This is a genomic window from Flavivirga sp. 57AJ16 (genome assembly GCF_028736925.1).
GTDB lineage: Bacteria > Bacteroidota > Bacteroidia > Flavobacteriales > Flavobacteriaceae > Flavivirga.
Genome location: NZ_JAQZAT010000001.1, coordinates 115,343 through 173,013 on the forward strand (window position 1 = coordinate 115,343; position 57,671 = coordinate 173,013).

Here is a 57,671-nt window from a genome sequence, read left to right on the forward strand (position 1 = left end):
TAGCTCGTTGATCGTCTCTGGCCACAGAAAAACGCTCCTTCATTTTTTTAGTAATTAGATGACCAAAAGATAATGCTTCATCATAATTCATTTCTGGGTTATAGGTTAAATTTATTTGATCTATATAATCATTATTTCCATAAATATGCTGTGCTGTAGAAATTGGCATATAAATTAAACGTTCTTCATTATCGCCACCATCATCCGTAAAAACACCAACAACTTTATATTGAATACCACTAAGGTTTATATATTTACCCAAGGCGGTTGTTTTTACAAACAGATCCTCATCTACCAACCTACCTATAACAACCACTTTGGTTCTATTTTGTATGTCATTTTGGTTAATGTACCGACCTTCTTTTATTATTGTTTTTTCTAAAAACTGATGGTCCGGATGAACGGCTCTTAAATTGTAGTTACCTTGTTCGTTCCTAAACGATGCCTGTGCATTTCTATAAAGACGTGCGGTAATGAACTCTACTTTATTACCAAACTCCTCCTTTATATAATCAAAATCTTCATTTTTAAACCTAATCCATCTACCGGATTGCAGCCCTTTATGGGCTTGTGTTGTCTTTCCCGAATTTATAAAAATTGAATTTGTAGCATCATCTACAAAGGCCTCGGCAAATGTATTTTGTAAGCCATTGGCAATACCAAAAAGGATCGTGAATAATAATATCGCAAAAGCTACCGTAAAACCAGACAACAAACTTCGGGTCCTATTTTTATTTATACTTTGAAATATTTCCCGCCAAAGGTCTATATCAAACATATTGTTCTGCTCTTACCTGTTCCACTTTTTTATCTTCCATAATAACACCATCACGCAAACGAACAATACGCTTGCACATATTAGCAATGTCTTCCTCATGGGTTACCATTAAAATGGTTTTACCTTCGTCGTTTAATTGCTGAATAAACGCCATAATCTCATAAGAGGTTGTCGTATCTAATGCCCCTGTTGGTTCATCTGCCAGTAACAGTTTAGGGTTTGCAGCTAAGGCTCTGGCTATGGCAACACGCTGGTTCTGCCCTCCAGAAAGTTCCTTAGGTAAATGATCTGCCCAATCTGCCAACCCAACTTTCCCTAAATGAAACAATGCTTTTTCCTGACGTTCTTTACGTTTCATCCCCTGATAGTATAAAGGCAATGCTACATTCTCCAAAGCATTCTTATAATTGATAAGGTTAAAAGACTGAAAAATAAACCCTAAAAACTTGTTTCTATAAATGGCCGCTTTCTTTTCGGTAAGGTTTTTTATGGGCAGTCCGTCTAATATATAATCTCCGGAATCTGCTTCATCCAACATACCAATAATATTGAGTAACGTAGATTTACCTGAGCCCGAAGACCCCATAATGGCTACCATTTCGCCTTCTTCAACTTTAAGGTCTATACCTTTTAAAACATGTAAACTGGAATCACCTATGGGATAGGATTTATGGAGCTGATTTATTTTTAACATTTCTTAACTGTTAGAGTTGGGAGCCTTTAAGCTTTACAATAAGACTATTAACACAAAGAAATGTTACAAAAATTGTTCCTAAAAATTTTTATTACTTTTTTAACGTATTGTATTTATTATAAATAAAGTAGGCAATCCCCCCAACAAGAATGTACGGAATAGCCATTAAATACACAATACCATCATTAATGCCTTCTGCTGCTGTTTGTCCTTCTTCACTTTCTAAAACAGCACGACACATAGCGCATTGGGCGTTTGTTTCTAGAAAAAAGAGAAAAGAAAAGAGAAAAAAGAGGATTTTATTTTTCATTTTACAGAGTTATTAGACTTACTTCGACTTCGTTCAGCACATGTGTCGCTAAGCGTTAAAGTTTTACAGACCCCGCTAGATACTGAAGCAAGTTCAGCATGAAAAGCGGGATTAATTCAACCAGCTACTTTAAGTGCGCAGTGCCTGCTTCTTAAAGTAGGGTTATTTCTTTTATTTACAGATCCCGCCCTACAGCGGGATTAATTCAACCAGCTACTTTAAGTGCGCAGTGTCTGCTTCTTAAAGTAGGGTTATTTCTTTTATTTACAGATCCCGCCCTACAGCGGGATTAATTCAACCAGCTACTTTAAGTGCGCAGTGCCTGCTTCTTAAAGTAGGGTTATTTCTTTTATTTACAGATCCCGCCCTACAGCGGGATTAATTCAACCAGCTACTTTAAGTGCGCAGTGTCTGCTTCTTAAAGTAGGGTTTCATTAATAATACGGTGAAATCATGATATATACAATCACACCCGTAACCGCTACATACAACCACAACGGAAATGTTATTCTTGCTATTTTTTTATGTTTTTCTATATTGTTCGTGATAGCTCTAACATAGGTAATCAATACAAACGGAATCACGATGATTGACAATAATATATGTGTTAGCAATATAAAATAATAGATATATTTAATGGGGCCTTCGCCGCCAAACTTAGTTGAATCGCTCGTCATATGGTAGGCTACATACATCACTAAGAATGACACAGAAAGCACAATGGCCAACTTCATTAATTTTTCATGCGCTGCCCTATTTCCCTTTTTAATTTGAAACACCGCCAATAATAAAACCAATGCTGTCACACCGTTTATCGATGCATAAATAGGCGGGAGAAACGTTAATGGTTCAACATTTGGGATCTTTACTCCAAATAAAATAGCTACGACGACAGGTATTAATACTGATAATACGATTATTAATTTATTGTATTTTTTTTCGTCTATAATATTTTTATTTTCAATCATAAATTATTCTTTATTTATATTCTTCGACTCCGTGCTCTGAATGACACCAATTACTCATTGAGCAACTTTTTAATGTCTTCTTTTAATATACTGATTTCTTCTTTTACACCTTCATCATCAACTTGCTCAGCTTCTGAAACAATCCCTCTGTAATAAATAATTGGATTGCCAAAATCGTCTTTTCTGGATCGGAGGTATCCGTTTTTATCAATTAAAGCAAAGTTACCTGAATGTTCAAAACCACCTGCTGCATCTGCTTCTTCGGCAGAATACAAATTGAACCCTTCGTTTGATAGTTTGTAAATCGTCTCTTTATCGCCAGTCATTAAATGCCAATTAGGGTTGGTTACCCCATATTTATCTGCATAGGCTTTAAGAATTTCCGGGGTATCATAATCTGGGTTTATGGTGAATGACGCCACTCCAAAATCATTAAAATCTTTAAAGGTATTCTGAATTTGAATCAGGTTTTCGTTCATTCTTGGGCAAATAGTTGGGCATGTTGTAAAAAAGAATTCTACAACATAAACTTTGCCTTCATAATCTTTATTAGTTATTGTTTTTCCCTGTTGGTCTGTAAAGGAAAAAGCGGGTACCTTTTTAGGCTCGCCGTTTATTTCAATAAAGGCTAAGTCTGACGTAGTTGATTTCTTATCGTCTGCAAAATCGCTTCTACTTTCGTGTCTAATAATATCTTTATTAGAAATCCTGTCTATAATTTTTGGTATAAAAAGAATACCGAAAACCAAAATAACAAATGCAATGCCTATATATGAATAATTTGTGTTTTTGCTCATTTTTTTGTTTTATAGTTCCTGCCTTTCGTTTAGCTTTATTAGAGACATCTTCGAATATAAAGCATTTTATATTTCAATAAAGCTTTAAATAAACTATAGCCGGAATCTCAATATTATTAATCCAAATTTTATTAGGTAGGTTTCGACTGCGCTTAACCTGACAATTATTTACCCTTTTGGGTTCGTTTCTTTTAAATCACTTGCTCTTCTTGTATCTGAGTTAAACTCCCCTTTTCTTTTTTGTCTATATTCCGTAAACAAAATGCGCATATCTTCACTCATTTTATTTTTTATTTCTGCCACTTCAATACAGTTGTAAGATTCCAAATCATAAACAGGTTTATTTTTCTCAAGTTCATGATCTGTTCTATCATCAAGTCGCCCGCGTTGGTTTAAATCCTTATCAATAATAAACACATGATCTGTACCTAAGTTTTCAGAAAGATTCGTTTGACTTTTTAACGTGAAAAATGTTTTTTTAATGTTATCGGGTTCTCCATAAACAAAATGCCAAAATCTCAAATCTTCATACGAGTTAATCTCTGCTTTAAGTTTTTCAACAGTATCTTCTGTGCCCTTAGGCATCACTATAACTATCTGAAAGCGCTTAAACCCTTTAAACTTATCATAGACCAATTCTTTTAAATTGGATGCCGTTATTGTTTTGTCTAAAGGATTTTGTCCAAAAAAACCCAATACTGTAATATGATCTTTTAAAAGGACTTGTTCTTTTGAATCTGAAGTGAATGGTTGTAAATCCAAAACCGATCCGTTAACAATATCCAGTGGTGTATAATTATGGGTTGCTGGGTATAAGAACAACAAAAATGTTACAGGAAGAAAAAACAAAATTCCTAAAACCACATACCGACTTACTTTTTTGTAATCCATCAAATAACAGTATTTATATCATTTCTCGTTTGAAATTACTATAAAAGAAAATGAGAAATGGTATTATAAAATATGTCTGCAAAAATAAAAAAAGACGGTTTAAAAACCGTCTTTATATCTCTATTTTAACACTTCGTCTGTGCCCGGTACAGGCTCAAAACAAATTTAGTTAAAAATCTCTTTTTATAAATCCTTCTTTATAGACATTGAACACATAACCGCCTTCTTGTAATAAAATAAATATTAAATATAGAATTAAGAATATAGCTGTCCAAACGACCATACGTCTTAAAGATTTTAATTCGTCACGCATGTGCATAAAATCCCAGGTTATATAATATGCTTTTACAATGGTTAAAATAATGAAGATCCAGTTAAGGGCTTTCATTCCTAATACCTGTCCCATTAAGGATTCTGGTTTTAAAATACCCAATATAACCTCGATTGCTGTTACAAAAGTTAAGAAAATTAAAACGCCCCAAATTTTTTGGGTATTCGATTTAAACTTAACTAAACCTCTAAATATTGCTAATTTATGTTCGTGTGCCATTTTAAAATATCTTTTTTATAAGTTACCGCAACGGCTAAGCTTATGCGGAGTTTTTTTCAATTAAACCAGGTAGAAGAATGTAAATACAAATACCCAAACCAAATCTACAAAGTGCCAGTATAACCCCACTTTTTCGACCATTTCATAATTTTGACGTCGCTCGTAAGTTCCTAAAATCACATTAAAGAAAATAATGATGTTTATAATAACTCCAGAGAATACGTGGAAACCGTGAAAACCAGTTATAAAGAAGAAGAAATCCGCAAATAGTGGAGATCCATACTCATTTACATGTAAATTAGCACCTTCTACAACAACTTTTCCGTATTCTTTTATTTGTTTTAATGATTCAGCTCTAGATAAAACCGTTTTTTCACCAGCTTCATCAATGATCTGTGTTCTAACCAAAATATTATCGTGGGTTTCTAAACCATGCAATACTTCTTCAACTGTATACGTTGGTAATGTCCCTTCTGAAACAAACCATAAACCCTCTTTACGTTCGTGTTGTGTTCTTTCTGCATGTGCATCAACTACAACAAAGTCCCTTAGTGCTACACGATGCCCTTCGGTATCTACAAACTGTAAAATATTACCTCCCTTTGTTTGTACCGCACCATAATCACCTTTAATAAATGTACCCCATTCCCAAGCTTGAGAGCCAACGAATATTAAACCACCAATAATGGTTAAAAACATATAAAGGGTCACCTTAGCTTTATTTAAATGGTGGCCAGCATCTACCGCTAATACCATGGTTACAGACGACATAATAAGTACAAATGTCATAAAAGCCACGTAGTACATGGGTGCATTTACACCGTGTAAAAAAGGAAAGTGCGTAAACACTTCGTCGGCTATTGGCCATGAATCAATAAATTTAAATCTTGAAAATCCGTAGGCTGCTAAAAACCCAGAGAAAGTTAAAGCATCCGAAACGATGAAAAACCACATCATCATTTTTCCATAACTTGCATTTAGAGGCCTATTTCCTCCCCCCCAAGTCTTACCTTCTGTTCCAGTATTTACAACTGTAGTACTCATATTTAATGGTTGTTTTTTAAAAGTTGCACAAAAATAGTCAATTTATTCATCTAATAAAACATCCAACACTAAATTATACATACTTCAAAAAAAAGCCACTTTGGATGTTACATGAGAGCGTTAGAAATCAATAAAAATCATCGAATGAAATATAAAAAGAAAAAAAGATAAACCCATAGTATATCTATAAAATGCCAAAAGGTCGCTGCAAGTTCCAACCCAAGTATTTTTGTTGTATCGTACTTTTGTTTAAAATGATTATAAATTACTACCAACAAACAAAATAATCCAACAACGACGTGCAAAATATGCACAATCGCTATTAAATAAATATAGGACATGGTTACATTACTGGTTGGTCCCGTAAAATTATAACCTAAATCTATAATTTGTTGAAAGCCTAAAAATTGGTTGATAATAAAAATAATACCCAAAATAAATGTCACCACCAACCAAAGTGTCGTTGCCCTTCTATTTCCCCCTTTTAAAGCTTTTTTAGCCAAAATGAAAGATAAGCTACTTATAATTATGACTACAGTGCTTATTAAAAAAGCATTGGGCAGTTCAAAGTCCTTTAACCAATCTGGTCTGGAGCTACTTACAATAAAAGCGCTCGTCCACCCCATAAAGGACATAATTAGCGAAATGATACCAAACCAAAGCATCATTTTTTTTGCTCTATTATTTTTCTCTTCTTCTGTTCCCTGAGTTAAATCCATCGCTATCTTATAAATTTATCTATGACATACACTATTTGCACAAGTGTTATATAGGAAACACTGGCCAGCATAAGTTGTTTTGCAGCTTTCTCGGTCATTTCTTTAAATAATCGAATCGCATAGTATAACATGCCTAATCCTAAAATAAAAACAAATATGGCGGCAACAATTGATAATTGTAATTTTCCTGTAAACCCAAATACGGGTATAATGGACACTAGTAAGGTCCAAATAGTATACATGATTGTTTGTACTGCTGTTCCTTTATCTTGTTTCCCTGTAGGCAACATAAAGAATCCGCCTTTTTTATAATCGTCAAACAAAAACCAACCTATCGCCCAAAAATGAGGAAATTGCCAAAAAAATTGCAAAGCGAATAAGGTGCCTGGCTCTATACCAAAATCATCGGTAGCTGCTACCCACCCTAACATAAATGGAATCGCTCCGGGGATCGCTCCTACAAAAACGGCCAAAGGTGTTTTCGTTTTTAAAGGGGTGTACACACAGGTATATAGAAATATTGAAATAGCGCCAAACATAGCTGTTTGCTTATTGATGGTATATAAAATAATGACTCCTAATAAAGTAAAAACAGATGCGATGATAAATGCGGTAGTTACGGACATGCGTCCTGCTGGAATGGGCCTGCCCTTAGTACGGGCCATTAAAGCATCTAAATCCTTTTCGATAATTTGATTGAAAGCATTCGATGCGCCCACCATAAAATAACCGCCAAAAGCTAATAAAGTAAGTGTTTTAAAGTCAACAACATCAACACCTAATAAATAACCTGCCAATGATGAAAAGACCACGCTTAATGCCAATCGCATTTTAGTGATTTCTTTAAAGTCTGAAATAACAGAAGGTGTTGCTAATGAAGATTTTGAATGACTCAATGGTTTTATTTGCTCTATGGTTTTTAATTGCGAGTGCAAATATACTCTATAAAAGCATTTCGAGCAATGGTAAGTGTATTTTTAATACCTTTATAAAACTATCCACATTTTAAATTCAATTTTATGCAACTAATAAAACTATCGACAATCGTATTTTTAATTAGTTTTTCAAGCTATGCGCAACGTAATTTTGATCAGGTCACTATTGAAACTGTTAAACTTACCGATCATGTTTATATGCTCATTGGTAGCGGTGGGAATATTGGTGTATCTGCTGGCGAAGATGGTGTTTTTATAATAGACGATCAATTTGCACCTTTAACGCCCAAAATTTTGGAAGCTATAAAAAAGTTAAGTGATGAGCCTATTAAAATTGTCATGAATACCCACCACCACGGTGACCATACTGGCGGTAATGAAAATTTCGGGAAACTAGGTGCCACCATTATGGCACACGATAATGTTAGAAAACGACTTAAAGCCAAAAACCCCAAAGAGGCCTTACCTGTTATTACATTTAATGACAAATTACATGTGCAGATGAATGGTGAACAAGTAGTTGCTTTTCATATTGAAAATGCGCACACCGATGGTGATGCTATGTTATATTTTACCAAAAGCAATGTTTTACATACTGGCGACACCTACTTTAATGGGCGCTACCCTTATATAGATTTAAACTCCGGCGGCAGTGTTAACGGTTATATCAATGCTGTAAAAGCAGGCTTAATGCTTATTGATGAAGACACCAAAATCATCCCTGGGCATGGTCATTTATCTACCAAAACCGAATATAAAACGTTTTTAAAGATGCTTGAAACCATAAAAGCCAATATTTTAAAGGAGATCGCTAGTAATAAAACCGAAGACGAAGTAGCATCGAACAGTTCCATAACAACGGCATATGATGCTTTAGGTTATGGTAATGGCTTTATTAATAGCGAAAAAATAAGACGTACTTTTTACAGGAGCTTGAAGGGGAGATAATCTTAACTGGCCGTTACCCGAAAATCAGATTCTAAATCTTTTTAAATGTCTTGTACACATGATTTCAAGGGCGATAAGGACGTGGTAATTATTATCGAACACATGACCGCACTTCGACTACGCACAAGGTAGCCACATCGAAAGGTTCTTTCTTTACTTTGTTAAGAAACTTAAATTCATGAGGAGGGTGTCTAAAAAGTCTTTATAATTTGATTTGTCAGGTTGAGCCTGTCGAAACCGATATTGATTATCAGTAAGTTAAAAATATTTCGACAAGCTCAATATGACATCGAACTTACTTTTTAGACACCCTCTAGTTCAACTAACTATTTTAAATGCGTTGTAAACAACTTTTTAAAATAGTGTTTCACTAAAAATCAAAATACCAATTAAACAAATCGGTTCTAATTCCAAAATTAAACCAGACGGTATTGTTTTTAAAGGTCGCTGTCGTTTCTGCTTCTGGATTAAAATTTCTAAAACTAATATCTGTAAACACCTTTAGGTTAGATGCTGGGTTAATAAGATAACCTGCTTGTAAATTACCGTTAAAAGTTTTGGTTTTTATACCTTGTCCTACTTTAACATTCGTATCAAAAGGTCTGTCATTATAATCTCTATAAACATCACCTCCATAACTAAAATTATCTGTGCCGTCATTAAAATCCAGCCCACGCACACCATAAATAAGTTTTGCATCTACAAACCAGCGTTTATAACGATAACGTCCAATCAATATGGCTTCACTAAAATTCGCACCCCATAGATGCGCCATCGGTTGGTTATTATGCGCATAGTTTAATACAATGGTATTATGCGAATAGGTATAAGGCCTTACGCTGTTATATTCAAATTGCAACAACAAATTGTCCACTTTAAAAGCATTAAAATACTTAAGCCCCAATTGATAGCCAAACTTATTTTTCCAACTTTTTTCACCGCCTTTAACATCACTAAGAGAAAATTCATCTAAAATAAATTGACCATATACATTGACATGATCGTTCCATTTATATTTGGCCGATGCCCCAAGAAGTGCATTTCCTGCGCCTTGTCCTGTCTCAAACTCAATAGCTCTAAAGAATATAATGGGATTTAGATAATTAATATCAAAACCCCGGTCGTTAGAGTTGGTCCAAAGCACCGATTCGAATAACCCAATATTTAATCGTTTGGACACATTCCAACTTAAATAATGGTTTGCAATGTACTTGGTTAAAAAGGCCTTATCGGCTACAACCTCTGGTCTTACATCTTTTAACCACATCCATGTATTGGTATATTTTATTTTCCAAAACTTAGTATTTAACTTTAAAAAGGGGTGTGGACTTGTTACATCACTAAGCAATAATGACCGATACCCATCGCCTATAAAATTTTTACCATGTCCAAATTGAACATTTATAAACTTAGCTGGCGAATAGGACAAGTAAGCTTCTGCAACAGGGTAATCGTAAGAATCTGTTTTAAACCGCTTTGCAATACCTCGACCAGGAATAATTGCAGGGTCGGGACCAAAAGCCTTTAAGCTTTCTGCATATTGATTTACATATTGGGCAAATCTGCCTTGGCTTTCAAATACTGAAGTATAGAAATTAAACTTTCCCCCTAAACCTCCTTGAACTAGAATACCTCTTGTATTATTGTATGTTGAGCTAAAATCAGCATCGGTATCTTTACCTACTTGCAAATCGAATATGGGATCTACTGTAAACCAATAATCCTTCCCTTGCAATTGTACTAAATGCTCATTCCACAGTTTTTTGCCCGCCCATGTATCTGCTTCCTTTTTTAGTTTTTCTTTTTCGGCCTTAAAATCGTAATATTTAGAAACCTCATCATACATAAATGGCTTTGAAGCTGTATGACTATTGGTTCCAACAAGATTCATCTGGCGATCAAACCTTGAATAATCACTATGTGTAAATGGAATGTTCAATTGACTGTTATAGGCTTTATTTTCAAAAGCCTTTAAATTGGCGTTAACTTTGTCAAACTCTGCTTTAGATTGCTGTTCTAGTTTAGATATTTTATTCTTTGTTGCTAAATCCTGCATTTTTACAGCTTGATCGACCAATGGAATTTTTATGGGCAACGCATATTGTTTGTACGTTTTTCTACTATTATAAGTTGCTGGCTTTATCTTTGGCAACATTGAAAATACACGTTTGGTCTCTTCCTTTAGTTCTTTATAAATGGCATCGATATAAATAACCCTAAATTGTCCAACGGTATCTACTTCAAAAAGAACAACCACTTCTCCTTTATATGTCTCGTCGGATACTTTTTGAGGCACTTTGAAGTTTTTATAAATATGCTCGAACACATTTCTATCAAAGCAGTTTTGCAAAGAATCAATGGCGATATCGTCACAATTTGAAAAAACTGGGGGTTTTTCAACTAAAAAGGTATCTTGTGAATAACTATGATATTGAACTAAAAGAAGCAATAGTACAATGAATCTCTTCATGGAATGGGCTAATAATTGATTTTGTGCAGAAAGATACTATATTTTTTTAGATTGCTAAGTTAGGTATTATCCAAAAAATAAAGGCTTTTCTGTTTATTGGCCCTCTAAACAGATCACCTACAAACTACCACTCGTCTTCCTGCTCTTTATCTATCAAATAGTTTAAAAGACTTTTGTTTAAACTGTTAAGAAATGTCTCTATTTGTGATGAAACCTTTTCATAGCCTTCCTTTATTTTTCCGTCTTTGGAATAGAACTCATGTGTATTTAAACTTATTGTTTTTTGTTTTTTATCTGAAGCTGTTTTATAAGTCAATTTCACGGGTTTCAACCTATAATCACCATCTCTAAGCCTTAACTCTATAATATATGTCAGTCCTTCGCAACTGTAATCGGCCCCTTTGCCAAAACAAATGGCATTATCTGTAAAACCATGAAAACGAATTTTTTCGCTTTTCTTTGCTTTTCCGCTTTCATCTGTTTCCTCTTCTTCATAATCATCTTCTTCATAAGCATCACTACCCTTTATAATTTTATTGGTTTTATCATGGGTGAGATCTGGGTCTTTATATTTTTCATGAAACCAGTCTTCTGCTTTTGAGAGCAGCTCTTTTCTATCCATGCCTTTTACATCCACGGTAAAATGCCTAGGCACTAGGCCCTTTTCATTATAGACAAATTTTGTGCTTCCCTTATCGCTTTGAGTATAAGAAAAAGTCGAGACTAAAATAATTATAAGTAGTACACTATTTTTCATAACTGGATTTATTAAATTAAAATAACCTGGGTTTATAGAACAGTCTCTATAAATTCATTATTATTTCTGTCATTCAAATTTAACAAATAAATTCATACAAATCCATAATACGTTTGTAATCAAAGATATTAATTCAGGAATTCCACTAGATATTAAAACAAGTCCAGCATAAGCAAGTTCATCTCGTGAAGTGGAATTATAGCTAAATCAATATAAAATAACATGAATCTTCAGAGTAAAAAACCGAATTTCTTCATTATAAATACTCGCCGTAACTAGGCTATGCCTACGCTTTTTGCCTTGAACTTCTATTTTTTATTTCTAAATATTCTATGCCATTTTTTATCGACTTAGCTATAGGTGAAACACAAAATAAATATACGTCAAGTTATATTAGACTAAGATTTTGATCTAGGTCTTCAATTAAATCGTCCACATTTTCCAGCCCAATTGAAATTCGCATATCGCCCAAACTTATTCCCATGCCTTTAAACTGTTCTGGTGTTAATTCCTTTAAATAACTAATGGCAGGAGCATAAATTAAACTTTCATGTCCGCCCCAACTTACTCCAATTTGAAATAAAGATAATCCGTTAAAAAAGGCTTTTACCTTATCCAAATCATCTGTTTTTAAGCGAAAACTCATTAAGCCTCCATAACCGGTCATTTGTTTTTTTCCCAATTCATATTGTGGAAAACTCTTTAATGCCGGGTAATTAATCTTGTCTATTTTAGGATGGTTTTCAAGAAACTGCGCTACCTTTAAAGCGCTTTTTTGGTGCTGATCCATTCTAATTTTCAAGGTTCTTAAGCTTCGAAGTAATAACCACGCTTCAAACGGTGCCATTTTTGCACCAAATAATTCAAACTCTTTAGTAAATAAGCTGTCAATATCTACCTTAGAGCCCATAACCACGCCTGCAACCACATCACTATGTCCGCCAATGTACTTGGTGCAAGAATGGATCTCTAAATCGACACCCATTTCTAATGGTTTTTGAAAAAGGGGAGAGGACCAAGTATTGTCTATAACCGTTTTAATACCCTTTGGTTTGGCTATATGAACCACCGCTTCAATATCTTGGAGACTAAAAATAACTGATGATGGACTCTCTAAATATATTAAGGATGTGTTAGGCTGGATTGCCTCTTTAAATTCATTGATATCTGTTCCAGAAATATAGGTTACATCAATATCAAACTTAGGTTTAAAATAGTTTTGTAACAAATTGTTAGCTGGTCCGTATATATTTTTTATTGTTATAATATGGCTGCCCTTTTCTATGCAGGACAATATTGAAGCGCTTATAGCTGCCATACCCGAAGCAAACAATTTAGCAGATTCTGCGCCCGAAATCTGGGCTAACTTTTCTTCTACAATTCTTACCGATGGATTATTGCCCCTGGTGTAAATATGATTGTTTATTCGATCATCAAACGTTTTATCTGCATCGTCCCAACTTTCCATAGTAAATAAGGAATTTTGATATATGGGCGGAACAACGGCACCTTTACTATGTGCTTTTTTTCCATCGTGGGACAAAATAGTCTCAATATTCTTTTTCTTCATTAAAATTAAAAAATGAGGTTGGTGTTTTATTTTTTCTTTTGCCTATAAAAACATCCCATACCAGTTATAGCAAGTAGAGACGCTACAAAAATAATCAAAAGTGGTAGTCATTGTTAATGGCAATAATGAATCAATCCCAAAAGTTGTGGGACTGATCCTTTTTTTAATTCAAAATGGGAAATTAAAACCTCTCTAAAACAAAAAAGCATCCCAATCTTCTTCACAGAAAAAAGGAAAGCTTCTCATTGGAATACCAAATTTTACTTTGGTAAACTACATCCCGAAGTTAATTCGGGAACAACACAACTTCTTTTAATTGCCAAAAAAAGCCCTAATTCCTCAGAGCTTTCTTTTTTGCAATTCTTGCGGTTTGGACGGGACTCGAACCTTATACGCTTAAGTCTTATAAAATTGGCCCCTCACCATAGTTCACATATCTTATGTTGACAATTTGTGAACTTATATATCATTTAATTTATGTCAAAATAACTTCGAACTGCAAATATATGACTTGCGACCTTCTAAACAAATACAAATATGAATTATTTTGAAGTTTTTGGATTTATTTGTTTATTCCTTTATAACAGGGTGTATGTTTCATTTACAAATCAGAACAAACCACCTTTACACAGAATTAAATGTGAGCTAAGACTTTAAATACAGTCCTTACAGACACCTGTAAGAACACAATTTACATTTTCAACCAAGTATTTATCTGAAAGCGAAAAATTAACTTCAATTGGTAGGCATTCTATCGTTTCACATTTAGTACACCTAAAATGGAAATGGTGCATTGGTTTTTTATTTTCATCACATTTTATACACAAGGCAAAATACTGTTTACCATCTTCAGCAACAACCTTATGTAAAACCCCATCATCGCAAAAGCGATTTAAAACACGATAGATAGTCGCTCTGTTGATATCAATGCCTATTTTCTGCTCAATTGAATCTTGGCTCATTGCTTTACCCGTATTTTCTAAAACAGCTAAAACAGCTTCTTTTGTGGGCGTATTTCTCCTTTTCATTCCTTAATGCGATTTATTTGCAATAAATTACTGCGATAGTATTGCAATAATATAAAAAAATAATATATTTGCGAAACATACTAATGCGACATTTTTGCATTTAAAATAATTTTAATGACTAGAAGAGAAGTAATCAAGCAAGGAAGTCTTGCTGTTCTGTCCACCACTTTACCAAACTCATTAATCGGTTTTACAAAATTTAACGTTATGGAAAAAAATAAAAATTTTGAAGTCATCATTATTGGCGGGAGTTATGCGGGACTTTCCGCTGCTATGGCTTTAGGTCGCTCTTTGCGAAATGTACTAATAATCGATAGTGGAAAACCCTGTAACATCCAAACACCACATTCGCATAACTTCCTGACGCAAGATGGCAAAACACCAAAAGAAATTTCCACCATAGCCAAACAGCAGGTTGAGCAATACAACACCGTTTCTTTTTTAAATGACCTTGCCATAAATGGGCGAAAGACACCTTTAGGTTTTGAAATTAAAACAGAAAACAAAAAGGTATTTACAGCTAAAAAAATAATTCTTGCCACAGGGGTGCAGGACAAAATGCCAAACATCAAAGGATTTTCAGAGTGTTGGGGAATATCTGTGATACACTGCCCCTATTGTCACGGTTATGAACACAAAGCTGTAAAAACAGCCCTTATTGCCAATGGCGAAAGAGCTTTTCATATGGCTCCTTTAATCAATAACCTTACCGAGGATTTGACGATTTTGACCAATGGTAGCATGGATTTTGAGGAATCGCAAATTAAAAAACTCAAAGCGCATAATATAGAAGCCATCGAAAAGGAGATATTGGAATTAGAACATCACAATGGATATATCGAAAAAATAGTTTTCAAAGATGGTAGTAAAGAAAATTTCCTTGCAGCCTATGCAGCAATTCCATTTGAACAACATACCTCAATCCCATTTGACCTAGAATGTGAATTGACCGAGCAAGGCCATATCAAAGTAGATTTTTTTCAGCAAACCACTGTTGATGGTGTTTTCGCTTGTGGAGATAATTCCAGCCCTATGCGTTCGGTAGCATATGCGGTAGCAACCGGAAATATCGCAGGTGCTATGGTCAACAAAGAATTATCCAGCGAACAATTTTAAGTAAGATTAATTATGGTTGAAGTTTTCACGACAAATATCCCCGATAAAAATCAAGCAGTTGAAATCATAGCTACTCTTGAGAATAACTTTTCAGGATTAAAAATTAGTTTTGACATAGAACATAAAGTCATCAATTATCCTTGTGATCATAGTATACTTAGGGTTAAAGGAGATATTATTGAGATAGACAATTTTATATCGGCTGTTAATACACTAGGCTTTGAATGTGATATTCTAGAAGATAAACTATGCAGGAAACAGAAAGTGATATGACAGAATTTTGGGAGTCGAACTTTAAGGAAAAACAGGAAATGTGGGGCTTAAAACCTGCCAAATCTGCTTTATTGGCAAAAGATTTTTTTATTCAAAATAAAATAAAAAATATACTTATCCCGGGCTTTGGCTATGGACGAAATGCACAACTATTTAAGGACAATGGTTTTGAAGTGACAGGTATAGAAATATCCAGAACTGCTATTGAATTGGCAAAAAAGCATTATGGAACTAATATGACTATATACCATGGTTCCGTGACCGATATGCCTTTTGATTCCAAAAAATACGAAGGTATTTATTGCCATGCATTAATTCACTTATTGGATAAAAACGAAAGGAAAAAACTAATCCTGGACTGCTATGACCAACTAACAGAAGACGGGTATATGATTTTTACGACTATAACAAAAGACGCACCAAATTTCGGAAAAGGAAAACATATTGGTACAGACCGCTATGAGTTTCATAAGGGAGCCAAATTATTCTATTATGACAAGACTTCAGTACAAGATGAGTTTGGAGAAGCTGGCCTTTTTGAGATCATTGAAATCAACGAAAATCAACCATTTTATTTGATAAAATGTAAAAAAACAAACTAAGTTATTAATAAGATGAAAATTAAAAACAATACCATTGACCTCATTGCTTTCTCAAGCTCACTAATTTGCGCCGTACATTGTGCTGCCATACCCGTAGTGCTTTCATTTTCCTCCTTGAGCAGTTTACATTTTTTGGAGAACCCGTATATAGAATGGACATTTATAAGTTTTGGTATTGTCTTTATTCTCACATCCCTTTTACCGAGTTACAAAAAAGTACACCACCAAACAAAACCTTTACTATATGCCGCATTGGGATTTGCATTTATTGCATTGGGCAGACTGAACTTAACCGAATTATGGGAAATCATTAATACAGTTATAGGTGCTTTTATAGTGGCTCTGGCCCATTATTTAAACTGGAAATTAGTACGAGCTAGAGGCAATCATAATCATTAACTTTTATTTAGATTATATTAACATAACATTTGGATTATTTTAGTAAGTTTGTATTTGATGAAAAATGGTCGTCTAAAAAATAGTATCACTTATCTACTTCTTGTCCTTTTCATTTCAATGAAAATGGCAGGACTTCATGCGTTGTCCCATACAAATGATAAAGACCACGCAGTCCATTGTACTATTTGTGACCATGCCATTACAAATAACTTAACTCCGGCACTTACACCTGACTCACAGGATTTCACAATTGAAAACACTGAACCTATTGTTCAGAGAGAGGTAACTAGAAACTACAATCTTATTATCTCAAGCACTATTGCTACAGATCAGCTCTTTTCCCGTCCCCCTCCTTTTATATTATAAGAGTTTCATTTACATTTTAAGTCTTATTAAAGAGTTTCCGAACTCAACAAGTCTCATTTAGAGTATTGACTCTAAATAGACATATATTGCGTAAATGAGAGATTCGCAACTCCGTCTTTACTCTATAAATCAAGAGAAAGAGGATGTGAATTTCAAACTCTTCCCATACTTCAATTTTGTTTTGATTATCTAATTTGCTCTTACTACGATATACGCAAATTTAGGATAATAATCAAATCATGTACATTCAAAGAATTCCTATGGAGCTCGTTTATATTTTTTCGATTGACTAAATGTTTATTTGAAAATTTTAGATGATATCTATATAGGCATGTATGCCTAATATAAATGTTTTACAAACTTAAAAATGTTGCAACGAAAGGGGAAACCGAAAACCTTGTAAATAGAGTAGGTATAACTTTTAAATACGATAGTTATGAAAACTAAGGAATCCATGATTTCAGAAATTCTAGCTAATAAGGCAAAGCAACCTAGCGGAAGCACGCATTGTAGCAATTGCGGACACTGCACTAGCACCTTATAGTTTCAGAATTATAGCGGTAGGAATTAATCCTACCGCTATTTAAAACGTAATGCAAAAAAGTAAAAACCACCAGAATATGAACCAAATTACTGAAGATCAATTGAACAAACTCTTATCCTTCACAGATGAGAATGTGATATCACGGTTTATGGATATGTATAATGTTTCAGAAACCGAAGCCCGAGATATCCTTTTGGAAACTCTGAAGTTCTTATATATAAGTCAAATTCCGGGAATTTTTATTCCAGATGACCTATTAATCGTAGACGAGATGTGGCACAACCTCATTTTGTTTACTCCCCTCTACCAAAAATTCAGCATGGAATATTTTAATACGCCCTACTTCCATCACCTTCCTGCTACAAAAGCGGAAAAAATCCAAAGAAAAAAGGATATGAGAATCAATCCCGGTAAGGCGAAAGAAAAGTATCTCAAAAAACTGGAATTTCTCTTGTCCACTACTTACGATTATTTCGGAGCGGAAACGGTTGAAAAATGGTTCAAAATATATCCAGAAAAATATAGTAAAGAAAATATTAAAAAATTGAGAAAATAAGAATGAGCATTTTCCCAAAAAGAACCATCCCAGGCAAAACAGTTACGATACACTGGAATTTCAACACATCACATTTAAATGGTGCCCACTTGTGCCCATTGGTAAAAATCGGAGTAAAAGACCCCAAAGGCAATATTACTATGCTCTTTGAAGATTATGTTATCGCTTTTCCAGACCAAAAAGAAAGTAAGGAAGAACCACCTCAAAAACTAAAATATTTGAATAAAAACATCCCTCTGTTGGTACTGGCGAATTATCTGGAAGGGTCTTGTAAACGAGAAAAACTCGTTGAAATATTAACCAATATTCAGGCTGGTCGTCATTATTATTTCACATATAATATCCCCCATGATGCACCATTGGGTAAATACTCCCTTATCTCAGAGGTTCATAATAATGGAAGTGTAAAGTATTCCAAGACCCGTCTTGATGATCATTTTTGGGTAGAAAAAATTTCGCTTGCCAATGTAATAGGCAAAGGAAATGAAAGAACCGCTGTAGTCTGTAACCACTCCGAAGAACCGACTCCAGTAAAAATAGTCAGATGTTCCATTGACGTCAATGGGCATATGGAAACCAAAATGGAGGCTTTTGAAATGAATCCAAATGATACTAAGCCTATTTCAATTTCTGAAGAAAAGGTCTTTTTACTCTATAATGAAGAACGGGAAATAGTGGCTTTGACAGAAGAGTTACCCATTTATCTAATAAAAAATCACGAAATACTATCCATCAGTAAAAAAAATGGATTGAACTGCCTTATGGAAAAAGATAGTGATGGAGCCTATTGGCTTTCCCCCGAAGCCAAAAACTTATGGGATAAAGCAGATGGATTGCTCAATAAAAACAGCCTATCCGAAAAAGAAAAGGATGTATTACAGGAAATGGAGGAACAGGGACTCATAAAACAAACTAATCTAAAATGACTAAAAAACAATACCAAATAACGCATGGATACTCCATTAAGGTGCTAATTATCAGAAGCTCTGTAAAAATCACATATGCATTCTTTTTAAGCTTATTTGCAAGTTGCTTTCTTTATTCCCAAAATGGAGAAGTGTTAGGCATAGTCACAGACGATCAAGAAGCACCTTTATTTGGCGCACATATTCAAATAATTGAACTAAATAAACGAACCATTACAGATGAAAAAGGTTCTTTCGGTTTCGATAAACTTTCCGATGGAAAATATAACCTAGAGGTTTCTTATATAGGCTTCGAAACGGTTTATTACACTGCTGATATTACAACGCAAAAACCCAAGGTTCAAATAGATATAAGTTTGAAACCCCAACAGAGCCAACTTGACGAAGTAACGCTCGTGGGAAAATCGAAAACCCAACGGCTAAGAGAAAGTACAGCCAATGTATCGGTATTGCAAACGGAGAACTTCCGTGATAGAAATACAAATACCAGCGATATCGTGAAACAAATTCCCGGGGTAAATGTTCGCCAAACGGGTGGTTTTGGCAGTAATGCCGAAATTTATGTAAATGGAATGACCGGAAAATCTATTCCTTTTTTTTTGGATGGGATTCCTCTCTCTTATTTTGGTTCAGGACTAGGATTAAACGTATTACCAGCAAACCTAATAGAGCAAATCGAGGTCTACAAAGGCGTTGTACCGGTTGATTTAGGTGCAGATGCCCTTGGGGGAGGTATAAATATCATAACCCGAAAATCCTATTCAGACTACTTAGATGTTTCCTATTCCGGGGGATCATTCAATAGCCATAAAGTGAATCTAAACACACAATTGGTAAACCCTAACACTCACTGGATGTTCGGGGTACATTCATTTTTTAACCATTCCGACAACAATTATAAGGTAGCTATTGAAATCCCCGATGCATTCGGAAATCCAATTCCAGCAACTGTCAAGCGCTTTCATGATAAATTCTCTAACTACCTTGTTAATCTTTATACAGGGGTTTATGACAAAAATTATGCTGATCGTTTGGTTTTTAGTGCACGTTATTCAGGACTCAAAGATGATGTTCAGCACAATGCCATTATGGCCCAGCCCTATGGGCAAGTAACCTATGACGAGTCAACTCTAGGTGCTTCTTTAGAATATGAAAAAAAGAAGATTCTAAAGAAAACAGATATAAAATGGTACAGTGCCTACAACCGTACCCGAGGCCATTTTATCGATACCACGCTAAATGCCTACACTTGGGACGGTAAGATATATGACAGACGAACCGATGGTGGAGAGATTTCCACCTCGCGCAATCTTTTAGAGCTCACTTCTCAAAATATCTTGAATCGAGTTAACCTTAACTACCATCCCTGGGAGAAAGGAAAATTCACCTTAAATCTTTTTACCGCGTGGTTTAGAAGGATAGGTGAAGATCCTGTTGCGGCCGAATTTTACGGAGAGGATTTTTTCGCCAATCCAACCCAACTTTTTAAGAATGCTTCAGGTCTTTCCTATGAACATAATTTTTCACAGGATTTAACGAGCTATACGGCCGTCAAGCATTTTTGGTTGAATGCCGATGGATACGCCATACAAAATCTTGAATTCGTACCCAACCAACAAGAAGCATCCAATTTTGGCTTTCTCCAGTTGCTACGTTATCGTATTACAAAATCTTTTCTATTAAAATCTTCCTATGAATATGCAACTAGACTTCCTGATGAAATCGAACTTTTTGGGAATTTTACATTAGTAAGACCCAATCCATTTTTGGAACCGGAACAAAGTCACAATTTCAATTTAGGATTTCAACTGAATACACAAAAATTTAATTGGGATACCAATCTTTTTTACCGTGATACAGATAATGTTATCTGGTTGCGAACCTCCCAGTTTTATGCGCAATACCAAAATCTATTAAAATCACGTACGCTCGGTGCAGATATGGAAGTACGCTATCGCCCATTTAATTTTCTGGATATAAAGGCAAATGCTACCTATCAAGATTTAAGAAACCGTTCACCCAAAAACATTACGGGAGCTGTGGATGATCGTTACTTCAACGCAAGACTACCCAATATCCCTTATTTTTTTGGGAACGGAGAAATACGCTATCATAAAGGCAAATTCCTAAATACAAAAAATAGCGTTTCGGCTTGGTGGTCTGCAAATTACGTCAATGAATTTTATCTCTTTTGGGCGGTAGATGGGAACAAGGATTTCAAGAACACAGTCCCATCCCAATTTATTCAAAATGTGGGAGCTACTTTTTCACATCCCAAAAATCGATGGGCAATTACCACAGAGGTTACAAATATGCTTAACGAAAAAGTATTCGACAACTTTAGCGTACAGCGCCCTGGACGGGCTTTTTACATAACCATTAGAACTTTAATTAATTAAATATTAACATCAAATACACTAAAAAAAAAAATGAAAAAACAATCTTTAAAAAAAATCACTGCACTATCTTTTTATACCTTTTTAATCTTGACCACCATGGGGTGCAGTGATGATGATAATCCCAATCCAGGCAACGGTACCGATCCAGTGACAATAAATTTTGGTCTTACTACTGTAAGCGGTGCATGGCCTAACCAGACTTCGTACATTCAAGGTGTAACGGACTTGGATTTTTCAACCATAGGAAACGACAAAGCATTGGAATTGACTGGAAGTGCAAGTACGGTCTCGTACAATGGGGCATTGTATGCTTCGCCTTTTGGTGCACCCGCTACTCTTGTAAAATATTCGTTCAACGATGATGGTGATACTGTTGAGGAAGAACGGATTGTAGTACCTGGAGCGAATACCTTTTCCACCATTTATTTTGAAAGTGAAACTGTAGCCTACGGTTCTGTTGCTGGCGGTATTTCTAAACTCATCATTTTTAACCCAACTACCATGCGTATTACTGATGAAGTTTCGTTAACACCTATTACAAGTAGATTTCCCGAAACCACCCGTACCTATTATCTGGATATGATGGAACGTGACAATAAACTGTTCATGGGCGTACACTATGAGAACAATTTCGTTCCGGTAAACGATTCTGCCTATGTTGCGGTCATCGATTTAAATAATCGAGCTGTAGAAAAGGTAATCGCCGATCATAGAACGGGGATGGTATTCGGTGGTCAGGCTGCAAATGCGGGAATGGTCAAAGCCTCTAATAACGATATTTATGTGCAGGGCTTGGGGACTACCTTGGACGGTGGTAGCAGTCCCAGTGGTTTATTGAAAATACCTAATGGACAGACCTCTTTTGATCCCGATTATTTTATGGATATGCAAGATGCAACAGGAAATGTATGCTATGGCATCTATCAAATGCCAAATGGTCGTGCCTTTACAGCAAGAGTTGAGGATGCTTCCGACTTTTATGAATATGCTACTGGGCAACCGCAATTCAAATATTTTGAGATTGATATCGAAAATAAATCAAGTTTGGGAGCGGTGCCTGGTCTTCCCACAACCTATGGATCCCGTAGAATGATAATTATTCCTAATACAGATCAGAAACTACTGTTTACAACCGCTACCAATGATGAAAATGCCGTATTCAGTTTTGATACCGCCTCTAACACGTCCAGTAAATTGTTTACTTCTACGGGAGGGTATATAACTGGATTGGAAGATTTGAATCAGAACCAATAACCCCTAACAAACATGCTAGAAGCTAAAGACCTCACAAAAAAGTACGGTGATTTTACTGCACTAGACAGCCTGAACCTAAGCATCCGAGCAGGCGATATTTTTTGCCTGCTCGGAGCAAACGGGGCTGGAAAATCAACAACTATCAACTTGTTTTTGAACTTTATCGAGCCCTCTTCTGGAAAAGCTTTCATCAATGGTTTGGATGTAGAGAAGAATTCTCAAAAAACAAAGCAATGGCTCTCTTACATTCCTGAGAATTTACAATTGTATCAAAACATGACCGGGCTTGAAAACCTGCGATTTTTTTGTGGTCTTCAAGGGGGTAATCAAGATAAGGAAGAATTGGAAACCTTATTGATACAATCGGGCTTGCAAAAGGATTTTGTCCTAAAAAGGGTAAGTAGTTATTCTAAAGGAATGCGACAAAAAGTAGGTATTGCCTTGGCAAGGGCCAAGGGTGCTAAAATATTGCTTTTAGATGAGCCTACATCCGGGTTAGACCCTAAGGCCAGCAATGAATTTTCTGAACTTTTACTCGAAATGAAAGAACAAAAAGTAGCCACTTTAATGGCTACCCATGACCTTTTCAGAGCCAAGGATACAGGAACCCACATAGGGATTATGAAAGAAGGTATCTTGGTCGATAAGATGGAATCAAGTCAAGTTTCTTTTCATGATTTGGAACAAAAATATTTAAGACATATGCACACATAGTATGAAATGAGCCATAACGATTCTTGATACCCATCGAAATGTTCAATGGCGAAATCGCAGATTCATGAACACCTTTAAAAATCAATTATTAAAGATGTGAATAATTACACCTGCCGGCAGGCATGTCTGACCGACTAAAACAATAAATTTAAATAGATGAAACGTCAAGTCTTTTTAATTTCAGGAAAGGAACTTAAAGGTCTGGCAAGACAAAACTCCTTAAAAATTTTATTTACCATCATTATGGTTCTCCTAGGATTTGCACTCTATGCTGGGCATATTGCTTACAAACAGCAAAAAATCATGGTGGAAACGGCTCAAAAGGAAAGAAGGGCCGAATGGTTGGATCAAGGGGATAAACATCCTCATATTGCAGCACATTATGGTACTTATGTTTTCAAACCAAAGACACTTCTTAGTCTTTTTGATTTTGGATTGGATACCTATACAGGAACTTCTGTTTACTTAGAGGCACACTATCCACATGAATTTATGTTCAGGCCTGCACAAGGATATGGCAATATGATTCGTTTCGGAGAATTAAGTGCGGCATTGGTACTTCAATTATTATTGCCCTTACTCATCATATTCATCACTTTTCAAACCTTTACCAAGGAAAAGGAAACGGGAACCCTTAAATTATTGGTCAGTCAAGGAGTTTCAATACGGTCTATTTATTTGGGCAAGGTCTTGGCCTATTCCATAATTGTTTTTACCATAATGGTCCCGTTCTTTACAGGTTTATATATAGTGGGAACCATTGAAAACACCAGTTCTGTGATAACAGATATGGGAGTTCGAGTCTTACTGCTCTTTCTTGTTTACATTGGATATTTATGGGCTTTTACGAATTTTTCAGTTTGGATTTCCCTTAAGTCTTCAAGTGCAAGAAACGCTCTTTTGACCTTATTGATATTCTGGATAGTAACAGGAATCATTATACCAAAGACTTCTGCCAATCTTGGCGAAACCTTATACCCACTGCCATCCATGAAAATATATAAAGAAGCTATCCAAAATGATATTGCAAATGGCATGAACCCTAATGAGACCAAAGAAAAAAGAATGGCAAGACTAAAAGAAGATTATTTACAACAGTATGGCGTTGATTCTCTTAACCAATTGCCTTTGAACTTTGAAGGGATACAGATGCAAGAAGGGGAAGAATATACCAATAAAGTGTATGATTTCCACGATGCAGCCCTTTACAAAAAATTCGAACTCCAAAATAGAGCGGGAAGCTTAATGGGTTTTGTTGCGCCTTATATAGCTGTAAGAAACCTTTCAATGGCATTTGCTGCAACTGATTGGTATAGTTTTAACGATTTTCAAGAAAAGACCAACAACTATCGCCGTCATCTCATACGTTCTATGAACAATGATATGGCCAAGAACTCACGATATGGGGAGTTCTATGAATACAAAGCAGGAAGGAACTTATGGGAAACCATATCAGATTTCAAGTATCTAACACCTAAGGTGACCATGATTTTCAAATACTATGGGATGGAACTTGCTTCATTGTCCCTTTGGGTTTTGATAATGTTCATCCTCATTCCTTCTTCCTCCAAAAATAAGTTTATATGAAGTTGATTTTATTATTATGGCAACGCGAAGGTATTTCCATTATTAGAAATACCTTTCAAATAATCATGTTGTCCACTGTTTTTTTATTGGGCATGTATGCCATCTATTATGGCCATTCCAAAATAACGGAACAGCAAAAAACAATCAAGAATGTCGAACAAATAGAAAAGGAGGAGTTTGAACACTATAAAAAGAGTTTTTACAGAGACCATACATCGGTCAAGGAAAAACAGCTATTCGATATAGCTTCAAAGCCCGCTTATGCCTGGTATCGACATGGCTACCATGCCATCTTAAACCCTCATAGTTTAGCTCACATGTCTTTAGGACAAAGGGATATAGAGCCTTACTATTACAAATTGACAGGAATGAGCCTATATTACCAATTATTTCAAATTGAGTTGGCCAACCCATTGAAGCTATATGCAGGAAATTTTGATCTATCCTTTGTACTTATTTATTTATTTCCATTGCTGATAATAGCTTTCACCTACGGATTATATGCAGAAGAAAAGGAAAATGGCATGCTGCCCTTACTAAGGTTGCAAACCATAGGACTAAGAAAAATACTCTTGATTAGAATGGCCTTTTATTATGTTTTGATTGTCGGGTTAGGAATTCTTTTGTCATCAATTGGCTTTTTGGTTTCAAGTGAGTTGGATGTTTTGTCCATTTTCTTATGGATCTCTGCCATTTTATGCTATCTCAGTTTTTGGTTTGCTTTGATGTTCTTGTTGATCAGTCTTAAAAAAAACTCTTCTTTAACCGCAATTAGTGCCGCTAGCTTATGGCTTCTTTTTTTAATTGTTCTCCCGGCCATATTGAACGTGTATGCAAACCTTGTATATTCAATCGATAATACATCCCTTGCCGAAATCACTAGAAGAAAAGGCTTGGAAAATGAAGATGACGTGAACGAGTCTAAAGCTGTAATCTTTGAATATCTACAGAATCGGAACGACTTAAAGGGAGCGGATTCACTGATCGAGATAAATATTATGGCAAAAGCCTATGCCGCTTTTACGGCGCTTAATGATAACCATCATAGAAAAGAAGTGTCGGACTACTTTGACCAAATTAGATTAAGACAAAAGAGGATTTCTGCATTTCGATGGGCAAACCCAGCAGTAAACACGCAAGGAATTCTTAATGAAATTGTAGAAACAGATTCTGAAATTTTTCAATCCTTTTATCAATCCATTGAGAGCTTTCACAAGGATATTACAAGTTTTTATTTTGATAAACTGTTTTTGAACAAAGAAATAACAAGTAAGGACTACGAAACCCTTCCCAAATTCAATTTAAAAATTGACAGCCAAGATAGAAACCAAAAAATTAGAAATGGCTTCATAGAAATTATGGTCGCCACATTTTTGCTTTTTGGCTTATCATGGATACTTTTCAATAAAACGACTTTCTGAAATGATATTAAAAATTAGACACATAAGAGCATTTCTATAAAATTACAGTACGAAATGAGCATAAACTTTTTTAAACATACCATACCGATATGATTAAAATAAGTTTTTGCGAAACCGAAAGGTTCACGAACACAAAAAAAAATAATATATAGTGAGTAAAACGAAGTGGTTACATCTGTTTATAAGTTTTGTAATCACTTCTTTTTTAATCAATTATATAATTTTAAACAGAAGAAAATTTGAAAAAAAAGCCAGACTTCATCAATGACAATCTTTGGAAACTTCTATTGAAGCTTTCTGTACCCAGCATTTTGGGAATGATGGTGATATCCATCAATGGACTCGTTGATATATTCTACACAAGTTATTTTATAGGAACAGAAGCCTTTACGGGTATATCCATGCTGTTCCCTTTAATGTTGGTTGTCACCAGTGTTACCGTTTTTGTAGCAGCAGGTTCCGCATCTGTCCTTAGTAGAGCCATAGGTGCAAATCAGATGGGAATTCAAAGAAAAATCATCCCAAACATGATGGCCTTGTCTCTTATCGGAGCAGTTATTGTGACCATCCCAGGAATCATTTTTTCAAAAGAAATAGTTTCTGTTTTGGGAATTTCAGGAAAATTATTCACCTACGCTTTAGAATATTATCAGATATATATATTGGGTGCATTATTTAGTATTTATGGATTATCGGCTAATGGTTTAATACGAGCTGAAGGTAAAATAGGACAGGCTATGCGTTTTACATTGGTTTCCGTAGTTCTAAATCTTTTACTAACACCTATATTCATTGGCATTTTTAATATGGGCGTTGCAGGTGCTGCATGGAGTAGTATCACAGCTATGTTCATTTACAGTTTATTGACAGCCTTATATTTTATAAGAGGGAAAGCAACATTTCACACGGGTCGTTTCCGAATAAAGTTGGAATATAAAATCCTTAAAAATGTCTTAAGCATTGGGTTTTCGGCTTTTTCAATGCAATTGTCCAATTTGTTCAGGCAATTTCTACTGTTCAGATTAGTAGTTTTATATGGTACTCTTGAATCCATAGCTTTTTTCAATGCTGCTTTTAGATTGTTCACCTTTTTGGCAATTCCTCTTTTGGGGCTTTACCAATCCATGCAACCAGTTATTGGAATCAATTATGGTGCTAATAAACCGCATAGATGTTTAAAAGGTGTATCTATCTATAGATTAGCAGGAATGGTGCTTGGTACGGCAATGATAATTCCCATACTGCTTTTTCCAGAAACCATCATCAATATTATGTTGCCAAATAAAGAACTTAACGAAGCTGAAATTTTCAATGTACGAATGATAATGGGAATCTTATTGGTTATTCCAATATCTTCCAGTAGCATCATTCTATTTCAATCAATTGGAGAAGCTAAATTGGCTACTATGTTACCTGTTGGGCGTCAACTATTCCTATTTGTACCTATTATATTACTTCTGACCAAATATTTCGGTATTGAAGGTATATACTATGGCCTTGCCCTAGAGAATGTACTTTATGCGTTGGTTCTATGGATTATATCCAGAAAAATACTTCAACGAATCGCATTAAGAGCAGGGCTTTAGATACAGTAATTTATTCTTGTTATTTTGTAGAATGATATTTTTTTGCAACAACATGAAAAACGTGCCAAAACTTTTCTTTTCCGGAAAGAGTCTTGCCATTTTTCGAAGTTTCCTCGAAATATAATAACTCGAACCCTTCAAATAACTTTTTTACGGCTTCCAGATTATGAAAGGTCATATCGCTATTAGAACTCCATGAATCTTTTGGTCCAAAAAAGTGCCCACAAAAAAAACCTTCGGAATTGATACAACTGATGATATTTAACCAAAGTCTTTCAAATTGATGTGGATGGCAAAAGGGTAAGGAAAAAGAAGCATTTACCAAATCGGCCGAAGGAAGTTCTCCCAAACTTTCAAAAGATGAATTTTGAAAATTTAATCGTTCTGGGAGGTTAGAACTTATCCCCTTTTGTAGATGTTGAAAAGAGTTAGGATCCTTGTCGATCGCCAATACATCAAATCCCTTCTCTAACAATGCAAAAGTATCTACACCATTACCACATCCCAAATCAATAGCCTTAAACTCCTTTGAACTACCCTTATTAGATATGATGTTTAGAGTTTGGCTCAATGTATTTGCAGGAGGATGTTTTTCTTTATTTATTTTATCATAATGTGCTTTCCACATCTTGCAATTCTTCTATAATAAGAAACAAAGATAATGAAGTCATCCTTTTTAAAGTAATATATGAACTGTTCTATAGCATGTTATTTTTTGAATAATTTATTTTTGACACTTTACCATATTCGCTTTCACTCAATTATTTCTGCTTTGCCTCTACAAGTCTTCAACGCCCTAAATGCAAATATTAATCCTTTTTATTCAGATTATATTAACATAATTTTTGGTTTATTTTAGTAAGTTTGTGTTAGTGAAAAATGGTGGGTTAAAAAATAGCATTACTTATCTGTTCCTTGTTCTTTTCCTTTCAATGAAAATGGCAGGGCTTCATGTATTATCACATACAGATGATACCGATCATGCATTACATTGTACTGTTTGTGACTATGCCATTACGCATAACTTAACACCCACACTTGCTCCTGATTTACAGGATTTCGCAATTGAAAATCCTGAATTTACTGTTCGTAGAGAGCGTATCAAAAACTACAACTTTATTGCTTTAAGCGACCTTGTTTCTGGTCAACTTTTTTCTCGCCCACCTCCTTCTTTACTATAAGTTTTAATTTCAATAAGTAAAGAAAAATTATACTTCTTATTTATATTTTCTGCTAGTCTTTAAGAGGGCAATATGCTCCATTAAGGATGATAAATGCAGTTTATATAATATCAGGTTTTAATAACTTATATGTTCATGATTGTACTACATATCATGAACATGGGATTCAGTTATTATTTTAAATTTTCTAAAACAGAGCCGCTTTCATGGCCTATTATAGAAATAATCCTGGATGGTCTTTTGTACTTTAAAAGGTCTTCCAACTCTTTACTTGTTGCTTGTTATTTAAAATTCATATTGTCAATACAAAGCCGCAAACATCATGTTTGCTACATAATATAAAAACCAAATACATGAAAAAACTGCCAGTAACTGTATTAAGTGGCTTTTTAGGTGCTGGAAAAACCACGTTACTAAACCATATACTACATAACAAAGAAGGCTTAAAGGTAGCCGTAATAGTCAATGACATGAGCGAAGTAAATATCGATGCCCAATTCATTGAAAATGAAAATACACTTTCTAGAACCGAAGAGAAATTAGTTGAAATGTCCAATGGCTGTATTTGCTGTACTCTTCGAGAAGACCTTATGGTAGAAGTGGAAAAACTAGCTACCCAAAACAAGTTCGATTACTTATTAATAGAAAGTACGGGGATAAGCGAGCCCATTCCTGTTGCCCAGACCTTTACCTTTGAAAGTGAAGATGGGCACATAGACTTAAGTCGTTTTAGTTATATAGACACTATGGTAACGGTAGTGGATGCCTATAATTTCCTAAAAGATTTTTCCAGTCCCGATTATCTTACAACAAGATCACTCACAGACATGGAAGGTGATAATAGAACCATTGTTAATTTACTGACCGATCAAATTGAATTTGCCAATGTTATCATCATTAACAAAATTGATTTAGTTACCAAAGAGCAGCGTGAAGAGCTTCAAGCTATCATTCAAAAACTAAATCCAGAAGCTCGTATCATTCTTGCCAACGAATCAAAGGTTGAATTAAAAAGTGTCATCAATACAAGCTTGTTCAATTACGAAACAGCCGAGGCTTCCGCTGGCTGGATAAAAGAATTGGAGAACGAACACGTTCCAGAAACCGAAGAATATGGGATAAGTTCCTTGGTTTTTAGGAGTAAAAAACCTTTCCATCCCGATCGCTTTTTAAAGTACCTAGATACAGGTTTTCCACAAAATATTATTAGAAGCAAAGGTTTGTTTTGGCTGGCATCCAGATCTAGCCAAGCGTTGGTATGGAGTACCGCAGGAGGTTCATTTAAAGCAGATAATGCAGGGGTTTGGTGGGCTTCCATGCCTTTTGGCGAGCGAATTAACTATGCTGCTTTCAATGAAAATAAAGATCACATTGAATCGGGATGGGATGCTATATACGGAGACCGTAAAATAGAACTGGTCTTCATTGGACAATATTTGGAAAAAGAAAAAGTCACAGACCAATTGAATGATTGCTTGCTTACCGACAACGAAGCACAGCTATGGAAAAGTCAATTGTTCCCTCAAGAAGATCAATGGCCAATAGAGAAATAAAACATGAAATTTTACAACATTTAAGATGGTACAAACAGATAACCTCACATTTCATTATAAAAAAAAGGAATATACTTTCCGCTTTCCTAACATCTCCTTAAAGAACCAGGAAAATTTGCTCATTCTAGGAAAATCGGGCATCGGAAAAACAACACTTTTACATCTTTTAGCTGGCCTGCTAAAACCTGTTAGCGGAACGATAATAATCAATGGAGCACCTATCAACAGGCTATCCCATTCGCACTTGGATACATTTAGAGGGCAAAATATTGGGATGGTATTTCAAAAAAATCACGCAATTAGATCGTTGAACGTTTTTGACAATTTACAGGCACGTCTTTTTTTTGGCAGAAAATCCATTAGCAAACCCTCGATTGATGATTTATTAGAACAATTAGATCTGAGCGACTTTAAAAAGAGCAAAGTAAACGAACTTAGTGAAGGGCAATTACAGCGTTTGGGCTTTGCTTTATCGGTCATACATAATCCTCAGGTTATTTTGGCAGATGAACCTACCTCAAGTTTAGATGATGAAAATTGTAAAATGGTTATGGATTTACTTATCAATCAGGCTAAACGAACCCATGCCAATCTCATTGTTATTACGCATGACCATAGGATTAAACCATTATTTTCAAAAGCCATTACATTATGACTATTTGGAAAATTAGCATACAAAACCTCAGGTCAAAACCATTCTATACTTTTTTAAGTGTCTTCAGTTTGGCTTTAAGTATTGCACTTCTTTTAGGAATCCAACAATTGGAGACGTCCTTTAAATATCAAATGGAAAATAACTTAGGGGATATTGATTTGGTTATTGGTGCTAAAGGAAGCCCATTGCAGTTGGTTTTGGCATCCGTACTGCATATGGACAACCCAACAGGGAATATTCCATATGAAGACGCAAAAAAGGTAAGCAAAAATCCTATGATTAAAAGTGCGGTGCCTATCTCCTATGGCGATAATTACAAAGGCTATAGGATTGTAGGAACGACCAATGAATTTGCAAATTTTTACCATGCAGCATTGGAAAAAGGACAGGCCATAAAAAAATCCATGGAAGTCATACTTGGCCATACAGTTGCCGAAAAACTGCAACTTAAAATTGGGGATACCTTTTTAAGTTCCCATGGGTTGGTAGATAATGATATTGAGAAGCATTCCGAAAGCCTTAAAGTTGTTGGTATATATAAGCCTACCCAAAAAGTAATTGACCGTCTCATCATTACAAACCTAGAAAGTATATGGGACGTTCATCATACCGAAGACGAACATGAGCATGAAGATGAACATGGCCCTGGGCATGAACATAAAGAAAGTCATATCGGGCATCCTGAAGATGTATATGAAGGAAATGAAATAACGTCATTATTAATTTCTTTTAGAAATCCTTCTGCCCTTTTAGCACTTCCTAGAAGAATCAATAAACAAACCAACATGCAAGCAGCATTACCAAAATATGAATTGGACAGATTGTATAAATATACGGGTGTTGGTGTGAAAACAATTTCATGGATTGCCTATATGATACTTGTTATTTCTTGTATGACCATTTTTATAAGCCTTTATAAAATGGTAAAAGAACATGCTTTTGATTTGGCTCTTTTACGCACCTACGGAGCTAGCAATTTCCAATTGATACGCATGGTCGGTTATGAAGGATGCATAATTGGGTTACTGGCATTTTTATTGGGGATTTTACTATCTAAAATGGGACTGTACTTTATGTTTAAAATAGTAGAAACCGAATATAAACAAAACATGCTTCATGAATTGCCATTTACAGAATTCTTGCAAATAGGAGCTTTGGTTCTTATAATGATATTGACATCAATATCATTAGCCATCTATCCTATTATAAAAATGAACATATCAACTATTTTGAGCCATGAAAAATAAAATCCTAATTATCCTTTTACTTCTATCCTGCTCTGTATGCTTTAGTCAACAGAAGGTAACTTGGGAAGATCTGGCTCAGGTAAAATTCTCTGAGAAATTTTTTCCGGCATATGGAGAGTCTTTTTTATATCCAAAATTTTTGCCCTCCGTACAGGCTTTAGAAGGAAAACAAATAACCGTTACCGGGTATTTTTTAAATATAGACCCAAAAGGTGAATTATACATCTTATCCAAAGGACCTATGTCTTCCTGCTTTTTCTGTGGTGTGGGTGGTCCTGAAACAGCTATAGAACTCCAATTTACCTCCAAGCAAACCTTTAAAACCGATGCTATAGTAGCTATTACAGGAACATTGAAGCTAAATGCCGATGATGTAGAACATTTTAATTACATCCTAACAGAATGCAAAGGACAACTTATTAATTAAAAAACTCAAAATGAACAGAAGAAAATTTATGGCATCTTATATCAAAACAACTTTATTGTACTTTTTAGGATTTTTTCCTTGTTTTATTTTTTCACAGGAATTTGAAATCCAAGGAGTGGTTACCAATATCGAAAATCAAGCTTTACCTGGAGTAACTATTTCTATAAAAGGAACTAATCAAGGAACGCTTACCAATTTGGACGGTAGATATTCTATAAAAACCTTTACAGGAAATGTCTTGGTATTTTCCTATATGGGGATGACAACTGAAGAAAAAGAAGTAAAAGACCAAGCAAATTTAAATATAACATTAAAGGAAGACCCCCAATCATTGGATGAAGTAGTCGTTACCTTTAAAGAAGCCCTTGTCGAGATCGATAAAGGAAAACTAACCTTTAATCTTAAAAATTCAGTGTTAACAACAGGACAGACAGCACTCGATATGCTTAAAAAATTGCCTGGTGTAAGCGTAGGTCAAAACGATAATATCTTATTTAGAGGAGCGTCTGGCATCAATGTAATGATCGACGGGAAAATGACCTATCTATCCGGAAGTCAATTATCCAACTTGTTGAAAGGAATGAGTGCTGAGGATATCAACAAGATAGAGTTGATTACCTCACCTACGGCTGAATTTGATGCAGCTGGTAATTCGGGAATTATCAATATTATACCTATAAAAAATCTAAAAAAAGGCTATGCCGTAGATTTACGTAGCGCTGTTTCAAAAGGGAAATATTGGATGACCAATGAAAATATATCGGCAAGCCTTCGTACCAAAAAAATAAACCTATATGGTTCTTTTGATTACAATACACCGCACAGATTTACTCAAAATAACAGTGAAAATACCATAAATGAAGAAGGAAATACTTTTCGTCTCAACCGTGAAAATGAAAAAACTTATAAAATTAAATATTATACTTGGCGGCTTGGAACCGATTGGCAATTTTTGCCCAAACACAATATTGGAATAAGCTATCATGGCTATCTTGATAACTTTAAAAGCTTCAATTATTCCAAAGTAAACAAAATTGATAATTCGGGAGAGTTGCAGTCGTATATCCTTTCAGAAAATAATATTATCGAGCCTTATCACTACGATGCAATAAGCATGCGTTATACATTTGATATAGATTCACTGGGCAAAAAAATAACTGCCGATGCCAATTATACATCCTATCGGAATTATTCGGATGGGCTACTGACAACCGACAGTTATGATGCTAACCAAAACAAACAAAATACTCAGGTACTTAAGTCACACCAACCTGGCTCCGTGAAAATTTTTTCTGCACAAACCGATGCCGATTTGCCTTTTAAAAAGTACACCATTACAACAGGTATTAAATATGCCGAAGTAGAAAATGATAATCAATATCGTTTTGATTCATTACAGTTAGGGAATTATGTTGAAATTGAAGATTTAAGCAACCATTTTAAATATAAAGAACGTATTGCCGCAGCATATTTGTCGGGTTCAAAAAAAATCAACAAAACCACCATTGATGCTGGCTTACGTTTGGAATATACACGTGCTGAAGGTTACACCGTAAAAGAGGATCTTGCTAACGAATGGGAATATACTAAGCTATTCCCATCTCTTTCTGTAGGGCAAATCATCAATGAAGACAATAAAATCGATTTTTCGATCAGCAGACGTATAAACCGCCCGTCCTATAGCGATTTAAATCCTGTTCGGTGGTACAGTGACCAATATTTCTATTATTCTGGAAACCCTGATCTGATTCCTGAATTAGCTTGGATATATTCACTTACCTATAGTCTAAAAAACAAATACATTTTTTCTGCCATTTACAATCAAAGCCTCAATTTCATAAACCGAAGGCTTTCAATAGATGATAATGGCACATCCATTAAAAGCCAAAGCGATAATTTTGGCAACCGCCATCGTTTTGATTTTACAATATCAACACCTTTTAAGCTATATCCGTTTTGGAATATACTTTTCTTTTCAGACATCAGCTATACCACGTATCCCATATCAGAACTTTCAGGTGAAAAACAGCTTTCGAAATGGGCGACAACACTAATGTTACAGCAGGATATTTCCTTGCCTAATGACTATAAGATTAATCTTTCCGCCCATTGGTTTTCCTCCGAACTACTTGGCATCTATAGTTCACAACCTACAGGCTATGTAGATTTCGGTATTAAAAAATCATTTTTAAACAAGAATTTCGTCGCCCAGTTCACCATAAGCGATATCTTCAACACCAACCGTTATCAAGCACATTCACTAAGTGAGATTATCGACTATCGCTACAACGACAAACCTGATTCAAGAAGGTTTGGACTCACATTACTTTACCATTTAGGAGGTAATCTTGTAAAAGAGAAAAGTAGTAAAACAGATGAGCAAAAGCGTTTATGATTTTTTAAATGTTAAAACTGTATGTACATAATCTATAGTGAATGAATTTATTATAAATTCCTTTTTCAATGGGGATGGAGACTGTCTTGTTTATCAACAGGTTCAATAGATCGGTATCTTTGAGTCGCAGTTTGCGGAACTTGGTCAAGGAACTGAAATTGATAACAGCTTCTTCAGGCACCATTTCAAGGAAATACTTGAAGGACATGTCAAATCGGGAGCGTTCAACTACATCAACGTCCGAAATGCAATAGATCGTTTTCTGCATCAGGTATTTAAACATGCGGATGGGACTTTCTGCTTTTCGCCCGTTAGTTGAACAATACTTATCTACCTGTTCCTCATAGATAAAGGAAAAATCAATCAATTCATTGATTTTTCTTAGAAGGTTATCCTGGGGTACGATTAAATCATACAAATCCGAATACGCACTTAATTGAATCTTTTGTTGCTGTAATAACATGGTTTAGGCTATTGTTAAACAACTTTAAAGCACGAAAAAAGGAGTAAAAACTCTACTGTTTTTACTTCTTTTGATTCCTTTTTTTTAAAGGACTTTTTCAGTTCTCTCATTTCCCAGAGCTTTCTTTTTTGCAATTTTTGCAGTCTGGACGGGGACTCGAACCTTATACGCTTAAGCCTTATAAAATTGGTCCCTCACCATAGTTCACATATCTTATGTTGACAATTTGTGAACTTATATATCATTTAATTTATGTCAAAATAACTTCGAGCTGCAAATAATACAAATATGAATTATTTTGAAGTTTTTGGATTTATTTGTTTATTCCTTTATAATAGGGTTTGTGTTTCATTTACAAATCAGAATACACCACCTTTACACAGAATTAAATCATAAAAGGTAAGTTAAGAGAGAAGTAAAAAGCCCCAAGCCTTCAACTCCCCTAGGACTTTTAGCTAAGTGCTTTTAAAATTGTGACAAGATTTAATAACCTTTACTTTGCGCAGTGAAATGGCAGAAACAGCAGCTAAAGTATTACTAAGCAAACTTTATGAAAAAAGAAGCTGATGCAGCTCTGGATAAAGTTGTTGATTTTTAGTTTTTTTTATTCTTTTTCAGGAGTGAAAATCAAATTATATTGGGATTGAATATCTTCAATTTCTCTTTCAGTAAGCATTGAAAATTCTTTCCCTTTTGCCCGTTTGGAAAACTTGCCATTGTTTTGCTCCAAAAAGCGTACTAATAATGACACCATATCATCAGGCATTTCGTATGTGTTATCGATATAATATTTGAACTCTTCGTATTTGGTCAAATAATCAACTTCTTGAGGAATGATATTTTCAATGGTATCCTTGACACAACCATATAAAAATTCCGCATGTGCAGTTACATCAAAATAACGATAATAATCTATAGTTTCATTGATGACTTCAAGATTGTGATCGGCTGTCTCCTTCCATTCAATAAAATCCAATAAAGGGATGGAATAACTCTCCAGTACTTTTTGATAATCTCCGATATGGTTAAGGATAGAGGCAGAAACAGGAAAAATAATTCCTTGCTCCGAAAATTTTTTTTTAGCTAATATATGATGAACCAAATAGCGATGAATACGTCCATTTCCATCTACAAAAGGGTGAATGTTTACAAACCCAAATGCAATAATGGTTGCGGCAAGTACAGCATCTATCTCATCGTTCAATAGTTTACTATTGGTTTCCAACAATCCCGTCATCAGTATCGGAATATCTTCATGTTTTGCGGAAATGTGGTCTGGAATGGGAGAAAAAGTATCCTTATCCCGTTCCCCTATAAAACCTCCCTTTTTACGGTAGCCCATATTAATAAAACGGGAGTTTTCTATAACAAGTTGCTGTAGACGTTCAAATTCCTCATGGCTCAAGTCTTTCATGTCTGCTTGTCCTATGGCTTGTCCCCAACGTGCAGTACGTTTACTTTTGGGACTTTCCCCTTCGATGGTAAATGAAGCCTTGGAATCTTTCAATAATAAAAAGGAAGCAGCTCTTTGTAAAATACCTTTCCGTATACCTTTTAGATAGATTCTGTTTCTAGCTGATAAATTTTCCTGAATATGATGCTCCAATATAGTTGTTTTACGTACCAGTGGGCAGAAGTCAACGGTTCCGGGTAAATTGTTATTGATCATCTGACGGGGTGACCGTATTCCTTTTACACCATATTGTAATTGGGTGTCAATTACGTCAACATAGCTTTTTTTACTAAGGCTGGAAACACCTGTAAGTTCCGATCCGAGCAACCATTCTATTAAAAACCAAATTCTTCTTGAATATTGACCTGTAGGCTCGATACTGACCAATTGAATTAACTCATCTTCACTATAATGTTTTATCAAAGCACTAAATACTAAAAGATTCACCCCTTCATATTTTAAAGCAAACACCAAATGTTTATATAGAGCTTGTATTTCTGTATGTTCAAGTGAATCATACACTTCATAACTTTTTGGCAAGCAAGTGCAATTATTATTTTGGACACGTACTGTTTTTAAACTTACCGCTGTAAAAGGAATCGGCAAAGGAATTGGCAACTTTAAACCATGAATAATGGCTGCATAACCTGAAATAATTCCTTCATCTGGAAGAGAAACACCATTAAAAACAGGTGCGACAAATGAAAAATGAGCGCTATAAGACATACTGAGTAAAATATAAGCGCAATATAATTAATTTATAAGCGCAAAAAAATATAAATAGGCGTAAAGTACCTTAATGAATTAATAATAGGCGCATTCAATTCTTGATAGACTTAAAGAACTTATTGATGAACAAACCTTAATGGTAAGCGTAATGTTAGTCAATAATGAAACAGGAGTTATTCAACCAATAAAAGAAACATCCAAAATAGCAAAGAAATATGGTTCTTATAGCTAAATCAATATAAAATAACATGATCCTTCAGAGTAAAAAACCGATTTTCTTCGTTATAAATACTTGCCGTAACTAGGCTATGCCTACGCTTTTTGCCTTGAACTGCCCCGTCCTAAAATAACTATACATGTTAATATTTAATCCTAATATAATTATACACCTAATTTTTTACTTTACATCTAATTTTGTTAACCCTAAAATGCCTGTACAGGCATTTTAGGGTTGCAGTTATAATTTTTCCAAAACCTTTAAACGCTACATTGGCATTTCACCAAAAATGTCCCAAGAAAATCTTATCGAAATTTCGTAATTGCCAATATTTTATACAAGTGCCTCTTTTTGTTTACACGATTGTAATAAAAGAGCAATGCAAACTAAATAAGTTAAAGATCTTATATCTTTTTAGTTTTTATAATTTTGGTTTGAATCACTTCATCATTTAAAATAGTGCGCTCAAAAAAATTGAACACTTTATCCAAGTCATCAAATGGTATGGCAGAAACTTCATGTCTGCCTTCTTTTACAATACAGAAATAATAGGGCACTTCAAAGGCTTCTAGCTTTTCAGCAATGACCTCAGACCCATCTAACATTAAATATCCTGGTCTTTCAGGATCGCAATAATGATGTGGTGCCGTCCCAAAAGGAACTAACTGGTCTTTGGTTCCATGATACAGTACACTAGGCACGGCATTCGCTTCTGTAATGTAATCGGCACTTACAACCGCACCAGCAGCAGAAAAGACGCCCGCAAACTTAACATCGCTATATTTCTCCAGACCATCAGCAAAATGTTCGCGCATATAAACAGCATTTAAAGTACCCTCTGCACCAGCACTACTTCCTCCTGCAATAATATAATTGGTATCTATTTGTAACGCTTCGGCATTTTCAACTACAAATGCCGCAGCATCCAAATAATCGATTGTTGCTTGTTTAAAGGTTTCCTGTTTATCTTCTTTTGCGCAATCGCATCCAAATCCACTTTTGGTACCCTTTCTTAATAGCCTGTATGAAATCGAAATGCCGATATACCCATTTTTAGCGGCATACTGGCACAACTCGGCATCATCTTTATAGTCTCTCGAGCCACCGGAAAAACCACCACCATGCATCCAGAGTAAAACAGGAAGCTTTTTTGATTTCTTTATTCTTTTTGGTGAATAAACGTCTAATTTTAAAGTGTCCTCTCCCTTTATGGAATAGGTGTATGTTGTTTTGGTTTGAGCTGATAAGCCACAAACCATTAAAAACAAGAATGATGAAATTAAATACTTCATTTATTTTAGTTTTTCTATTAAGAGATGTCTTGTCCTGAAATATGGCTATAGGTTAAAATTGATTTTTACGCTATTTTTAAATATACCATATTAGGTGTTTTAAAGTCTAAAGATATGTGTAATCCTGCTTCGTTATATAATTTAATGGCATTTTTTGTTGTTCTTTTAACGTAAGCCAAGTCTGTAAAGGTCTGGTCAAGATAGAACTCATCTTTTAGGTTTGCGCGTACGCATTGCTACAATATTGTATGCCTCTGTCTGAATGATGGATAAGTTTCTTAATGTCTTTAGTTCGATAGATGGCCTTTTTCAAAGCTCTGGCACAACCTCTAAGCTCTAGGCTATCACTAAGGTCATATTTTTGAGAGTGCATATCCGTGATTAGCCAGATAGCAAAACCCTTTTATGCCTCTGATGTAAGTGATGTCGCTAACCCAAACTTGGTTTGGTCTTGTGGCTTCTACATTTTTAATGATGTTTTTGTACTTGAGCCTATGCAATGAATTAGTGGGTTCTGGCACTGTATTTCTTTCTAAGTGTTAACATTTGATGTTTTCTAAGGACATTAAACAAAATATACTGGATCAAATTTTAAAGGGAGCTAATTCCATGACTCTTTTTTTAATTAAGCTTACTAAATATCAATTTTAACCATTTTATCTATAGTTAAAATTTTTTAGCTCGTTTTTTATATGATTGTTTACTTAGAGTTTCCAATAAAATTAAAATAGCAGATAGCAGATTTTCCATCAACCATTTTTGAAAATAAAAATGTTAAAAATTATTTATATAATATTGGCAGTTATCTTATCTATATTGACTTAGCATAGCCTGTATTCGTTGCATCCAAGCTTGATCTACCGATTCATACCTACCATCACTTAAAGAGCCGTCCAAATTTGTAAAATGATAATAGCCATTATTTATAGTATTACGATTAAAATTATTCATAAAATCAATGTTATCCTGTGCGTAATCCAACCAAGCTGGGTTACCATCACCTTCATGTAATTTAATCATGGCCTGAGACCCCCAACCACACCAAGCAGGATTAACACGTGGATCGGTAGTATTGAATTTATACACACCCGCCGTTTGATCCCATAATAAAGTATTAAGGCTTATTCCAAGATTTTGAGCTTTATTTAAATAACTGTTATCACCAGTAACTTGGTAATAATTTAAATAAGCTTCAATCATTATAGCGTTGTCATAAGTAAACTTTTCGTATCTTTTTACTCCATTTGGTTCAATTTGCCAAATAAAAAGTCCATCACTTGTATCAAACATTTCTGTTTCCAACCAATTTTTAATTGAATCTGCCCATGAAAGATAATATGGCTGACCTGTTATTCCGTAAAGTCTTATAAATAATTGCATTGCTAATGCGTTTGTTTGAGTTGGCTTAACATTAGGTGCTACATTTTTTGCTCCATCATTCCACCAAAAACCGCCATTAAATGTATAGTCCCAAATTCCAGAAGTCATAAGAAAATTAGCTATTGCAGTAGCCGAATTTAAATACTGTTGTTGTTGAGTCCCTGTTGTTGTATTATAACAATCCAAATAGGTTACACCAGATATAGAGTTATCATCTACATATTTATCACCCCCAGCATTGGAACCATCCAAATTAGCAGCCGAAAAATACCCTCCTATATAGCTTGGTGAATAATCCCACATATTAGCCATCCAATTATAAGTATTATTCATATAGCTCTCATACCTATTATCTCCTTGTCTTACCATTTCAGCATCAGCATATATATGGCTCATATTGTACCACTCCCATGCATTATTAACGTTTGTCGTTAAATTGGCACGATAGCTGTTGTAACTTGTTAAGGTATTACCAAAAATAAAATCATGTGTTTGCTGAGCTTTATCCCAATAAACACTTGTTGATAATGCTTGGTTAAGTTTACCAGATTTTTTTTTGTTAAACTCTAAATTACTTTTAGTTTCAAGATTATTGATGAATTCCTCCTGTTCACAAGAATTTGTTAAAACAACAACAAATAAGCATAATACAGATTTAAGTAGTTTCATAATTTAAAGTTTAATTAGCTGGTTTACATATAAATAAAAGCGATGTTAAATTTTATCTCATATAATACCAATTATGAAGTAAAATAAACCTAATAATTCGCTTCTATTACACTTATATTTCAAGATAAAATAAAACCATAAACTAAGGCTATGCTTTAATTTTCTATTTCATCTAAGTGCACTATAATTCAAATTATTTAAGGCTCATTTTACTTCATAATTGGTATAATTCTATTTTATAAAGGCTTTCACAAACATTATGGGCTTTTGGCTTAAATTTTTAACGGTATATTCTTGAACTGAGGCGGGAATTAATATCGATTCGGCATAATTATATAGAGTCGATTTTCCATTAGCTATAATTTCAATTTTATCTCCTTGAACCAAACTTAAAACATGTGCTTTACCGTGCATTTCAATATTTGTTGAATTTTTCAAAATATATCTATGAACATCATAAAGGTGTTTTTTGTGAGTTGGCAAGTGGTATAAATCAAAATCAGAACTCCTTTCTTTTAATCTAGGTTTAGAAATCAACTCATCATTAACGCGTTGTCCTGAATATTCAAAAACAACATTATCCAACCCTCGTTTCAAATTTAAGGGCCTTGGCTTTCCATCTAAACCTGGACGTAACCAATCATACATTTTAAAGGTAAAAATATATGGTGTTGAGCTTATTTCCAATACAAGGTTACCTTCACCCGCACTATGGATTGTACCTGGAGGAATAAGATATAATTCGTGCTTAATTGATTTAAAACGCTGAACAAAATCGGTTATTTCAACTTCCTTCTCTTCTTTAATACTGTTACTTAATTCAGTCTCAAATTTTTTAGGGTCTATACCATCTTGAAAACCAAGATACACATGGGCATCATCAGAACAATCCAAAATATAATAAGTTTCTTCTTGTGTAATATTTTCACCGAAATGTTCTTTAATGTATGACAACTGTGGATGACATTGAACAGAAAGATTACCACCTTTGTAAGTATCTAAAAAATCAAACCGTATAGGGAATTCGTAACCGTAAATATCATAATCCTTCCCTAAAACACTTTCTCCAGAAAAAAACATTAAAAAGTCGAATGAAAATTCTAGCATAACCTTAGAGCTTTCAATAATAACACCATTTTCTGGTAGTATCAATTCGAAAGACCAGGCATAATTTACGACATCTTCTTGTAAGCCTTTTATTTTATCCTTTATCCATTGACCTCCCCAAACACCAGGTTCAAACCATGGTCTTACCCGTATTGGAGACTTTAATAAGCTCTTAATGCTTGAACGCCAATGGCTTCCTTCAATCCATGAGATATTTTCGGTTCTTTGTCCGTCAATGAAGTAGTCAATATTATCTTTAATTTCATTTTTATGCCTATTAAGAACAATCCAATCAACGAAGTAGAAGCGTTTGTACATCATTCCTGGATTGTCTGCATGTGTTGCTCCTAGGTTATTAATACTACCGGCCCTAGATCTAAATTGAATTTCATTCTTGCTAATTTCAAAATAAACCAATTTCGAAGATTCTACCGGAACTAGTGAAGCTCCTTTACCATAATAAATTATTAATGAATCGCATGCCTGCTCTACTAAACCATCTAGTTGTTTTTCATCAAAAAAATCAATTAAATTTAAACTTGTAACTTTTCCAAAAACAGGGTCGTCTCCTCCTAAAAAAGGAGAAACCAAATCATCTATGGTCTCCTCGTCCTTATATGTTTTTTCAACGTTTATCCATTGAGGTTCAATATTAATTTTTTTGAAAGATTCTGACAGTTTCCCTTTTACTTCTTCAAAATTGATACCCACATAACCATCTATTTTAATCTGCTTAAATGTGGCCAATTCTTTGGCTAATGAATCATATCCTATGTTAATTAGATTATCCGAAATTTTATGTGTAGGATATATATCATATCCAACGTCTAAATTCGATTTTAATAAGGGCAGCTCATACTGCGTAGTTTCTCTTATATTAACATTACCAACCTCAATCATACTTTTTAACTTTTTTATTTTTTTAATAAAAAAAGCTTAAGTTCATAAGTACATCATTTAATTAACCTATGAACTTAAAAGCTTCTAACGACTAACTATTAACTAACTTTTTTGTTATGTTATTTTATACTTTTTTTAATTTACTATCATCTTTTTAACAAAATGCTTTCCTTCTAAAGTTCCTTTTAATATATATAAACCATTAGATTTATCAGACAAATCAATTGAATCAACGATTTTAGATAATGAACCTGTTTTAACCAATTGTCCTGTAATGGTATATATATCATATGAAACCATTTCATTTATGGATGATTCTACTTTAAACACACCGTTTGATGGATTTGGATAGATACTGAATGACTTTTGAAGTAATTCATCATGGATGCTTAAACTTGTATTTAACTGCCAAGTTGTACCGGCCCCTAATGTGGCACTGGTAAGGTTTACTTGTTCCTCGGCGGTAGTCCCCGATCCTTCGTCTAGTTTCCAATTTGCTACCAAACCTGTTTCTGATCCAGTTAAAAAAGAAGCCATTGAGGCTTGAATTTCTCCTGCAGTACGGGCCACATTCCAAATACGCACATCACTTAACTGTCCTGATAAGCGTCTATCTGACCAAGTAGGGTGTTCTCCTAAATAAAAATTCAGTTGGGAGACCAATATAGGATTATTTCCCATTTGAGAACCTTCTGATACGCCATTATAAAACACCTCTGCCTTGCTACCATCATACACTACGGCCACATGGGTCCATGTGTTTAGAGGCAAATCGTTGTTGGCAGTGGTTGTAAACCAATTTCCGTTAGCTACACCTACGCCCATATTAAATTCTGCCTTTTGGCCATTTAATCGAATTGTAAAGCCTCTGGAGCCGTCGCCTCCATCAATATATTGCACATTAGACATGATAGTACCCCCACCACCAGCGTAAATATTTACCCAGGCTTCTGCGGTAAAAACTGCAGGTGAATAACTTGCTGAAGTACCACAATCTACAAGGCTGGCAGCATCAGTTGCATCAAATTCAAGTGTATTTCTTGTTTGTGCTTCTATAGTTGTGAATCCAACACTTAATAGGATACACAAATATAGGTTAGTAATTTTTTTCATAATACCTTTAATTTAAATAGTTAATAATATTTATAACTTAAGTAGGTTATTATACTTATTTGTGGTTTATTTTTTGTTTTCATTCTTTAAATTTTGCAGCTCTTCCATAAGCTTCAATCAAAGCTGCTTGCTGTAATAACCATTTGGAGCGTCCTTCATTTTGCCCAGACCAATCTTCATAGAAGCGGCCATCTGAAGTTCGAGCATTTTCCCATGCATAATCAATGTTATCAATAAATGTTTCTACATAATCTTTTGATTTTTGGTCATGCTCGGAGAGTTCGATAAATGAGGTCATTAATTCAACATTAAACCATGAGTCATTAGCCGGGTAAAATATTTTGTCATTAACGACCCTAGTAAATTTAGAATAGGCAGAACGTGCGGTTGCTATAGCCTGATCTAGGTAAGAAGAGTCATTTGTGATTTCATATAAGTTGACTCCAGACATTATCATCATTGCCGCATTATAAGTCCATTTTACGGGATTTACCTGGCCAGTTGCAATGCTCTTGTCATTCCAGTATAGATTATCGGTATCACGAAGATTATTATAATTCCATTGATAAGTACGCTTTGCAAAATCAAGGTAACCAATCATATTAGTCTCCTTATACAGTTCGGATGCTACAAAAGAAGCATATGCGGTTGTATTAGCAGCCTTAATGCAATTGGCTTCGTTTGTACAATCTTTTGAAACAGCTTCTAACCAATATAATCCACCACCAAGGCGGTTATCTTCACCAGACATTATAAAATCCACCAATTTAATTGCTCTGTCTAAGTAAGCTTGTTCATTTGTTAATCGATAGGCATCAATGAACTCCATGGCAACTATTGCGGCATCATCATAATAATGGTCTGATGCCGTTTCGGCAATTGGATACGCCTGATAAGATGGCAATACAGGCCTATTATCGTAAAAAGCCTCAACACCTCCAAACTCTTTAGTTAGAATACTTTTGTCGTATCCTAAATCGTAAAGTACATTCGCTGCTGTCAGCATTCCCACGTAAGGCCATAAATAACAATACTTATTATCTCCTGCACCACTCGGTGAGTTTTCTCTATATAAATCACCTGCTTTATATTGTTGTTGAATTAAGTCATAGACAGCCTTAGCTTTTTCCTTGTAACTTAAATTATTTGGATCATCTGGTACAACAACGCCATCGTCTGTAGGTAATATTATTTCATTATCTTTTGCTTCACTACACTTCAAAAGAGTAGAGCAAAAAAAGATCAACATACATTTAGCAATCATTTTTTTCATATTTACTTTAATTAATTAAGAGAAAATTCGTGATAATATTCATCTGCTTTTGGATCGAAAATCATTCTACATGTAAATGCCTTACCATTGTAAGCGTCAGAAAATTTATATGCACCTTGCCAATATCCTGCATCAGGGCCCAAGAAAAACACACTAAAATAACCTTCTGGTTCACCTCCATTCGGTCTACCACCATATCCATCAAATCCAGGTACTAAAGAGGCATTTAAAGCATCATTGTGATAACTTCCTATATATGAAACCGTACCATCCAATAAATATTTAAACTTATATCTTTCTTCTTCCCAACCCAACCAGGATGGAGCTTCGGGAGCCCCTGGGGTTAAAAAGTCAAAATATCCATCAGTAGCTTCAAAAGTGTGGTTTCCTATATATTGAAAATTTGCCTTAGTGATTTGATTGGCAAGAATATATAGCTCTAGATCTTCCATTAATTCGTAAGATATTGTTGACTTGGCAAGATTCATTCGAATTCTATAAACCCCCTCCTCAATTGAAATAGAGGTAGGCGTGTCACTTTGCCTAATTTTACCTTCACTGTTTACATAAAAAGTAGTTAGATCGGGAGCATTAGGATCGTTTGTATTTACGATAAAGAATTCACCTGTTTTTAATTTCGTGATAGATTCAAACACACCAGGCTCGATGTTATCATAAGGAAGCCTACTTGATATTTGTTTAAATGCGACCCCATTGGCTGTATCGGCACCTTCGGTAGCAGAACCATAGATGTACATATAGTCTGGGAATACAGCTAATCCCTCAGGCCTTGTAATATTTATGGTACCTACATCGTCGTATAATGTCTGATTGAAAGAACTTGTAGCTCTAACAGTCCAAATAATATTGCCGGATTCTAGTTGTTGAATACCTCCTTTGGAGGCTGCAATATTCAAATAAACTTGTTGCAGATCTAAATTAGTTCCACCACCATTACCCTTTGACAAAAAGGAACTTATAGGCTCTGAGAAGTCCCCGCCCTCTTCATCAAATAAAACTTCATAAATCACCAGACCTCCATCTACAGAAGTTGATTGAGACCATGTAAATTCTACATTTGAACCGTTTTCAATATCTAGAACCAATTGTTCTCCAGAACTTGGAGATAAAAGCTCTCCTAATTGAGAGAACTCAGTTTCTAATTTGTAATTATCTTCATTACATGACACGAATGTAAAAAGACTAAGAACAAAAATAATTGCGGATTTTAATATCTTTTTCATTACCAATTTGGATTTTGTGTTAAATTTTTATTTAAGTCTCTTTCACTTTGTGGTATTGGCCACAAATAATCTTTAGCTGGATCGAAAGTTCTAAAGTCAACTCTTATATAGCCATCATCTTCTAGGGATTCATCGGTTTTAAAACCATGTAGCCAGCCACTATTTACTGTTTCAGATAGTCTCCATCTTCTAATATCAAAGAAACGATGACCAGCTTCAAAAGCCAATTCAACCCTTCTTTCATTTCTTATAATTGTGCGCAAGCTTGCTTGTCCGCCTCCAGGAAAATCAAGAGCTGAACCAATTAGACCTGCCCTTTCCCGTATTAGTTTGATAGTCATATCCCAATCTTGTTCAGTAAAGGAACCCAGCTCATTTTTTGCTTCAGCATAATTCAACAATACTTCAGCATAGCGAATTAAAATGAGGTCCAGTCCAGAATTTGTTTGATTTCTAGCATTTATATCAAAATATTTAGCAACATAGTATCCTGTTTGCGTAGTATTTGAAGAATAATTATACCCATTTGGTTCGGCTCCAGGGGACGTATCAATGGTTATCTGACTACCATCAAAATCTGTCCAAGAATGACCATTATAAAGTATGGTCGCTTCTAGTCTTGGGTCTCTGTTTACGTAAGGATTGTTCTCGTCATAACCTGATGATGCATCCGTAATTTCTTTGCCGTCTATTGTTAAATAACTATCTACCAACTCTTGAAGTGGAGAAAAATTAGCATAACCACTTTGGCTTGGTGGTATTAGTGAGTATTGATTGTTATGCTCCCTATCTATCGGAATATATTGTAGACTAAGAATGATCTCATCATTATTTTCATTTTGTGGTTGAAAAAGTCCTTCATAATCAGGAAACAGACTGTACTCACCAATTAATTCACCAGCCAAATTTACTGTCGATTGATAATCTTCATTATATAAATGCACTTTAGATTTAAATGCTATTCCAGCATCCTTGGTTATTCTGCCAGGTTCATCAGTCTCAGGTAAGTTGTTTATTGCCGTAGCCAATTCAGTATAAATAAAGTCAGTGACAATACTTTTATCTGTCCTAACTAACTGCAAGGATTCATCTATACTTATCTCATCTATAACAAGCGGTACATCACCATATAATTCAACTAAATAGAAATAATGTAACGCTCTTATAAATCTGGCTTGCGCCTTATATGATTCTCTGTTTGATTCAGAAATATCTTCAACATTATCAATATTGTTCATAAAGATATTAGCACGTCGTATACCTTCGTATCTGCTGGACCAAGCACCTGTTACTACTCCATTAGAGGCATCATAGTTCCCATTTCCAATATTTCTATAATCTTCTCTTCTTGTATAAGCATCATCAGATAAAGCATTAAAATACAAATAGGCATCCGCATTCCATATATCTGCATACATTGAATTAAGAAATATATTCGCGTCTTCATCTGTTTTCCAAAATGTTAATTCACTCCTAGCATCCAATGGCGCAAGATCCAAATTAGAACATCCAAAACCTGTTGTTATAAGCAATATTGCTATTATTATTTTTTTCATCGTTTAAATTTTTATAAGTTAATGTCTAAGCCTACTGATAAAACCTTAGAAACTGGGTAAACACGTCCACTCGCTGCTGCACCACCTCCAAAAACTTCAGGGTCTAGTCCGTTATTCATTGGGCTTAATGTAATTAAATTGAGACCTGACAAATAAATTCTTGCATTATCAAAACCTACTTTAGAAGCTATAGAAGTTGGAAACGTGTATCCTACTTGTATATTTTTAAGTCTAACATATTTAGCATCTTGTATATAAAAATCTGACCTTGCTGCATTATTAACCGATTCGGCCCCTACGGTTAACCTTGGATAGGTAGCATCTGTATTAACTGGTGTCCAACGATCTATATGTCGGGGAAACACTGGGCCTTCATTACTGTTATGAAATGCCTCTGTTATTTCTCCTCTAACCCATTGAGATCTTTTACCAACGCCTTGAATAAGCATTGAAAAATCAAAACCTTTCCAATCTAATCTATAGGTAAAACCAAACGTGTATCTTGGAAAAGGATTACCAACAATAAACCTGTCACCTTCATAATCGATGTCACCATCCCCATTTTTATCTACATATTTTATATCACCTGGCTTAACACTTGTTGCAAAAATGGGCGTTGCACTGTTTGCTATTTCTTCTTCCGATTGAAAAAAACCATCAGAACGCAGTGCATAATAAGAATTAATAGGGAAGCCCTCTCTAAGTATGGTTTGAACATCGCCTCCGTTTATAAATTCTTTGTCTTTTAAATCAACTATTTCATTAACATTATCTGAAGCATTTAGGCTAAACGAATGATTTACTTTACCAGTTGACATTTTATAATCCACGCTTAATTCCCATCCTCTATTTCTTACTGATCCCGCATTTTGAAAGGGTTGCCCTAAACCGTAAGTAGCAGGTACCGGAAGCTGTAGTAGTATGTCTTCTGTAAGATTATCAAATACCTCCGCTGTTATATTTAATTTATTTTTAAAAAACGCTAGGTCAATGCCAAGGTTTTTCATCGTGGAAGTTTCCCATGTTCTTGATTGATTAGAAACAGAATAATAGGCTCCAGACACGCCTACTCCCCCAAAACTATAAACACTACTACTTGTATTCACCAAACTCTGATATCCATATAAATCATTAATATCTTGATTACCAAGTTGACCCCATGAGGCTCTTATCTTAGCAAATGACACAACTTCACTTATAGTTTCAAAGAATTTTTCCTTACTTAAAACCCAACCTAGTGAAATGGAGGGGAAAGTTCCCCATCTATAATCCGAACCAAAACGAGATGAACCATCATATCTTACATTCCCTTCAAGCAAATATTTATCTGCATATGTATAACCTATTCTATAAAACACAGATTTAATTGCCCATTCATTGCCAGAGCCATAAGTACCACTCTGTAAAATTTCTGAAGTATTGTCTATAACGCCAAAATCATTACCAGCTACATCTAGTCCTGTTACACCAAAAAAATCAGTTCTGAAACTTTCAGATGAACCACCAATCATGAAACTTAAATTGTGATTTTCCAAAGGCTCTATGTTATAATTAGCTGTTAAGTATGGATTTAAATATAATGACCTTCCATACTGATCTGCTACCTGATTCTGATTATCTCCTCCACCTGGATATGCATACTCTATGGCTTTTCTAAATTCATGAGTTTTATTGCTAACAATATTACCTCCAAACACACCCTTAATAAATAAATTATTTAAAGGTTCATACTCTAGACTAACATTCCATAAAAATTCATCATTTTGGCTATTCCGTTCACCTCCTTTTTCTAATCTGGCCAAACTATTACCATTACTACCACTTACCAACGTATAGTCCCCGTTTTCATCCACATCATCATAAATGGTTGGTATTCTCATAGTTGGCTCAATTAACCATTCTGTAAACCAAGCATGATTCTTTATATCATTCCTAACAAAAGACATACGTCCTCCAGCTTTTAACTTATCATTGATTTTTTTGTCTAAATTGATGCGCATGTTGTAACGCTTATAGCCATAATCTGGCCCTTTAAACAAACTTTCCTGATTTAAATATCCTAATGACAAAAAATAGTTTAACCCATTATCAGCTCCACTCATAGAAAGATTATGACTGCTTTGTTTTCCATAATCCTTAAAAAGGCCTTCATAGAAATTCCCATGATATCCTTGCTCTTTATATGCCAATATATCTTCTGGAGAGAAAGCAGGCGCAAGACCAGAATTAACCAAAGCTTCATTTCTTAAAGTAGCATAGACCCATGGCTCTACAAACTTTGGAAAGTTGGTCGGTTCTTGTATACCAAAAGATCCATTATATACAAATTTAGGTTTTCCCTCTACACCATTTTTAGTTGTTACTAATACAACACCGTTTGCCGCTCTAGAACCATAAATGGATGCTGAAGCCGCATCTTTTAAAACACTAATACTTTTAATGTTATTAGGGTTTACATTATTGAGCGAACTAACAATGCCATCTACAACAATAAGTGGCGTGTTTCCATTAATGGTACTAATACCTCTAATATTGATTTGTGGAAGCGTTCCCGGTTCAGATGTGCCCTGTTGAATTTGCAACCCTGGAGACTCTCCCTGTAATGCTTGATAAGCATTTGTTACTGGTTTGCCTTTAACACTTTTCTCATTTATAACACTAACCGCCCCAATAAGGTTTACTTTTTTCTTGGTTCCATACCCCACAACAATAACCTCATCCAATTTGCTTAAGTCTTCTTCCAATACAATTTCAAATGCATCGACATTTCCTAAAAGACTGACTTCTTTTTGAATATATCCCAAATAGGATGCTATAATGCTTTTTGAAGATGAACTTACAAGTCTTAATTGAAATTTCCCATCAAAATCGGTCACTGTTCCATTAGATGTATCACTCTCTAAAATGGATGCTCCAGGTAAGGGTTGATTATTGCTCATAACCGTTCCCGTTATCACTCGGTCTTGAGAAAATGAGTTTAAAGAAAACCCTAAGAGCAAGAATAGTATAATTAATTTTAGCTTAATCATAGTTTAATTAGTTTTAGTTTCAGTTTTAGTTTAGTTTTAATTTCAATAATTTAATGTCCATATGTTTGAACATATTCAAATATATAAAAATATTTTATATTTAATAAAATTTTAACATTTTTTAATTTTTAAATGCCGATTTATTTGGTTCAGCTCCTAGGTTAATATCAATTACAGCTCCGCTTGTGAGCTTATTCAAAGGAATTTCTTTTTCCCTATATGATTTTCCATTAACATCTATAGATTGTATATATATATTTTCTTTACTATTATTTTTTGTATTGATAATAATTTCATTATCGTTTCGAGTCTTAATTTTAATAGAATCAAAAATTGGACTACCAAATTGAAATGTAGGATTTGTTTCAATTAATCCTTTTACATCAAATAACCCCATTGAAGCCATTACATACCAACTACCTAATTGCCCTTGATCTTCATCTTGTCCATATCCATAACCATGAATATCTTCTGTCCCATAAAATTCATCACAAATTCTTCTTATCCATTTTTGAGTAAGCCAAGGATGGTCTGTATAATTGAAAAGCCATGGAATATGCAAATTGGGTTGGTTGCCATGGTTATATAAATACCTTACACCAGCAAAAGCATCAATTTCTTCTCCCCCAAATTTTGTTTTTTCAGATACTGTAAATATAGAATCTAGACGTTTTACAAAATTTTCTTCACCTAGTTTTTCAATTAAATCCTTTGGTTTATGAGGTACATAAAATGTATATTGCCAAGCATTGCCTTCTTGAAAACCGATCCAAGGTGCAAAGGCATCAAAATCCTGAATAAATTCTCCTGAAGGTAGTTTTGGTCTAACAAAACCAATACTATCATCATAAAGGTTTTTCCAATTTTCAGAAAGCTTCATTAATTTCTCATAATCATCCATTTTTCCTAAAGCCTTCGCAAATTGAGCCACTGCATAGCTACTAAAACTGTATTCTAAGGTATGAGATACTGAAAAACCAGAACCTTTTGATGTTGTTTCCCATCCTGGGACATAATCTATATAACCGTTATTGACAAACTGTCCTAAATCCAACTTTCCAGCGCCTTCTTTTCTATTTAAATAAGAAACCTCATTTTCTAAAGCTGCTTTATATGCTAATTCAACATCGAAATCCTTTATACCAGCTTGATATGCAGATGCAATAACCAAACCAACGAAATTTGTACCAACACCAGAAACATATCTTGAATTTGCCAAACCATCAGCTGTCCATCCAGAGTTTTTATAAACTGCTAAATGGCTCTGTACAAAATCATTATAGTAATCCGGCCATACTAACGACCATAGTTGGGTTAAGTTCCAAAAAGCGCCCCAAACTGAATCCGTATTATAAAAAGACCATGTAGGCTTGCCCTCTGAATCTAATGGTATTTGTCCAATGGAGCCATCATTTTCTGGAAATTGCCCATTGACATCATTTGCAACACCTCTTCCTAAAAGCGCATGATATAACCCAGTATAAAATTTTATTCTATTCGCCTCAGTAGATCCAGAAACTTGTATTTTATTTAATTCTTCTGACCATATTGTTTCTGCTTTTTCCTTAGCCTCATCAAAATCCAGCGCTGACGCTTCTTCTATAAAGTTTTGTTTTGCATTTTCAATTGATGTGTATGAAAATGCTGCTTTTAAGGTGATTGATTCTTTTTCATCAGTTTTAAATTTAAGATATAATCCTGAACCAATACCAGAGATACTTGTTTGTTCTTTATTAATTGTATCCCCTTTAAATGTTCCCACCTCTAATGGCGCCTTACTTATCACTCCTGAAAAATACATTCTTACCTCCCCGTCTGATTGATATTTTTTCACATATTCGGGATATGTAATGACCCAACCTTCAATTTCATTTTGTCCTTTAAAAGCCACATAGGCATCTTTAACCTTTCCACTTTCACCTAATTGATTTCCAATATCTAATATAACGTAAGATTCATCAGATTTAGGGAAGGTATACCTTTGGAACCCAACCCGCTTTGTTGCGGTTAATTCTGCTTTAATATTATAATCCTTCAATAAAACTTTATAGTAACCTGGTGAAGCCTGTTCCTCTTTTTTATCAAACCTAGACCTGTAGCCTTCGTCTGGATTTTCTAGTTTTCCGGGTGTTGTTTTTAAATCGCCTGTCATAGCCGTAAATAAAAACCCTCCAACTTGAAATTCATGAAGATTTGCAAAACCCTCTATACTTTTATGTCTACTGTCATAGCCAACTGCTTCCCAACCTTCTCTATTACCATAACTACCATTAGTAGAAGGTCCTAACTTTGCCATACCAAAAGGAAGCGCTGCTGGCGTATAAAAAAACCACCTACTATGTGCTGTACCTATATTAGGATTCACATAATGACTAACTTCTTTTAATGCTTCTTCTTTATTTGTTTGTTCGTTTGATGTTCTGCAAGAGACCAACATTGTTGATGCAGTTATTAATAAAATGATTTTTTTTAGCATAGTCAATTATTTTTAAGTTTATAATTTGATAAAAATATGTAAATAGCGCATACAAAAAGCACTAAAAAACTTGCGGAGATTCCAGCGACACTGTTTACAACTCCCATGATTGGTGGAATTACAGCGCCTCCAATAACAGCCATAATCATAAGCGCCGAAATTTCATTAGCACGCTCTGGTATTTTATCTATAGTTAAAGAGAATACTAAAGGGAATAAGTTACCGGAAACCAAGCCTATTAAAGCGATTAATACCAAAGCATAAAAAACATTTGGAGCAATCACAATTAAACCAATAAAAATCACGGTTAAAAGAGCCGACCAAAAAAGAAATTTTTGATTATTAATTTTAAGTAATAATATAGCTCCGAAAAAACGACTGATCATTAAGGCAAAGAAATACAAACTTATACCTAATGAAGCATCTTCTAAATCCATATTGAATTTCCCAACTAACAAATTTTGAATATTTGTATTCATTCCTACATCAATTCCTACTATTAAAAATATACCAAGTACCATAGCAAGTACTAATGAATTTTTCAAAAGACCTATGGTTGAACTAAAAGTTACATTTATTAAGGATTCCGATTCTGTAATTTTTGTAAACACCAACCAAATTCCTGAAACAATCGAAACGATTCCATAAACCAAAAACACTTGCTTCCAATCATTATATTGAGACACCATAAACGTTACTAGTATGGGCCCTATTAAAGAGCTTATTGCTTTTATAAACTGAGAAAAACTCATATAACTAGAAAATTTGTCCTTATGCACGGTATCCTTTAAAAGTGGATTAGATGATACTTGTATTATGGTGTTTCCAACACCTAAAAGAATAAATGAAAATAAAAAAGTTGGATACGAGTAAACAGTAAAAGGAATAAACATACCTATAGCCGTAACAAAAATTCCTATTGAAAGTATTTTTTTCTTTCCAAACTTGTGTTGCAAAATTCCAACAGGAATAGACAAAATAAAAAACCAAACAAATACCATTGATGGAATTAATTGTGCAAGCTCAGGAGATAAGTTAAAATCTCTTTTTGCATAACCAGTAGAAACTCCCACAATATCAACAAAACCCATTACTATATAACACAATAGAACAGGCATCACTTTATTTAAATTTTTAACATTCATGCCTATTTAGTTTTAATTACATTTTTTTTAAAGTGTCTTCTAACTGTAAGTAGTACGCATCATCTAAAAGCAATGCACCACCAATAATAGCCGCTTTTTCACCTAAATTAGATACATAAATTTCAATATCGGGAATAATCTCTTGAAGGTGTTTGGAAAAATATGGATAAGCTTTTGATATGTTTCCTCCAATAACTAAAACTTCAGCTCCAAATTTTTCCAAATATGGCTTTATATAACACCCTAACTTAGAACCAAATAACTCAAAAACTTCGGCAGCTTTTTTGTTGGTATTTATTAAATCACATAATTCACGAACATTTTTAACAACATTTCCAGATACATCTTTGTACGATCCAACAAGTCCTCTCGTAGAAAAAATCTCATCAGCTAATTTTCCATTATAAAATTTATTATATAAGACCCCGCCCTCTGGAACCATGTTTCCCTCAACAATCGGTTGCGTTTCATTTAAAAAAGAAGAACCAAAACCAGTACCTAAAGTAATGGCCACTACTCTTTTGTATTTGGATGCTTTTCCTATGGATGCTTCTGCCACAGAAAATGCAGTCGCATCATTTATAAACCTAACTTGTTGAGGTTCTAGATTAAACCTATCTGCTATCTCTTTTCTAAGGTTTAGCCCATAAAGCGACTCTAACTTATCCACTCCTTTTATTAAACTTATTCCGTTATAATAATCAAAAGGCCCTGGCATGGCAAAACCAATACCTTGGTAAGAGACTTTAGTTTTTGATATGGTCTCGCTTATTGCAGAAACCCATCCATCAATTATTTCATCTTTTGAACCAAAAGTATTTACTTTACGATTAACTAATGATTCTTCAATAATTTGTTTGTTGGTATGTCCGTACATACAACAAGTTATATGGCTTCCGCCAATGTCAATCCCTATACTATACATTATCTTCTTATTTCTATTGAATACGTAAATCTATCACCTCTGTAGTACCCTATATTATATTCAAGGGGGCGATCTCCAGGGTCAGAAACAAATCTTTCTCTAATTAAAATGGGATCATTATCTTGAATTTCTAAAAATTGACTATAATCACCTGCAAAGCCCACTTTTATGTTTTCTTTGGAAATAGAGGGAATTGAATTGTAATCTTGTTCTAAAATATCATAGAGAGGCCTATTAAAATCCTCTTCTCCATTTAAGCCTATTCTAGGTTGAAAATAACTTTCAAAATAAACTAAAGGAGACTTTCTACCTTTTACTCTTGTCAATTTCAAGATTTTGGTTTTTTTATCTACATTTAAAAAATTTGCAATTCGATCATTTACAAAAACCCACTCAACTTTTATACTTAAGTTTAAAGAAGGTACCCCCTTTAGATTCATTTCTTGAGTAAAACTATGCCATTCGCTAAGATTGGTGGTTATTTCATTTTTAGAAACTTTTGTTCCAACTCCTTTTTTTCTAACGATCAATCCTTCTAATTGAAGTTTATTTGTTGCTTGTCTTACAGTATTTCTTGAAACCCCCAGTTTTTTGGACAATTCTATTTCTTTTGGTAGAAATGCACCATTTTCATACTCGGGCAACATTATTAAGTTTCTTAATAATTGTTCCACTTGGATATGTAAAGGTATAGGGTTACTATGGTCTACTTTTAATTCCAAATTTACTACTTTTTACTTTGTTTATATGTAGGTACAAAGTCCAAATATATATTTATATTAGGTGAAATCAAAATACTCTTTAATAAATTTTATGATTTATGTGAAATTATTATCATTTTTTTATTGTTGTCTGATTAAAACTATTGACTTTTATTTGAAGTCCATCTATAATAGTATTTGTAAAAGCATTACTGATTAGACGCCTTGCTTTTAATACTAGTTAAATAATAGAAATAGTATGTTTAATTTCATGATTATTAATATTTTAAATTTTTATCATTGTAATATTTTATTTGCTAAATTATTTTTTGATTGCAA

49 protein-coding genes and 1 pseudogene (1 of these 50 cut by a window edge) are annotated in these 57,671 nt (G+C 34.4%); 21 read left to right on the plus strand and 29 right to left on the minus strand.

Annotated elements, in window-relative coordinates; all coding sequences use genetic code 11:
- The 10 genes from PQO00_RS00440 to cyoE all read right to left on the minus strand — a co-directional run.
- Positions 1-778, minus strand: the 5' portion of a protein-coding gene (locus PQO00_RS00440; protein WP_274182847.1) for an ABC transporter permease. The gene continues 452 nt to the left of window position 1, outside the view; 778 of the gene's 1,230 nt are visible here — the first part of the coding sequence; its start codon is at positions 776-778; the stop codon falls past the left edge of the window.
- Positions 771-1,472 (minus strand): ABC transporter ATP-binding protein, encoded by a 702-nt coding sequence (locus PQO00_RS00445; RefSeq protein WP_274182848.1) that lies wholly within the window; start codon positions 1,470-1,472, stop codon positions 771-773. The genes PQO00_RS00440 and PQO00_RS00445 overlap by 8 nt, the downstream gene beginning before the upstream one ends.
- A gap of 91 nt (positions 1,473-1,563) precedes the next feature.
- A complete protein-coding gene (locus PQO00_RS00450; RefSeq protein ID WP_274182849.1) occupies positions 1,564-1,782 on the minus strand; it encodes a hypothetical protein in 219 nt (72 codons plus the stop codon).
- 434 nt (positions 1,783-2,216) lie between these two features.
- Entirely contained in the window at positions 2,217-2,750 is a 534-nt protein-coding gene (locus PQO00_RS00455) for a DUF420 domain-containing protein (RefSeq protein ID WP_274182850.1), read from the minus strand.
- A 50-nt stretch (positions 2,751-2,800) separates the two neighbouring features.
- Positions 2,801-3,547 (minus strand): SCO family protein, encoded by a 747-nt coding sequence (locus PQO00_RS00460; protein ID WP_274182851.1) that lies wholly within the window; start codon positions 3,545-3,547, stop codon positions 2,801-2,803.
- A 168-nt stretch (positions 3,548-3,715) separates the two neighbouring features.
- Entirely contained in the window at positions 3,716-4,438 is a 723-nt protein-coding gene (locus PQO00_RS00465) for a hypothetical protein (protein WP_274182852.1), read from the minus strand.
- 169 nt (positions 4,439-4,607) lie between these two features.
- A complete protein-coding gene (locus PQO00_RS00470; protein WP_274182853.1) occupies positions 4,608-4,988 on the minus strand; it encodes a cytochrome C oxidase subunit IV family protein in 381 nt (126 codons plus the stop codon).
- A 60-nt stretch (positions 4,989-5,048) separates the two neighbouring features.
- Positions 5,049-6,032, minus strand: coding sequence for a cytochrome c oxidase subunit 3 (locus tag PQO00_RS00475; RefSeq protein ID WP_274182854.1), 984 nt, complete (start codon positions 6,030-6,032; stop codon positions 5,049-5,051).
- Between the two features lie 137 nt (positions 6,033-6,169).
- Entirely contained in the window at positions 6,170-6,751 is a 582-nt protein-coding gene (locus tag PQO00_RS00480; RefSeq protein ID WP_274182855.1) for a heme-copper oxidase subunit III, read from the minus strand.
- Positions 6,752-6,753: 2 nt separating this feature from the next.
- Positions 6,754-7,647: a heme o synthase gene (gene cyoE, locus PQO00_RS00485; protein ID WP_274182856.1), complete on the minus strand. Its 894-nt coding sequence runs from the start codon at positions 7,645-7,647 to the stop codon at positions 6,754-6,756.
- A gap of 123 nt (positions 7,648-7,770) precedes the next feature.
- Between cyoE and PQO00_RS00490 the strand changes: the two genes are divergently transcribed.
- Positions 7,771-8,634 carry an MBL fold metallo-hydrolase gene (locus tag PQO00_RS00490; protein WP_274182857.1) on the plus strand — a complete coding sequence of 288 codons (864 nt, stop codon included), beginning with the start codon at positions 7,771-7,773 and terminating at the stop codon, positions 8,632-8,634.
- Between the two features lie 370 nt (positions 8,635-9,004).
- Here PQO00_RS00490 and PQO00_RS00495 read toward each other — a convergent pair whose 3' ends face one another.
- The 4 genes from PQO00_RS00495 to PQO00_RS00510 form a co-directional block, all read right to left on the minus strand.
- On the minus strand, positions 9,005-11,104 hold the full coding sequence (locus PQO00_RS00495; protein WP_274182858.1) for a gliding motility protein RemB: 2,100 nt from the start codon (positions 11,102-11,104) through the stop codon (positions 9,005-9,007).
- 124 nt (positions 11,105-11,228) lie between these two features.
- Positions 11,229-11,861, minus strand: a complete 633-nt coding sequence (locus PQO00_RS00500; RefSeq protein WP_274182859.1) for a hypothetical protein — start codon at positions 11,859-11,861, stop codon at positions 11,229-11,231.
- Between the two features lie 388 nt (positions 11,862-12,249).
- The gene (locus PQO00_RS00505) at positions 12,250-13,431 is read right to left on the minus strand and encodes a PLP-dependent aspartate aminotransferase family protein (protein WP_274182860.1); all 1,182 of its coding nucleotides are present in this window, start codon (positions 13,429-13,431) and stop codon (positions 12,250-12,252) included.
- 653 nt (positions 13,432-14,084) lie between these two features.
- Positions 14,085-14,459 (minus strand): Fur family transcriptional regulator, encoded by a 375-nt coding sequence (locus tag PQO00_RS00510; protein ID WP_274182861.1) that lies wholly within the window; start codon positions 14,457-14,459, stop codon positions 14,085-14,087.
- A gap of 207 nt (positions 14,460-14,666) precedes the next feature.
- Here PQO00_RS00510 and PQO00_RS00515 point away from each other — a divergent pair, with 207 nt between their 5' ends.
- From PQO00_RS00515 to PQO00_RS00575, 13 genes are all read left to right on the plus strand, one after another.
- On the plus strand, positions 14,667-15,575 hold the full coding sequence (locus PQO00_RS00515) for an NAD(P)/FAD-dependent oxidoreductase (protein ID WP_274183201.1): 909 nt from the start codon (positions 14,667-14,669) through the stop codon (positions 15,573-15,575).
- Positions 15,576-15,587: 12 nt separating this feature from the next.
- Complete coding sequence (locus PQO00_RS00520) at positions 15,588-15,848, plus strand: hypothetical protein (protein WP_274182862.1); 261 nt, start codon at positions 15,588-15,590, stop codon at positions 15,846-15,848.
- Positions 15,824-16,450, plus strand: a complete 627-nt coding sequence (locus PQO00_RS00525) for a bifunctional 2-polyprenyl-6-hydroxyphenol methylase/3-demethylubiquinol 3-O-methyltransferase UbiG (RefSeq protein WP_274182863.1) — start codon at positions 15,824-15,826, stop codon at positions 16,448-16,450. Before PQO00_RS00520 ends, PQO00_RS00525 begins: the two co-directional genes overlap by 25 nt.
- Positions 16,451-16,462: 12 nt before the next feature.
- On the plus strand, positions 16,463-16,849 hold the full coding sequence (locus PQO00_RS00530) for a MerC domain-containing protein (RefSeq protein ID WP_274182864.1): 387 nt from the start codon (positions 16,463-16,465) through the stop codon (positions 16,847-16,849).
- A gap of 123 nt (positions 16,850-16,972) precedes the next feature.
- Positions 16,973-17,215: a hypothetical protein gene (locus tag PQO00_RS00535; protein ID WP_274182865.1), complete on the plus strand. Its 243-nt coding sequence runs from the start codon at positions 16,973-16,975 to the stop codon at positions 17,213-17,215.
- 593 nt (positions 17,216-17,808) lie between these two features.
- Positions 17,809-18,315 carry a hypothetical protein gene (locus tag PQO00_RS00540; RefSeq protein ID WP_274182866.1) on the plus strand — a complete coding sequence of 169 codons (507 nt, stop codon included), beginning with the start codon at positions 17,809-17,811 and terminating at the stop codon, positions 18,313-18,315.
- A 2-nt stretch (positions 18,316-18,317) separates the two neighbouring features.
- Positions 18,318-19,241 (plus strand): hypothetical protein, encoded by a 924-nt coding sequence (locus PQO00_RS00545; RefSeq protein ID WP_274182867.1) that lies wholly within the window; start codon positions 18,318-18,320, stop codon positions 19,239-19,241.
- Positions 19,238-21,640, plus strand: a complete 2,403-nt coding sequence (locus tag PQO00_RS00550) for a TonB-dependent receptor (protein WP_274182868.1) — start codon at positions 19,238-19,240, stop codon at positions 21,638-21,640. The genes PQO00_RS00545 and PQO00_RS00550 overlap by 4 nt, the downstream gene beginning before the upstream one ends.
- Before the next feature lie 30 nt (positions 21,641-21,670).
- The gene (locus tag PQO00_RS00555) at positions 21,671-22,894 is read left to right on the plus strand and encodes a hypothetical protein (RefSeq protein WP_274182869.1); all 1,224 of its coding nucleotides are present in this window, start codon (positions 21,671-21,673) and stop codon (positions 22,892-22,894) included.
- Between the two features lie 12 nt (positions 22,895-22,906).
- Positions 22,907-23,608 (plus strand): ABC transporter ATP-binding protein, encoded by a 702-nt coding sequence (locus tag PQO00_RS00560; RefSeq protein WP_274182870.1) that lies wholly within the window; start codon positions 22,907-22,909, stop codon positions 23,606-23,608.
- A 156-nt stretch (positions 23,609-23,764) separates the two neighbouring features.
- Entirely contained in the window at positions 23,765-25,195 is a 1,431-nt protein-coding gene (locus PQO00_RS00565) for a DUF3526 domain-containing protein (RefSeq protein ID WP_274182871.1), read from the plus strand.
- Entirely contained in the window at positions 25,192-26,616 is a 1,425-nt protein-coding gene (locus PQO00_RS00570) for a DUF3526 domain-containing protein (RefSeq protein WP_274182872.1), read from the plus strand. The genes PQO00_RS00565 and PQO00_RS00570 overlap by 4 nt, the downstream gene beginning before the upstream one ends.
- A gap of 239 nt (positions 26,617-26,855) precedes the next feature.
- On the plus strand, positions 26,856-28,202 hold the full coding sequence (locus tag PQO00_RS00575) for an MATE family efflux transporter (protein ID WP_274182873.1): 1,347 nt from the start codon (positions 26,856-26,858) through the stop codon (positions 28,200-28,202).
- 19 nt (positions 28,203-28,221) lie between these two features.
- On the opposite strand, the gene PQO00_RS00580 is transcribed toward PQO00_RS00575, so the two are convergent.
- Positions 28,222-28,830 (minus strand): bifunctional 2-polyprenyl-6-hydroxyphenol methylase/3-demethylubiquinol 3-O-methyltransferase UbiG, encoded by a 609-nt coding sequence (locus PQO00_RS00580; RefSeq protein WP_274182874.1) that lies wholly within the window; start codon positions 28,828-28,830, stop codon positions 28,222-28,224.
- A 310-nt stretch (positions 28,831-29,140) separates the two neighbouring features.
- Between PQO00_RS00580 and PQO00_RS00585 the strand changes: the two genes are divergently transcribed.
- The 6 genes from PQO00_RS00585 (at position 29,141) to PQO00_RS00610 (ending at position 35,660) form a co-directional block, all read left to right on the plus strand.
- Complete coding sequence (locus tag PQO00_RS00585; RefSeq protein ID WP_274182875.1) at positions 29,141-29,383, plus strand: hypothetical protein; 243 nt, start codon at positions 29,141-29,143, stop codon at positions 29,381-29,383.
- A gap of 353 nt (positions 29,384-29,736) precedes the next feature.
- Positions 29,737-30,936, plus strand: coding sequence for a GTP-binding protein (locus tag PQO00_RS00590; protein WP_274182876.1), 1,200 nt, complete (start codon positions 29,737-29,739; stop codon positions 30,934-30,936).
- A gap of 25 nt (positions 30,937-30,961) precedes the next feature.
- Positions 30,962-31,591 carry an ABC transporter ATP-binding protein gene (locus PQO00_RS00595; RefSeq protein WP_274182877.1) on the plus strand — a complete coding sequence of 210 codons (630 nt, stop codon included), beginning with the start codon at positions 30,962-30,964 and terminating at the stop codon, positions 31,589-31,591.
- Positions 31,588-32,838 carry an ABC transporter permease gene (locus tag PQO00_RS00600; RefSeq protein ID WP_274182878.1) on the plus strand — a complete coding sequence of 417 codons (1,251 nt, stop codon included), beginning with the start codon at positions 31,588-31,590 and terminating at the stop codon, positions 32,836-32,838. The genes PQO00_RS00595 and PQO00_RS00600 overlap by 4 nt, the downstream gene beginning before the upstream one ends.
- Entirely contained in the window at positions 32,828-33,265 is a 438-nt protein-coding gene (locus PQO00_RS00605; protein ID WP_274182879.1) for a hypothetical protein, read from the plus strand. Before PQO00_RS00600 ends, PQO00_RS00605 begins: the two co-directional genes overlap by 11 nt.
- 10 nt (positions 33,266-33,275) lie before the next feature.
- Positions 33,276-35,660 (plus strand): outer membrane beta-barrel protein, encoded by a 2,385-nt coding sequence (locus PQO00_RS00610; RefSeq protein WP_274182880.1) that lies wholly within the window; start codon positions 33,276-33,278, stop codon positions 35,658-35,660.
- A gap of 55 nt (positions 35,661-35,715) precedes the next feature.
- Here the strand turns inward: PQO00_RS00610 and PQO00_RS00615 are convergent.
- Both PQO00_RS00615 and PQO00_RS00620 read right to left on the minus strand, forming a co-directional pair.
- Positions 35,716-36,123, minus strand: a pseudogene (locus PQO00_RS00615) (transposase); the annotation flags it as partial.
- A 604-nt stretch (positions 36,124-36,727) separates the two neighbouring features.
- Positions 36,728-38,302, minus strand: coding sequence for a Fic family protein (locus PQO00_RS00620; protein WP_274182881.1), 1,575 nt, complete (start codon positions 38,300-38,302; stop codon positions 36,728-36,730).
- A 97-nt stretch (positions 38,303-38,399) separates the two neighbouring features.
- Here PQO00_RS00620 and PQO00_RS00625 point away from each other — a divergent pair, with 97 nt between their 5' ends.
- A complete protein-coding gene (locus tag PQO00_RS00625) occupies positions 38,400-38,537 on the plus strand; it encodes an aminotransferase class V-fold PLP-dependent enzyme (RefSeq protein WP_274183202.1) in 138 nt (45 codons plus the stop codon).
- A gap of 389 nt (positions 38,538-38,926) precedes the next feature.
- Here PQO00_RS00625 and PQO00_RS00630 read toward each other — a convergent pair whose 3' ends face one another.
- The 12 genes from PQO00_RS00630 to PQO00_RS00685 form a co-directional block, all read right to left on the minus strand.
- Complete coding sequence (locus PQO00_RS00630) at positions 38,927-39,814, minus strand: alpha/beta hydrolase (protein WP_274182882.1); 888 nt, start codon at positions 39,812-39,814, stop codon at positions 38,927-38,929.
- Between the two features lie 807 nt (positions 39,815-40,621).
- Positions 40,622-41,863 (minus strand): glycoside hydrolase family 76 protein, encoded by a 1,242-nt coding sequence (locus tag PQO00_RS00635; RefSeq protein ID WP_274182883.1) that lies wholly within the window; start codon positions 41,861-41,863, stop codon positions 40,622-40,624.
- 231 nt (positions 41,864-42,094) lie between these two features.
- Complete coding sequence (locus PQO00_RS00640) at positions 42,095-43,870, minus strand: class I mannose-6-phosphate isomerase (protein ID WP_274182884.1); 1,776 nt, start codon at positions 43,868-43,870, stop codon at positions 42,095-42,097.
- Between the two features lie 135 nt (positions 43,871-44,005).
- Entirely contained in the window at positions 44,006-44,983 is a 978-nt protein-coding gene (locus PQO00_RS00645; protein WP_274182885.1) for a LamG-like jellyroll fold domain-containing protein, read from the minus strand.
- Between the two features lie 79 nt (positions 44,984-45,062).
- On the minus strand, positions 45,063-46,232 hold the full coding sequence (locus PQO00_RS00650) for a glycoside hydrolase family 76 protein (RefSeq protein WP_274182886.1): 1,170 nt from the start codon (positions 46,230-46,232) through the stop codon (positions 45,063-45,065).
- Between the two features lie 35 nt (positions 46,233-46,267).
- Positions 46,268-47,500 carry a SusE domain-containing protein gene (locus PQO00_RS00655; protein ID WP_274182887.1) on the minus strand — a complete coding sequence of 411 codons (1,233 nt, stop codon included), beginning with the start codon at positions 47,498-47,500 and terminating at the stop codon, positions 46,268-46,270.
- Positions 47,500-49,056, minus strand: coding sequence for a RagB/SusD family nutrient uptake outer membrane protein (locus PQO00_RS00660; protein ID WP_274182888.1), 1,557 nt, complete (start codon positions 49,054-49,056; stop codon positions 47,500-47,502). Before PQO00_RS00660 ends, PQO00_RS00655 begins: the two co-directional genes overlap by 1 nt.
- An 11-nt stretch (positions 49,057-49,067) precedes the next feature.
- Positions 49,068-52,085, minus strand: coding sequence for a TonB-dependent receptor (locus tag PQO00_RS00665; RefSeq protein ID WP_274182889.1), 3,018 nt, complete (start codon positions 52,083-52,085; stop codon positions 49,068-49,070).
- Positions 52,086-52,206: 121 nt separating this feature from the next.
- Complete coding sequence (locus PQO00_RS00670) at positions 52,207-54,561, minus strand: GH92 family glycosyl hydrolase (RefSeq protein WP_274182890.1); 2,355 nt, start codon at positions 54,559-54,561, stop codon at positions 52,207-52,209.
- 2 nt (positions 54,562-54,563) lie between these two features.
- Positions 54,564-55,706: a sugar MFS transporter gene (locus PQO00_RS00675; RefSeq protein ID WP_274182891.1), complete on the minus strand. Its 1,143-nt coding sequence runs from the start codon at positions 55,704-55,706 to the stop codon at positions 54,564-54,566.
- 16 nt (positions 55,707-55,722) lie between these two features.
- A complete protein-coding gene (locus PQO00_RS00680; RefSeq protein WP_274182892.1) occupies positions 55,723-56,631 on the minus strand; it encodes an ROK family protein in 909 nt (302 codons plus the stop codon).
- Positions 56,631-57,353, minus strand: coding sequence for a GntR family transcriptional regulator (locus tag PQO00_RS00685; RefSeq protein ID WP_274182893.1), 723 nt, complete (start codon positions 57,351-57,353; stop codon positions 56,631-56,633). The genes PQO00_RS00680 and PQO00_RS00685 overlap by 1 nt, the downstream gene beginning before the upstream one ends.
- Between the last annotated feature and the right edge of the window lie 318 nt (positions 57,354-57,671).

Excerpts from the sequence above, each read along its gene's own strand:
- PQO00_RS00445 (WP_274182848.1), bottom strand. The coding sequence starts at position 1,472 with ATGTTAAAAATAAATCAGCTCCATAAATCCTATCCCATAGGTGATTCC.
- PQO00_RS00450 (WP_274182849.1), bottom strand. The coding sequence starts at position 1,782 with ATGAAAAATAAAATCCTCTTTTTTCTCTTTTCTTTTCTCTTTTTTCTA.
- PQO00_RS00455 (WP_274182850.1), bottom strand. The coding sequence starts at position 2,750 with ATGATTGAAAATAAAAATATTATAGACGAAAAAAAATACAATAAATTA.
- PQO00_RS00460 (WP_274182851.1), bottom strand. The coding sequence starts at position 3,547 with ATGAGCAAAAACACAAATTATTCATATATAGGCATTGCATTTGTTATT.
- PQO00_RS00465 (WP_274182852.1), bottom strand. The coding sequence starts at position 4,438 with ATGGATTACAAAAAAGTAAGTCGGTATGTGGTTTTAGGAATTTTGTTT.
- PQO00_RS00470 (WP_274182853.1), bottom strand. The coding sequence starts at position 4,988 with ATGGCACACGAACATAAATTAGCAATATTTAGAGGTTTAGTTAAGTTT.
- PQO00_RS00475 (WP_274182854.1), bottom strand. The coding sequence starts at position 6,032 with ATGAGTACTACAGTTGTAAATACTGGAACAGAAGGTAAGACTTGGGGG.
- PQO00_RS00480 (WP_274182855.1), bottom strand. The coding sequence starts at position 6,751 with ATGGATTTAACTCAGGGAACAGAAGAAGAGAAAAATAATAGAGCAAAA.
- PQO00_RS00490 (WP_274182857.1), top strand. The coding sequence starts at position 7,771 with ATGCAACTAATAAAACTATCGACAATCGTATTTTTAATTAGTTTTTCA.
- PQO00_RS00495 (WP_274182858.1), bottom strand. The coding sequence starts at position 11,104 with ATGAAGAGATTCATTGTACTATTGCTTCTTTTAGTTCAATATCATAGT.
- PQO00_RS00500 (WP_274182859.1), bottom strand. The coding sequence starts at position 11,861 with ATGAAAAATAGTGTACTACTTATAATTATTTTAGTCTCGACTTTTTCT.
- PQO00_RS00505 (WP_274182860.1), bottom strand. The coding sequence starts at position 13,431 with ATGAAGAAAAAGAATATTGAGACTATTTTGTCCCACGATGGAAAAAAA.
- PQO00_RS00510 (WP_274182861.1), bottom strand. The coding sequence starts at position 14,459 with ATGAAAAGGAGAAATACGCCCACAAAAGAAGCTGTTTTAGCTGTTTTA.
- PQO00_RS00515 (WP_274183201.1), top strand. The coding sequence starts at position 14,667 with ATGGAAAAAAATAAAAATTTTGAAGTCATCATTATTGGCGGGAGTTAT.
- PQO00_RS00520 (WP_274182862.1), top strand. The coding sequence starts at position 15,588 with ATGGTTGAAGTTTTCACGACAAATATCCCCGATAAAAATCAAGCAGTT.
- PQO00_RS00525 (WP_274182863.1), top strand. The coding sequence starts at position 15,824 with ATGCAGGAAACAGAAAGTGATATGACAGAATTTTGGGAGTCGAACTTT.
- PQO00_RS00530 (WP_274182864.1), top strand. The coding sequence starts at position 16,463 with ATGAAAATTAAAAACAATACCATTGACCTCATTGCTTTCTCAAGCTCA.
- PQO00_RS00535 (WP_274182865.1), top strand. The coding sequence starts at position 16,973 with ATGGCAGGACTTCATGCGTTGTCCCATACAAATGATAAAGACCACGCA.
- PQO00_RS00540 (WP_274182866.1), top strand. The coding sequence starts at position 17,809 with ATGCAAAAAAGTAAAAACCACCAGAATATGAACCAAATTACTGAAGAT.
- PQO00_RS00545 (WP_274182867.1), top strand. The coding sequence starts at position 18,318 with ATGAGCATTTTCCCAAAAAGAACCATCCCAGGCAAAACAGTTACGATA.
- PQO00_RS00550 (WP_274182868.1), top strand. The coding sequence starts at position 19,238 with ATGACTAAAAAACAATACCAAATAACGCATGGATACTCCATTAAGGTG.
- PQO00_RS00555 (WP_274182869.1), top strand. The coding sequence starts at position 21,671 with ATGAAAAAACAATCTTTAAAAAAAATCACTGCACTATCTTTTTATACC.
- PQO00_RS00560 (WP_274182870.1), top strand. The coding sequence starts at position 22,907 with ATGCTAGAAGCTAAAGACCTCACAAAAAAGTACGGTGATTTTACTGCA.
- PQO00_RS00565 (WP_274182871.1), top strand. The coding sequence starts at position 23,765 with ATGAAACGTCAAGTCTTTTTAATTTCAGGAAAGGAACTTAAAGGTCTG.
- PQO00_RS00570 (WP_274182872.1), top strand. The coding sequence starts at position 25,192 with ATGAAGTTGATTTTATTATTATGGCAACGCGAAGGTATTTCCATTATT.
- PQO00_RS00580 (WP_274182874.1), bottom strand. The coding sequence starts at position 28,830 with ATGTGGAAAGCACATTATGATAAAATAAATAAAGAAAAACATCCTCCT.
- PQO00_RS00585 (WP_274182875.1), top strand. The coding sequence starts at position 29,141 with ATGGCAGGGCTTCATGTATTATCACATACAGATGATACCGATCATGCA.
- PQO00_RS00590 (WP_274182876.1), top strand. The coding sequence starts at position 29,737 with ATGAAAAAACTGCCAGTAACTGTATTAAGTGGCTTTTTAGGTGCTGGA.
- PQO00_RS00595 (WP_274182877.1), top strand. The coding sequence starts at position 30,962 with ATGGTACAAACAGATAACCTCACATTTCATTATAAAAAAAAGGAATAT.
- PQO00_RS00600 (WP_274182878.1), top strand. The coding sequence starts at position 31,588 with ATGACTATTTGGAAAATTAGCATACAAAACCTCAGGTCAAAACCATTC.
- PQO00_RS00605 (WP_274182879.1), top strand. The coding sequence starts at position 32,828 with ATGAAAAATAAAATCCTAATTATCCTTTTACTTCTATCCTGCTCTGTA.
- PQO00_RS00610 (WP_274182880.1), top strand. The coding sequence starts at position 33,276 with ATGAACAGAAGAAAATTTATGGCATCTTATATCAAAACAACTTTATTG.
- PQO00_RS00620 (WP_274182881.1), bottom strand. The coding sequence starts at position 38,302 with ATGTCTTATAGCGCTCATTTTTCATTTGTCGCACCTGTTTTTAATGGT.
- PQO00_RS00630 (WP_274182882.1), bottom strand. The coding sequence starts at position 39,814 with ATGAAGTATTTAATTTCATCATTCTTGTTTTTAATGGTTTGTGGCTTA.
- PQO00_RS00635 (WP_274182883.1), bottom strand. The coding sequence starts at position 41,863 with ATGAAACTACTTAAATCTGTATTATGCTTATTTGTTGTTGTTTTAACA.
- PQO00_RS00640 (WP_274182884.1), bottom strand. The coding sequence starts at position 43,870 with ATGATTGAGGTTGGTAATGTTAATATAAGAGAAACTACGCAGTATGAG.
- PQO00_RS00645 (WP_274182885.1), bottom strand. The coding sequence starts at position 44,983 with ATGAAAAAAATTACTAACCTATATTTGTGTATCCTATTAAGTGTTGGA.
- PQO00_RS00650 (WP_274182886.1), bottom strand. The coding sequence starts at position 46,232 with ATGTTGATCTTTTTTTGCTCTACTCTTTTGAAGTGTAGTGAAGCAAAA.
- PQO00_RS00655 (WP_274182887.1), bottom strand. The coding sequence starts at position 47,500 with ATGAAAAAGATATTAAAATCCGCAATTATTTTTGTTCTTAGTCTTTTT.
- PQO00_RS00660 (WP_274182888.1), bottom strand. The coding sequence starts at position 49,056 with ATGAAAAAAATAATAATAGCAATATTGCTTATAACAACAGGTTTTGGA.
- PQO00_RS00665 (WP_274182889.1), bottom strand. The coding sequence starts at position 52,085 with ATGATTAAGCTAAAATTAATTATACTATTCTTGCTCTTAGGGTTTTCT.
- PQO00_RS00670 (WP_274182890.1), bottom strand. The coding sequence starts at position 54,561 with ATGCTAAAAAAAATCATTTTATTAATAACTGCATCAACAATGTTGGTC.
- PQO00_RS00675 (WP_274182891.1), bottom strand. The coding sequence starts at position 55,706 with ATGAATGTTAAAAATTTAAATAAAGTGATGCCTGTTCTATTGTGTTAT.
- PQO00_RS00680 (WP_274182892.1), bottom strand. The coding sequence starts at position 56,631 with ATGTATAGTATAGGGATTGACATTGGCGGAAGCCATATAACTTGTTGT.